Annotated in this window: 54 protein-coding genes and 3 pseudogenes (1 of these 57 only partly in view); 39 read left to right on the top strand and 18 right to left on the bottom strand. The window is 60.2% G+C overall.

The window, feature by feature from the left end; genetic code table 11:
* The 10 genes from EVC45_RS31945 to EVC45_RS31900 all read left to right on the top strand — a co-directional run.
* Positions 1 to 478, top strand: the final stretch of a protein-coding gene (locus EVC45_RS31945) for a hydantoinase/oxoprolinase family protein (protein WP_129962161.1). 1604 nt of this gene lie to the left of the window's left edge; 478 of the gene's 2082 nt are visible here — the last part of the coding sequence; its start codon lies off the left edge, out of view; the stop codon is at positions 476 to 478.
* 16 nt (positions 479 to 494) lie between these two features.
* Positions 495 to 2213 (top strand): hydantoinase B/oxoprolinase family protein, encoded by a 1719-nt coding sequence (locus tag EVC45_RS31940; protein WP_129962160.1) that lies wholly within the window; start codon positions 495 to 497, stop codon positions 2211 to 2213.
* Positions 2214 to 2231: 18 nt separating this feature from the next.
* Complete coding sequence (locus EVC45_RS31935; RefSeq protein WP_129962159.1) at positions 2232 to 2702, top strand: RidA family protein; 471 nt, start codon at positions 2232 to 2234, stop codon at positions 2700 to 2702.
* Positions 2703 to 2765: 63 nt separating this feature from the next.
* The gene (locus EVC45_RS31930) at positions 2766 to 3599 is read left to right on the top strand and encodes an ABC transporter substrate-binding protein (protein ID WP_129962158.1); all 834 of its coding nucleotides are present in this window, start codon (positions 2766 to 2768) and stop codon (positions 3597 to 3599) included.
* Positions 3600 to 3807: 208 nt separating this feature from the next.
* Positions 3808 to 4572: an amino acid ABC transporter ATP-binding protein gene (locus tag EVC45_RS31925; RefSeq protein WP_168991575.1), complete on the top strand. Its 765-nt coding sequence runs from the start codon at positions 3808 to 3810 to the stop codon at positions 4570 to 4572.
* A 12-nt stretch (positions 4573 to 4584) separates the two neighbouring features.
* Complete coding sequence (locus tag EVC45_RS31920) at positions 4585 to 5256, top strand: amino acid ABC transporter permease (RefSeq protein ID WP_129962156.1); 672 nt, start codon at positions 4585 to 4587, stop codon at positions 5254 to 5256.
* A gap of 10 nt (positions 5257 to 5266) precedes the next feature.
* Positions 5267 to 5932: an amino acid ABC transporter permease gene (locus EVC45_RS31915; RefSeq protein ID WP_129962155.1), complete on the top strand. Its 666-nt coding sequence runs from the start codon at positions 5267 to 5269 to the stop codon at positions 5930 to 5932.
* 59 nt (positions 5933 to 5991) lie between these two features.
* The gene (locus EVC45_RS31910) at positions 5992 to 7284 is read left to right on the top strand and encodes an FAD-binding oxidoreductase (RefSeq protein WP_129962154.1); all 1293 of its coding nucleotides are present in this window, start codon (positions 5992 to 5994) and stop codon (positions 7282 to 7284) included.
* A 62-nt stretch (positions 7285 to 7346) separates the two neighbouring features.
* A complete protein-coding gene (locus EVC45_RS31905; RefSeq protein ID WP_129962153.1) occupies positions 7347 to 8378 on the top strand; it encodes a proline racemase family protein in 1032 nt (343 codons plus the stop codon).
* 90 nt (positions 8379 to 8468) lie between these two features.
* The gene (locus EVC45_RS31900) at positions 8469 to 9347 is read left to right on the top strand and encodes a shikimate dehydrogenase (RefSeq protein WP_129962152.1); all 879 of its coding nucleotides are present in this window, start codon (positions 8469 to 8471) and stop codon (positions 9345 to 9347) included.
* Between the two features lie 300 nt (positions 9348 to 9647).
* Here the strand turns inward: EVC45_RS31900 and EVC45_RS31895 are convergent.
* The 5 genes and pseudogenes from EVC45_RS31895 to EVC45_RS31875 form a co-directional block, all read right to left on the bottom strand.
* Positions 9648 to 9839: pseudogene (locus EVC45_RS31895) on the bottom strand (IS110 family transposase); the annotation flags it as partial.
* A 97-nt stretch (positions 9840 to 9936) separates the two neighbouring features.
* On the bottom strand, positions 9937 to 10953 hold the full coding sequence (locus EVC45_RS31890) for a 4-hydroxyproline epimerase (protein WP_129962151.1): 1017 nt from the start codon (positions 10951 to 10953) through the stop codon (positions 9937 to 9939).
* A 96-nt stretch (positions 10954 to 11049) separates the two neighbouring features.
* Complete coding sequence (locus EVC45_RS31885) at positions 11050 to 12171, bottom strand: tyramine oxidase subunit B (protein ID WP_129962150.1); 1122 nt, start codon at positions 12169 to 12171, stop codon at positions 11050 to 11052.
* A gap of 56 nt (positions 12172 to 12227) precedes the next feature.
* Positions 12228 to 13502, bottom strand: a complete 1275-nt coding sequence (locus EVC45_RS31880; protein WP_129962149.1) for an enolase C-terminal domain-like protein — start codon at positions 13500 to 13502, stop codon at positions 12228 to 12230.
* On the bottom strand, positions 13502 to 14911 hold the full coding sequence (locus tag EVC45_RS31875) for a glycerate kinase (RefSeq protein WP_129962174.1): 1410 nt from the start codon (positions 14909 to 14911) through the stop codon (positions 13502 to 13504). Before EVC45_RS31875 ends, EVC45_RS31880 begins: the two co-directional genes overlap by 1 nt.
* Positions 14912 to 15077: 166 nt before the next feature.
* On the opposite strand from EVC45_RS31875, the gene EVC45_RS31870 reads away from it, so the two are divergent.
* From EVC45_RS31870 to EVC45_RS45420, 6 genes are all read left to right on the top strand, one after another.
* Complete coding sequence (locus EVC45_RS31870; RefSeq protein WP_129962148.1) at positions 15078 to 16481, top strand: PLP-dependent aminotransferase family protein; 1404 nt, start codon at positions 15078 to 15080, stop codon at positions 16479 to 16481.
* A 165-nt stretch (positions 16482 to 16646) separates the two neighbouring features.
* A complete protein-coding gene (locus EVC45_RS31865; protein WP_129962147.1) occupies positions 16647 to 17492 on the top strand; it encodes a sugar phosphate isomerase/epimerase in 846 nt (281 codons plus the stop codon).
* 30 nt (positions 17493 to 17522) lie between these two features.
* Positions 17523 to 17720 carry a hypothetical protein gene (locus tag EVC45_RS31860; RefSeq protein ID WP_129962146.1) on the top strand — a complete coding sequence of 66 codons (198 nt, stop codon included), beginning with the start codon at positions 17523 to 17525 and terminating at the stop codon, positions 17718 to 17720.
* 57 nt (positions 17721 to 17777) lie between these two features.
* Positions 17778 to 19115, top strand: coding sequence for an MFS transporter (locus EVC45_RS31855; RefSeq protein ID WP_129962145.1), 1338 nt, complete (start codon positions 17778 to 17780; stop codon positions 19113 to 19115).
* 192 nt (positions 19116 to 19307) lie between these two features.
* On the top strand, positions 19308 to 20459 hold the full coding sequence (locus tag EVC45_RS31850; protein ID WP_129962144.1) for a porin: 1152 nt from the start codon (positions 19308 to 19310) through the stop codon (positions 20457 to 20459).
* Positions 20460 to 20669: 210 nt separating this feature from the next.
* The gene (locus tag EVC45_RS45420) at positions 20670 to 21008 is read left to right on the top strand and encodes a hypothetical protein (protein WP_136624684.1); all 339 of its coding nucleotides are present in this window, start codon (positions 20670 to 20672) and stop codon (positions 21006 to 21008) included.
* 76 nt (positions 21009 to 21084) lie between these two features.
* On the opposite strand, the gene EVC45_RS31845 is transcribed toward EVC45_RS45420, so the two are convergent.
* From EVC45_RS31845 to EVC45_RS31830, 4 genes are all read right to left on the bottom strand, one after another.
* Positions 21085 to 21414 carry an SDR family oxidoreductase gene (locus EVC45_RS31845; protein ID WP_248295331.1) on the bottom strand — a complete coding sequence of 110 codons (330 nt, stop codon included), beginning with the start codon at positions 21412 to 21414 and terminating at the stop codon, positions 21085 to 21087.
* Positions 21415 to 21562: 148 nt separating this feature from the next.
* Entirely contained in the window at positions 21563 to 22363 is an 801-nt protein-coding gene (locus EVC45_RS31840) for an ATP-binding cassette domain-containing protein (RefSeq protein ID WP_129962143.1), read from the bottom strand.
* Complete coding sequence (locus EVC45_RS31835) at positions 22360 to 23340, bottom strand: ABC transporter permease (RefSeq protein WP_129962142.1); 981 nt, start codon at positions 23338 to 23340, stop codon at positions 22360 to 22362. The genes EVC45_RS31840 and EVC45_RS31835 overlap by 4 nt, the downstream gene beginning before the upstream one ends.
* 9 nt (positions 23341 to 23349) lie before the next feature.
* The gene (locus EVC45_RS31830) at positions 23350 to 24243 is read right to left on the bottom strand and encodes a sugar ABC transporter substrate-binding protein (RefSeq protein WP_248295330.1); all 894 of its coding nucleotides are present in this window, start codon (positions 24241 to 24243) and stop codon (positions 23350 to 23352) included.
* 300 nt (positions 24244 to 24543) lie between these two features.
* Here EVC45_RS31830 and EVC45_RS31825 point away from each other — a divergent pair, with 300 nt between their 5' ends.
* Complete coding sequence (locus EVC45_RS31825; RefSeq protein ID WP_129962140.1) at positions 24544 to 25581, top strand: LacI family DNA-binding transcriptional regulator; 1038 nt, start codon at positions 24544 to 24546, stop codon at positions 25579 to 25581.
* Here EVC45_RS31825 and EVC45_RS31820 read toward each other — a convergent pair.
* The 4 genes from EVC45_RS31820 to EVC45_RS31805 are packed head-to-tail and all read right to left on the bottom strand — an operon-like array spanning position 25578 to position 29139.
* Complete coding sequence (locus tag EVC45_RS31820) at positions 25578 to 26450, bottom strand: sugar phosphate isomerase/epimerase (protein ID WP_129962139.1); 873 nt, start codon at positions 26448 to 26450, stop codon at positions 25578 to 25580. The genes EVC45_RS31825 and EVC45_RS31820 overlap by 4 nt on opposite strands.
* Positions 26447 to 27694: an NAD(P)/FAD-dependent oxidoreductase gene (locus tag EVC45_RS31815; protein WP_129962138.1), complete on the bottom strand. Its 1248-nt coding sequence runs from the start codon at positions 27692 to 27694 to the stop codon at positions 26447 to 26449. The genes EVC45_RS31820 and EVC45_RS31815 overlap by 4 nt, the downstream gene beginning before the upstream one ends.
* Positions 27691 to 28011: a non-heme iron oxygenase ferredoxin subunit gene (locus EVC45_RS31810; protein ID WP_168991574.1), complete on the bottom strand. Its 321-nt coding sequence runs from the start codon at positions 28009 to 28011 to the stop codon at positions 27691 to 27693. Before EVC45_RS31810 ends, EVC45_RS31815 begins: the two co-directional genes overlap by 4 nt.
* Positions 28012 to 28065: 54 nt before the next feature.
* A complete protein-coding gene (locus EVC45_RS31805; RefSeq protein WP_129962136.1) occupies positions 28066 to 29139 on the bottom strand; it encodes a fatty acid desaturase in 1074 nt (357 codons plus the stop codon).
* An 88-nt stretch (positions 29140 to 29227) separates the two neighbouring features.
* Between EVC45_RS31805 and EVC45_RS47725 the strand changes: the two are divergent.
* Positions 29228 to 29803: pseudogene (locus EVC45_RS47725) on the top strand (2-oxo acid dehydrogenase subunit E2); the annotation flags it as partial.
* Between the two features lie 51 nt (positions 29804 to 29854).
* On the opposite strand, the gene EVC45_RS31795 reads toward EVC45_RS47725, so the two are convergent.
* On the bottom strand, positions 29855 to 30658 hold the full coding sequence (locus EVC45_RS31795) for an IclR family transcriptional regulator C-terminal domain-containing protein (protein WP_129962135.1): 804 nt from the start codon (positions 30656 to 30658) through the stop codon (positions 29855 to 29857).
* 293 nt (positions 30659 to 30951) lie between these two features.
* Here EVC45_RS31795 and hisD point away from each other — a divergent pair, with 293 nt between their 5' ends.
* The 16 genes from hisD to EVC45_RS31715 all read left to right on the top strand — a co-directional run bounded on the left by hisD (position 30952) and on the right by EVC45_RS31715 (position 47965).
* On the top strand, positions 30952 to 32280 hold the full coding sequence (gene hisD, locus EVC45_RS31790; RefSeq protein ID WP_129962134.1) for a histidinol dehydrogenase: 1329 nt from the start codon (positions 30952 to 30954) through the stop codon (positions 32278 to 32280).
* A gap of 10 nt (positions 32281 to 32290) precedes the next feature.
* Positions 32291 to 33058, top strand: a complete 768-nt coding sequence (locus EVC45_RS31785) for an SDR family NAD(P)-dependent oxidoreductase (protein ID WP_129962133.1) — start codon at positions 32291 to 32293, stop codon at positions 33056 to 33058.
* Between the two features lie 36 nt (positions 33059 to 33094).
* The gene (gene iolD / locus EVC45_RS31780; RefSeq protein WP_129962132.1) at positions 33095 to 34942 is read left to right on the top strand and encodes a 3D-(3,5/4)-trihydroxycyclohexane-1,2-dione acylhydrolase (decyclizing); all 1848 of its coding nucleotides are present in this window, start codon (positions 33095 to 33097) and stop codon (positions 34940 to 34942) included.
* Between the two features lie 8 nt (positions 34943 to 34950).
* Complete coding sequence (locus EVC45_RS31775) at positions 34951 to 35778, top strand: NAD(P)-dependent oxidoreductase (protein WP_168991573.1); 828 nt, start codon at positions 34951 to 34953, stop codon at positions 35776 to 35778.
* 25 nt (positions 35779 to 35803) lie between these two features.
* Complete coding sequence (locus EVC45_RS31770; RefSeq protein WP_129962130.1) at positions 35804 to 36784, top strand: hydroxyacid dehydrogenase; 981 nt, start codon at positions 35804 to 35806, stop codon at positions 36782 to 36784.
* Entirely contained in the window at positions 36771 to 37541 is a 771-nt protein-coding gene (locus EVC45_RS31765) for an HpcH/HpaI aldolase/citrate lyase family protein (RefSeq protein WP_129962129.1), read from the top strand. Before EVC45_RS31770 ends, EVC45_RS31765 begins: the two co-directional genes overlap by 14 nt.
* Positions 37542 to 37659: 118 nt before the next feature.
* Positions 37660 to 38607 carry a sugar ABC transporter substrate-binding protein gene (locus EVC45_RS31760; protein ID WP_129962128.1) on the top strand — a complete coding sequence of 316 codons (948 nt, stop codon included), beginning with the start codon at positions 37660 to 37662 and terminating at the stop codon, positions 38605 to 38607.
* A 12-nt stretch (positions 38608 to 38619) separates the two neighbouring features.
* Complete coding sequence (locus tag EVC45_RS31755) at positions 38620 to 39738, top strand: ABC transporter permease (protein ID WP_129962127.1); 1119 nt, start codon at positions 38620 to 38622, stop codon at positions 39736 to 39738.
* Positions 39739 to 40551, top strand: a complete 813-nt coding sequence (locus EVC45_RS31750) for an ATP-binding cassette domain-containing protein (RefSeq protein ID WP_129962126.1) — start codon at positions 39739 to 39741, stop codon at positions 40549 to 40551.
* Positions 40552 to 40629: 78 nt separating this feature from the next.
* Positions 40630 to 41763, top strand: a complete 1134-nt coding sequence (locus EVC45_RS31745; protein WP_129962125.1) for a Gfo/Idh/MocA family protein — start codon at positions 40630 to 40632, stop codon at positions 41761 to 41763.
* Positions 41763 to 42683, top strand: coding sequence for a TIM barrel protein (locus tag EVC45_RS31740; protein WP_129962124.1), 921 nt, complete (start codon positions 41763 to 41765; stop codon positions 42681 to 42683). Before EVC45_RS31745 ends, EVC45_RS31740 begins: the two co-directional genes overlap by 1 nt.
* Complete coding sequence (locus tag EVC45_RS31735; RefSeq protein WP_168991572.1) at positions 42680 to 43546, top strand: SMP-30/gluconolactonase/LRE family protein; 867 nt, start codon at positions 42680 to 42682, stop codon at positions 43544 to 43546. Before EVC45_RS31740 ends, EVC45_RS31735 begins: the two co-directional genes overlap by 4 nt.
* A gap of 13 nt (positions 43547 to 43559) precedes the next feature.
* On the top strand, positions 43560 to 44588 hold the full coding sequence (gene iolG / locus EVC45_RS31730) for an inositol 2-dehydrogenase (protein WP_211193507.1): 1029 nt from the start codon (positions 43560 to 43562) through the stop codon (positions 44586 to 44588).
* A 649-nt stretch (positions 44589 to 45237) separates the two neighbouring features.
* On the top strand, positions 45238 to 46305 hold the full coding sequence (locus EVC45_RS31725; protein ID WP_129962122.1) for a porin: 1068 nt from the start codon (positions 45238 to 45240) through the stop codon (positions 46303 to 46305).
* Positions 46306 to 46375: 70 nt separating this feature from the next.
* Positions 46376 to 46636 carry a hypothetical protein gene (locus EVC45_RS31720; RefSeq protein ID WP_129962121.1) on the top strand — a complete coding sequence of 87 codons (261 nt, stop codon included), beginning with the start codon at positions 46376 to 46378 and terminating at the stop codon, positions 46634 to 46636.
* An 18-nt stretch (positions 46637 to 46654) separates the two neighbouring features.
* Entirely contained in the window at positions 46655 to 47965 is a 1311-nt protein-coding gene (locus EVC45_RS31715; RefSeq protein WP_129962120.1) for an NAD(P)/FAD-dependent oxidoreductase, read from the top strand.
* Here EVC45_RS31715 and EVC45_RS47045 read toward each other — a convergent pair.
* From EVC45_RS47045 to EVC45_RS31700, 3 genes are all read right to left on the bottom strand, one after another.
* Entirely contained in the window at positions 47959 to 48078 is a 120-nt protein-coding gene (locus EVC45_RS47045) for a transposase (RefSeq protein ID WP_248295329.1), read from the bottom strand. The genes EVC45_RS31715 and EVC45_RS47045 overlap by 7 nt on opposite strands.
* Positions 48079 to 48531: 453 nt before the next feature.
* Positions 48532 to 49326 carry a 5'/3'-nucleotidase SurE gene (gene surE, locus EVC45_RS31705; RefSeq protein ID WP_129962119.1) on the bottom strand — a complete coding sequence of 265 codons (795 nt, stop codon included), beginning with the start codon at positions 49324 to 49326 and terminating at the stop codon, positions 48532 to 48534.
* A 234-nt stretch (positions 49327 to 49560) separates the two neighbouring features.
* A complete protein-coding gene (locus EVC45_RS31700; RefSeq protein ID WP_129962118.1) occupies positions 49561 to 50415 on the bottom strand; it encodes an IclR family transcriptional regulator in 855 nt (284 codons plus the stop codon).
* A 317-nt stretch (positions 50416 to 50732) separates the two neighbouring features.
* Between EVC45_RS31700 and EVC45_RS31695 the strand changes: the two genes are divergently transcribed.
* The 5 genes and pseudogenes from EVC45_RS31695 to EVC45_RS31675 all read left to right on the top strand — a co-directional run.
* A complete protein-coding gene (locus EVC45_RS31695) occupies positions 50733 to 52535 on the top strand; it encodes an FAD-dependent oxidoreductase (protein WP_129962117.1) in 1803 nt (600 codons plus the stop codon).
* Between the two features lie 289 nt (positions 52536 to 52824).
* Complete coding sequence (locus EVC45_RS31690; protein WP_129962116.1) at positions 52825 to 54207, top strand: MFS transporter; 1383 nt, start codon at positions 52825 to 52827, stop codon at positions 54205 to 54207.
* 47 nt (positions 54208 to 54254) lie between these two features.
* Complete coding sequence (locus EVC45_RS31685; RefSeq protein WP_129962172.1) at positions 54255 to 54998, top strand: SDR family NAD(P)-dependent oxidoreductase; 744 nt, start codon at positions 54255 to 54257, stop codon at positions 54996 to 54998.
* 61 nt (positions 54999 to 55059) lie between these two features.
* Positions 55060 to 55911: a sugar phosphate isomerase/epimerase gene (locus tag EVC45_RS31680; protein ID WP_129962115.1), complete on the top strand. Its 852-nt coding sequence runs from the start codon at positions 55060 to 55062 to the stop codon at positions 55909 to 55911.
* 88 nt (positions 55912 to 55999) lie between these two features.
* Positions 56000 to 56521 (top strand): annotated as a pseudogene (locus EVC45_RS31675) (aldehyde dehydrogenase family protein); the annotation flags it as partial.
* Between the two features lie 106 nt (positions 56522 to 56627).
* On the opposite strand, the gene EVC45_RS31670 reads toward EVC45_RS31675, so the two are convergent.
* A partial coding sequence (locus EVC45_RS31670; RefSeq protein ID WP_168991571.1) for a transposase occupies positions 56628 to 56814 on the bottom strand: 187 nt, incomplete at its 5' end.

The raw sequence follows: 56814 nt of genomic DNA, 5'->3' as shown, positions 1-56814 counted from the left end.
GGACGAAGGCTATTCGTCCGACCGCATCGAATACGTGTTCGATCTCGACATGCGTTTCAAGGGGCAGGACTACGAGATTCCGGTCCGCATTCCCGCAGAACTGAGCGAAGGCTCGCGTGAAGCGTTGCGCCGGGGATTCCGCGACGCCTACGCCGCGATCTACGGCTACGCATCCAACGATGCGATCGAATGCGCCAACGTCCGCCTGCTCGCACGCGGCATTGCGACCAGCACGCTCGACTTCAATGACATCCGCAGCGCGAAATCGGCAGGGAGCGTCGAGGAAAAGAGCACGCGTCGTGTCTACTTCGATCGCAAGACGGGGTGGGTCGATACGCCCATCGTGCCGCGCTCGAAACTCGATAAGCCGCTCACGGGGCCTGTGATTCTCGAAAGCTCCGATACCACGATCGTGATCCCGCCGGGCTGGCGCGTGAGCACCGACAAGGTAGGCAGCGTGATTGCCTCACTCGACTGAATTCACTGGAGTAGTCATGACCCAACGTAACGTTGACCCGATCACTTTCGCGGTTGTCAAAAACGCGCTCGACACCATTGTCGACGACATGGCCTTCGCGGTGATGCGCACCGCCCGTTCACCGATCATTCGCGACGTGCTCGACTATTCGGTCACGATGTGCGATGCCAAAGGCCGCATTCTCGCGCAGGCGAAAACGGTGGCACTGCATCTGGGCGCGGTGCCCGATGCGGTGGACGTGATCATCGACAAGTATGCCGCCTCCGTCGAACCCGGCGACGTCATCATCCTGAACGATCCGTATGAAGGCGGCATGCACCTGCCGGACATCTTCATGTTCAAGCCGATCTTTCACGAAAAGAGGCTGCAGGGCTTCTCGGTGGTCATCGCGCACCACTGCGATGTCGGTGGACGCGTGCCGGGCTCCAACGCGGCCGATTCAACCGAGATCTTCCAGGAAGGCATCCGCATTCCGCCGACGAAGCTGTACATGCGCGGCGAGCCGAACGAGACGCTCATCAACATCATCAAGAAGAACGTGCGTCTGCCGGACCTGGTGCTCGGCGACCTCGACGCACAGCTTGCCACCTGCAACATCGGTGAGCGCGAACTGCTTCGCATGATCGACCGCTACGGCGAAGAGAACCTGCAAAGCTATTTCGATGAGCTGCTGGACTACGGTGAAAGACTGACGCGTCAAGCGATCGAAGCATGGCCCGATGGCGTGTACCAGTTCACGGATTACATCGACAACGATGGTTTCTCCGAGGACGCGATCCCCATCAAATGCGCGATCACCGTGGCGGGATCGAAGGTCAGCGTCGACTTCACCGGCTCGTCGCCGCAAGTGCGCGGCGCGATCAACTCGACGCTCTCGTTCGTGAAGTCGGCGACGTACCTCAGCGTGCGCTGTGCGCTCGAAGCCGACGTGCCGAATAACGCGGGCGTTTATCGCTGCATCGAGATCACCGCGCCGGAAGGCTCGATCCTCAACCCGCGCATGCCGGCTCCGGTCGCCGCGCGCGCACTGACGGGTTATCGCGTGGTCGATTGCGTGCTCGGCGCGCTGGCGCAGATCGCACCGAAGAAGGTGATGGCGGCGGGCGAAGGCGGCAACACGGTCATTGCATTGAGCGGCTATGCGAAAGGCTCGAGCGAGCCGTTCATCCTGGTCGACATGATCAACGGTGCGTGGGGTGGCCGCTACAACAAGGACGGCGTCGAAGGCGTGACCAACCCGTCGCAGAACATGTCGAACATGCCGATCGAGACGCTCGAAGCGCGCTATCCGATCGTGATGGAAGCGTACGGCTTCGCCGCGGATTCGGGCGGCGCCGGCGAGTATCGCGGCGGCCTCGGGCTGGTGCGCGAATACCGCATCGAAGCGGAAGAAGTGGTCGCGCAGATCCGTTCGGATCGCGCGAATCATGCGCCCTATGGTTTGTTCGGCGGTGGCTCGGGCGCCTGTTCGGCGAACTATCTGCGCTCGGCTGAAGGCTTGTCGCCGCTGCCCAGCAAGTTCACCCGGACGCTGCACCGCGGCGCGATCATCCGGCACGAGCAGGCAGGCGGCGGTGGTTATGGCGATCCGCTGGCTCGCTCACTCGAGCGCATCGATGCGGACCTCGCGAACGGCAAGATCACCCGCCAATACGCGCAAGAGCGGCACAAAGTCGTGTTCGACGGCGATCAGATCGACCGGGCCCGTTCGGATGCGGCACGCAAAGCGAAGTAATCGAAAGGAGACGACCCGATGAATCAGAGTTTGAAAGACCGCCTGCACGAACTGGGTATCGCGTTGCCGCAATCCGCGCCCAAGCCCGGTGCGAATTTCCTGCCGGTCAAGAAGGTGGGCAACCTCCTGTACGTGTCAGGCCAGGTACCCGTGCTCGACGGCGTGGATCAGTACGTCGGCAAGCTCGGCAAAAGCGTGTCGATCGAGGATGGTCAGGCCGCCGCGCGACTCTGCGCCGTCAACATGCTGGCGCAGGTGGACCGCGCGGTGGAAGGGGACTTCAACCGAATCGCAGGATGCGTCCGGCTTGGCGGCTTCGTCAACGCGACGGAAGACTTCACCGACCATCCGAAGGTAATCAACGGCGCATCGGATCTGATGGTGGCGGTACTCGGCGACGCGGGCCGGCATACGCGTGCCGCCGTGGGATGTATTTCACTGCCGAGAGGCGTAGCGGTCGAGCTCGAAGGCATCTTTGAACTCAAGTAAGGCATGAGCGTGTAGCAGCAAACATAACTGTCGATTGAATCCCCTAATTTGTAGAGGTTGATCATGTTGAAGATGTCTCGAGTCCTTGGCCGCGCTCTGGTCGGCGCAACGGTGTTTGGTGCGCTTGCCGCGAGTTCGGGTGCCTACGCACAGGACAGTTCCACCTGGCAAAGCGTACGGCAGGCGGGCGTGCTTCGCTGCGGTGTCGCCACCTCGCCTCCGTACACGATGAAGGACCCGAAAACGGGCACTTATAGCGGTGTGTTTCCGGAGCTGTGCCGTCAATTCGCCGAGCAGGTGCTGAAGGTAAAGGTCGAGTATGTGGACACCACCTGGGACAACATCGTCGCAGGACTGCAATCCGAGAAATGGGATATGTCGCTGTCGCTCAATGACACGCCGGAGCGACGCAAGGCAATTTCTTTCTCCGAGCCTGTGCTCGACTACAGCGTGACCTTCGCCTACAACAGGAACAATCCGAAGGTGGCCAAGGCGATCCACACGATCGCCGACATCGACAAGCCGGGCACGACGGTCACGGTGATGTCCGGCACGGCGCAGGATAAAGCAATCTCGGCGGTGCTCAAGCAGGCGACCATCATGCGCTTGCCGGGCTTCGACGAGACCCGTCTCGCATTGATGTCCAAGCGTGCCGACCTGCTCGCCGACGACAACATGACCAACCAGCTGCTGGTCAGCGCTCATCCGGACTGGGCGGAAGCCTTCAAGCCGAACCCTCTGCTCGCGCAACAAGGTATCGCGTTCGGCATTCGCAAAGATACGCCTGCCGCAGACGTCGCGGTACTGAATCAGTTCATCGAGAAGCAGAAGCAATCGGGTGCCGTGAATCATCTCGTTGATGTGTCGGTGAAAGAAACGGTAGCCGCGACGAAATAAGCGGCCTGGATTGATGGAGCCGCGAAGATCGCGGCCCCATCAGGTTCAGACGACGGGTGAGACGTCATTGCTCTGTCGAGCGTTTGAACGAAGTTGCGAGCGCCAGCGTCGCGCTCCGCCGGAGGAGATCCTCATGTCGTTATCTCAGATACAAGTACAACCGGTGGCAAGCTCGACCGGGCCCGGAACCGTCTCGTCTTTGCCATCGATGTCTGGCGATTTTGTGCAGTTGAAAAACGTGTACAAATCATACGGCGAGAATCTGGTCGTGATGGACCGCATGAGCCTGAACATGCGCGCCGACGATCGCCTGGTCGTGATCGGCCCCAGCGGGAGCGGCAAGAGTTCGCTGCTTCGCGTGCTGATGGGTCTGGAAGGCGTGCAGGGCGGCGAGATCCTGTTTCAGGGCAAGCCTTATATTCGCGGCGCAGACGAGGGCAGATCAAAACGGATCGACCCGAAGCTGCAAAAGCAGATCGGCATGGTGTTTCAGCACTACACGCTGTTTCCACATCTTTCGGTGCTCGGCAATCTGATCCTGGCGCCGGTCAAGGTGCTGGGGCTCAGCAAGGCGGAGGCGACGGAACGCGCACGGAAGTATCTGGCGCGGCTTGGACTCGAGAGCAAGCTGCATGCGTACCCGAGCCAGCTTTCCGGTGGCCAGAAGCAACGCGTGGCGATTGCGCGAGCGCTGATGCTGGAGCCCAAGCTGATGCTCTTCGACGAAGTGACCTCCGCGCTCGATCCCGAGATGGTTATCGAAGTGCAAAACGTGATGCTGCAACTGGCCGAGCAGAAGATGGCGATGATCATCGTCACGCACGACATGCATTTCGCGCGAGACATCGCGACGCGCGTGGTGTTCTGTGCGAGCGGCAAGGTGGTCGAGGAAGGGGCGCCCGCCGAGATGTTCAAATGCCCGAAGGAAGCTCGCACGCGCGAGTTTCTGGAGAAGGTCCTTCATCTGGATTGAGCGAGGCGGGTCATGGGCTATCAGTTTGATTTCAGTTTTCTGAAGGGAAGCGCGGACGCGCTGATGCAGGGCCTGAAGGTCACGTTGGAACTGGCGTTGGCTGCCAACGTGATGGGTCTCGTGCTTGGCTTCTTTCTGTGCCTGCTGGTGATGAGCCGCTGGCAATTCGTGCGTTGGCCGGCGCAGCTCTTTATCGAATTCTTCCGCTGCACGCCGGCGTTGCTGCAGATCGTCTGGTTCTTTTATTGCATCCCGATGATGGTCGATTTCTTCATCGACCCTATCGCGATGGGTGTGCTCGCACTCGGGCTGAACCTGACGGCCTTCAACGCGGAGGCTTATCGCGCAGGGGTGCAGGCCGTCCCACGGGAGCATCTCGATGCCTGTGTCGCGTTGGGATTGAAGCCGTGGCAGCGCACCTTCTTCGTGGTTCTGCCCCAGGCGTTGCGCAGCGCGTTGCCCGTGCTGATGACCAACGGCATCGGCACGCTCCAGCAGAGCGCACTGGTCGCGATCGTCGCGGTAGCGGACCTGATGTACGTCGCGAAGAGTCTAGCGACCGAAGCTTACCGGCCGCTGGAAACCTACTCGGTCGTCGCGCTCATCTATTTCGCGCTGTCGCTTCCGATCTCGCGTCTGGTTCATGTGATCGAGCGTCGGCAAGACGCCGCCGTACAGCGTTAAGGGGATGGCAATGAATATCGATGTCGGGATCGTCGGCTCATACTGGCTCGTGCTTCTGAAGGGCCTTGCCCTCACCGTGGCATTCACGGGGGGCTGCGCAATCCTGGGAAGCCTGCTCGGCTTCGTCGTCAGCCTGTTGCGGCTGTCGCCGTCGCGCTGGGTGAAAGCGCCGACGTGGCTGTACGTGGAGCTGTTTCGCGGCACGCCGCTGCTCATTCAGCTCTTCTGGATCTTTTTCTGTTTTCCCGTGGTGTTTCGTCTGCCGATTCCGCCGTACCTGTCGGTCATCATCTCGTTGACGCTGTACATGACGGCGATCACCAGTGAGACATTTCGCGGCGCGCTCAAATCGATCTCGGGCGAGCAGCATGACGCATGTATTGCTCTCAGTCTTTCACCTCAGGTCAAAATCATCCACGTGATCTTTCCGCAGGCCTTGCTGCGCGCCATTCCGCCGCTGCTGTCGAACGTGATCAGTCTCTTCAAGGAGAGCGCGCTGATCTCGTCTGTCGGCGTCGCCGACCTGATGTACGTGGGGCAGAGCATCTCGAACGCTACGGCACGTCCGCTCGAATTCCTCACCACGGTTGGAATTATTTACTTTCTGGTTGCCTTTCCGCTGACTCGTCTGGTTGGTTTGATCGAGACGAGATTCCTTCGCCGCTTTGCATATTGAGCGCCCAGGGTATTCAATAAAAAAATCCGATCTAATTTGCAGCACGGACACTATCGAAAATGAACTCCGTACCCCGAGAGCATTTCTCCCACCCTTCGGCGGCTCCCGCAACGACCGAGCAGGCGGTTGTGATTGGTGGCGGAATCGTAGGAATCTGCTGCGCGCTTTACCTTCAGCGCGACGGCATTCAGGTCACCTTGATCGATCCGGCGGCCCCGGGCGACAGCACGGCCAAATGGAGTTGCGGTCAGATTTCGGTCGGCGAGATCATTCCGCTCTCGAAACCGGGCCTTTTGATGAAAGTGCCGGGTTGGCTGATGGATCAGACGGGTCCCCTGGCGCTTCGGCCGAGCGCACTACCGGGAATCATTCCGTGGCTGCTTCGCTTCATGTCCTGCGCCCGGCATTCGAAGATCGACAGCATCGCCCGCTCGATGGCCTCGCTGACGAAGGAGGTGTTCGCGGATTACGCGCCTTTGCTCGATGCGTGTGACGACCACGCGCTGCTCGTGCAGCGGCCCATCATGCAGGTGTTCGACGGGCCCGAAGGCGTGGAACGCGAACGCGGTCATATGGATCTTCGCCAGTCACTCGGATTCTCTTCGCAGGTGCTCAATGCATCTGAGATTGGCGATCTCGAACCGGCGCTCGCCGGCCGCTTCGCGCACGGCATCCTTCTGCCGCAGTGGCGCTTCGTGAGCGACACGGAGGCTTTTATCGCGGCACTCACAGAGAGCTTCGAAAACCACGGGGGACGACGGATCCGCGCGACGGCAGTATCGATTGATGAAGCCGCTGGACGCGCCACAGGGGTCACGCTTGCAGATGGCGAACGCGTCAGCGCGATGCATGTGGTCCTCGCCGCGGGGGCAGGCGCTAGACGCTTCTTTTCCCAACTCGGCATCAACGTTCCGCTCGAAGGTGTGGCGGGCTATCAGGCGCTTCTGCCCGATCCCGGTGTCGAATTCCGGCATTCGGTGATCTATTCAGATGGTGGATTTTGCTTCACACCGATGCGTCGCGGTCTGCAGATCGGCGGCACGATCGAGTTTTCCGGGCGAAACGCGAAGCCGAATTTCAGGCGCGCTGAAATCATCCTCGAGAAGGCGCGGCGAGTACTGCCGCAACTCAAGACCGACAAGCACGAGTTCGGTGTCGGCTATCGGCCGTTTCTGCCGGATACGAAGCCGATCATCGACCGGTCGCGACGTTTGCCGAATGTGCTGATGGCGATCGGTCATGGGCAACTGGGCTTGACGCTCGGAGCGACGACAGGCCGTTTGATTGCTGATCTGGCCACGGGTCGAACGCCGAAGCAGGATCTGGCGGCGTTCAGTGCGTATCGCTTCTGACGACGGATTTTGATGGCCGGCGGAACGTCGGATACGAAATACATTTCTTGAGTGAGTCTATCATGCGCTGGAAAAAGACACTTCAACTCGTAGGCGTGCATTGCGAAGGCGAAATTGGAAAAGTCATCACGGGTGGCGTGGTGAACATTCCGGGCAAGACGATGCTCGACAAGATGAATTACATCAACGAGGTCGACGACAGCCTGCGAAAGCTCGTTGTGCTCGAACCGCGCGGTTGCCTGCAGATGTCGGTGAACCTGCTGTTGCCTCCGACGCACCCCGAGGCGCACGCGGGCTTCATCGTGCTTCAGTCCGACAAGGCGCATCCGATGTCGGGAAGCAATTCGATTTGCGTGGTGACGGCTCTGCTAGAGATGGGAATCGTGCCGATGCAGGAGCCGGAAACCACCGTCGTGCTGGACACGCCGGCGGGCCTGGTCACTGCGCGAGCGACTTGCCGTGATGGTCGCTGCGTCGGGGTCTCGCTGAACATGGTTCCGGCTTTTGTTGAACATCTTGACCTGCCGATTGAAACAGCGGAATTTGGCAAGATCAAGGTGGATATCGCGTTCGGCGGCGTGTATTACGCGCTCGTCGATGTGGAGCAGGTCAAACTCGCCATCGCCCCGGAAAATGCGCGTCAACTGGCGGATCTGGGCGTGGAGTTGCGAAACATCATCAATGAGCAGGTGAGGATTCAGCATCCGCTCTATCCGGAGATCAACCAGATTGCTTACGTGATGTTCCGCAACCGCGTGAGTGACGTGGAGTATCAAACCTGCACGACACTGCCGCCAGGGAGAATCGACCGGTCTCCGTGTGGCACGGGCAGTTCCGCGAATCTCGCAACGCTTGCCGCTCGCGGGAGAGTGGACGTCGGAGGAAAGCTCAAGTCGCGCTCGACGATCGGAAGCGAGTTCGGCGTCGAGTTGCTCGGAAAGACCGAGGTGGGCGGTAAGGCTGCGGTGCTGCCTCGCATCAGCGGGCGCGCGTGGATTTACAGCGTCGAGCAGATCGGCGTTGACCCCGACGATCCGCTGGCGGCCGGCTTCATGCTGAGCGATACCTGGGGCGAAGGCTTTCCGAAGAAGTGACGTGTCACGCGTCCCGCCCGCGGGCGGGACGCCTTGTCGACGCCTCCCCTGCAACATCACAGTTAGTGATATGAATGACGAAGGACTTTCATGATTACCGGAAAAACTGGCGTTTTCTTCATGGTGGCGGACCCGATTGAGCAGGTGCGTACCCCGGAGATTTTCAACAAGGTATTGCCGCTTTGCGACGAAGATGCGGTCATGGTCCCGCTACAGGTCTCCCCGGAGAATCTCGAAGCGACGGTGCGCTCGCTCTTCAGTTCGCCAACGACGCGAGGCATGGTTCTGTCGATTCCGCACAAGACGGCGGCCGCGTCGATCGTCGAACATCTCTCGAAGGGTGCGCAGGTCGCGAACGCCGTCAATGCCATTCGACGCAATGCGGCCGGCGAGTTGGAGGGAGAGTTGTTCGATGGGCTCGGCTTCGTCAAGTCCATGGAGCGCTATGCGATGGAATACCGCGGCAAGTCGGTGTTCCTGGTTGGCGCCGGCGGTGCGGCAAGCGCTATCGCGGCTGCGCTGTCGGAAGGCGCGGTGTCCTCGATCGGTCTGTACGACCCCGATACCGCCAAGGCTCGCCAGTTGGCTCAGTCGATCCAGAAGCAGTACGGCGTGCCCGTTTCCGTGCAGCAGAGCAATGATCCCGCCGCGTTTGAAGTCGTGATCAATGCGTCGCCGCTGGGTCTCAAGACGAACGATCCGCTGCCTGTTCCGACCGATCGCCTCGCACCGAAAGCGCAGGTCTGCGACATCCTGATGAAGAATCAACCCACGCCGTTACTCAGAGCCGCGATGGATAAGGGAATGGCCGTTCTCCCCGGATTCGACATGTTGATTCTGCAAACGCCGTTGTTTCTGGATTTCTTCGGCGCGCACAAAGCGGCCGAACTGCTTCGCGCCGATGATTCCATCGCGCGAGATATGCTGTTTCCGGCGGAGCTTCGGGATCTGGTCAAACGCGCAGCGTAACTCGATTTACGAGGAAAAGCCGGTTCTGCGTTCGCAGAACCGGCTTTTTCATGCGCCCTTTATATGAACGCGTCCCGTTTGCAACAGTTTTCGTGTGTATTGCAGCCAGGATTGCTGCTGCGGGCCTCTATGAAATACGCTGACTCGCACTTCATTCCGTGGCGCGAGCTTGACGCTCGAGGGCGCATTCAGATTTAGCAAGTCTCGACCCTACCTGGTTTGCCATCACACTCGATTGCTGCGCTACCTTTCGATGTTCACCCCCGTGTTAAACGTCGATCTTCTGCTTCGCCTGATCCATCAGGCCGGCTTCATGCTCACGTAGACCTTCTGGTACGGTCGGTCATGGGCCAGCACGGCCCAGATCGTCCGCGCCATCTTGTTCGCCAATGCGACGACCACCACATTCTTTAGCCGCCGCCTCATCATCTGCTCGACCCACTCGCCGGGCTCCTTTGCGTGCTCTATTACGCTACGCGCGCCGTGGATCATCGATGCCGTTGACCCGTGAGGATCCACCTCCCTTTGCGCTTACATTCACGAGTGGGACGCGTTCATTTCATTCCCTCATCAATCAAAGGGGCACGGCTCATCGCGTGAATTCGTCGAGGCTGAATCCGTGCGCGTAAGGCTGCGAGTCATCCACGTAGTGTTCGCCTCGGCCGGTGATCCAGGCCTGTCCTTCGACACTTGGCAGTACCGCGTCGAGGCCGCTGTCGAGCCTGGTGACCGCTTCGACCCGGCCGACGAAAGCGCTCATGATCAGGCTCTGATGAGTGAAGGTCTGCCCCTCGCGCAATAGCCCCCTGGCGAAGCGTTGCGCCACGCGCGCGGACGTGCCCGTTCCGCAAGGCGATCGGTCGATCAGCGTCGCGCCGGCAATGACGACCGCACGGCCATCCGCGTCATCTGCTTGTGGCGCGCCTGTCCACATGCAATGCTTCACGCCGCGAATCGCAGGCTTGTCAGGATGCACGACGTCGATCGTTTGGTTGACCGCTTCCTGCATCTGCCGACCGTACTCCAGCAGTTGCTCGGGCGAGAAATGCTCGCAGCCAGGAAAGTTGGGCTGCACTTCTACGATCGGATAGAAGTTTCCGCCATAGGCAATGTCCACGACGAGTTTCCCGAGCACGGGGTGATTCACCTCGACATCGCGATGGAGCAGGAAGCTCGGCACGTTGGTGAAGCGAACAGCTTTCACGCGGTTGCCGTCCATCTCATAGCGTGCGGACAGTTGACCGGCTGGCACGTCGACGACGACCTTCCCCGCTTGACGAGGCGTGACCAGACCTGTTTCGATGGCGAACGAAATCGAACCGATCGACGCGTGGCCGCACATCGGCAGGAAGCCCGACGTTTCGATGAAGAGCAGGCTCATGTCCGCATCGGCTGACATCGGTGGATACAGGATCGTGCCGGACATATGTGCGTGTCCACGCGGCTCCATCATGAGGGCGCGACGGATCCAGTCATATTCGGCGATGTAGGCTTCCCGAACGTCGGCCATCGAAGCGCGTTGCACGATGGGCGCACCGTTTGTCACCATCCGAACGGGCATGCCTTCGGTATGGCCTTCAATGCATTCGAAACGATATGTGGTCATGGAGTTTTCCAGAGTGGGCGGCCGACTTGCGCAGTTAGATAATTGCAAAAAAGTAAAACTGCCCCGAACGATATTCGGGGCCTGGTAGAAGGCACCTCAGGCCTGGCTGGGTTTTTCCCAGAGATTCAACGACTGGCCAATACCCTTCTGCACAGCATTCCTGTACAGATCATAGCCCCAGCTGATATCGAATACGGCCATGCCGCACGCAATAAAGATGACCCGTTCCTTGCTGCTCTCGCGGCCGGGCTTCACGCCATTGACAACGTCGCCCAGACCCGTCGAATCGGCAAGGGAGGGCAGCTTGCCCGCGTCGATGAGACGATAGAACGGACCGCCGATGACGCCGTTGTAGTACGCCTCCTTGTTGCCGGACGCGATTGCATCCTCTACGTAGGCCTCCTGCAACGCGGTGTGATCGAAGACGATCCTGCAGTTCGTGAGGAAAGACTCGTCCGTGTTGAACGGGCCGGAGACGAGGATGGCGGCGCCTTCCTTGATCCACTCGTCCTTGAAGTAGAGCGGCTTCAGACGAGAGGCCGCGACGGTGATGACGTCGGCATCGCGAAAGCCTTGTTCGGCGTCATCTACCCCTATGGCGCTGACGTGATACGTCGCTTCGACCCAACTCGCGAACTCGTTTGCTTTGTCGAGGAACACGTCGAAGCAGACCACTTTTTCGATTCCTTCGAGCTGGGTCATGATCGCGGTGAAACATGCCTTGTTGATCGGGCCGCAACCGATCACGGAAGCCGTTTTCGCGTCCTTGTTCGCCAGATATTTCGCCGCCACGCCCGGCACAGCACCCGTTCGCGCAGCGCTCAAGAGGTTCGCCGACATCAGCGCGAGCGGCGCGCCGGTGTCCTTGTCGTTGATCATCATCGTGAGGATCGAACGCGGCAGGCCCTTCTGCGCATTGGCATGATTGGAGCCGTACCACTTGTTGCCGCATACATCGAAGCGGCCACCGAGATAACCCGGCATCGCGGCGAAGCGGCGATCCGGTCCGGCTACGGGCATGTTGGGGAACTTCGTCTCTTTCGGGAAAACGATGTTCATGCCGTGGTTGTTGTGATTGGCGCCGCCCATCAGATAGTCGCCTTTGCCAAGCAGGCTGAAGGTCTCTTCGCACACGGAAACACAGCGTGCAGCGTCGAGAACACCGGCGGCGATCATGTCGGGTTCGGAGAGGTACAGAAAATCAATCTTGGGGTACATGGACATACCTTTCTGGCAAAAGAGGTTGTTCGTCTGAGACGTGTGGGCGAGGCGGATCAGAAACGCAGAAGCGGCGTGATGTCATACAGACGGCATGCGGGACTTCGCCCGTTGGCGCGCATGAGGAAGTTGAGCTTTTCGATGCGTTCGCCTGAACGCGGCGCACCGTTTTTCTGGAAAGGCACCTCGAGCCCGACGGAGAAATCCATCACGACGTCGTCCACAACGCCACCCGAGCGGCCCGAGGGCACGGCGATCATTCCGTGTGCTTGCGCGAATCGATACGCATCCATCGCCTCGGTGATCGTGCCGACCTGATTGGGCTTGAGCACGAAGCCATCAACCGCATGCGTGTCATGTGCCTTGCGCAGGAGTTCGAGGTTCGTCACCGTGAGATCGTCGCCTAGCACCATGGTGCGCTTGAGTTCGCGCACGGCCTTGGTATAGCCGGTCCAGTCGTTCTCGTCGAGCAGGTCTTCGATGAAGACGAGATTGAAGCGTTCCGTCAGATACTTCGCGTAGGCGATCAGTTCGTCAGAGGAGACGTGTTCGCCCTTGAGGAGATAGCGACCGCTTTGCTTGTCGTACATCTCGCTCGATGCGCAGTCCAGTGCGAACGCAATGCGGTTGGTGTATCCGCATTGGTCGATCGCTTTTTGCATGAGCATCAGGATCATCTCGGGATCTTCGGACGGCGCGGCGTACCCATAGGAGCTTGCCACTTGTGGCTTGTGCCCGAGATAGGTCGTCAGCACGTCCGCGAGTTTCTGAAACACCGCCACTGCCATTTCGATCGCGAAGTCGATGCTGTCGGTACCGTAGGGCACGATCAGGAATTCGTTGAACGCCTGCGTAAAGCCTTCGTACCGGCCACCATTGACAACGTTGAAGCACGGCACCGGAACGGTTTTGATGTCGCGCCCGGCGATGTGCTCGTAAAGTGGAACGGCCAGTGCGTCGGCCGCGGCACGAAAGGCCGCGATGGAAACGGAATAGATCGTATTGCCGCCCAGACGGTGCTTGTCCGGCGTTCCATCGAGCGCGATCATCCTGTCGTCGATGGCGCGTTGATCGAACACGTTCATGCCGATCAATTCCGGACCGATTATTTTCACCGCGTTTGCCACGGCTTGGTGCACGCTCAGGCCGTTGTACGTCGACGGATCGCCGTCTCGAAGGACGAACGACTCGTGCATGCCGACGGATGTGCCGGTCGGCGCCGCGCCGCGTCCGATCGCGCCACTTTCGGTCCGAATCTCTACCTCAACGGCGGGACGGCATTTGCAGTCGATGATCTGTTGGGCGCGAACGGAGGTGATCTTGTCTTCCATTACTTGTTTTCCTTCGGTGCAGGAACATACAGGATGTTCAGATCACAGAGATTGGTTCCTGTGTTGCCTGTAAAGATGGCGGAGTCAATGGAGGAGAGCGCCTCGTAACAGCTATGTTCGCGCAATGCCTGATAAAGACTGATTTCCTTCGCGGCAGCCGCTTTGAAACTGGTCGAATCCGTGATTCCGCCAGCGACCTTCGCGGTGCCGTCCGTCCCTTCGCTGTCGATGGAGAGGAGACACGCGCCTTGGGTCTTTTCCGCAGTGATGGCGAAACTGACGGCCATCTCCTGGCCCGGGCCGCCATGACCTTTGATCACGCTGTTGTCATCGATCAGCGTGGTCACTTCACCCGAACTCAGCAGTACGCAGGGTGGTTTGATGGGCCTGCCATAGACCTGCACCTCTCTCGCTATCGAGGCCCAGAAGGTGCCCGCATCACGGCTTTCACCCTCGAGGAACGAGGTCACGATCATCGCTGGGAGGCCCATTTCCTCGCAGACTTCCTTCGCGTAGATACACGAATCCGGAAGGGTGTTGAGCAGGAAGTAGGTGTTGTCGGGAAATGCCTTGGGCGTCTCCGCTTCTGGTCCGGCGTGCATCAGGTAGTCGACGACGCTCTTCGGCAGACGGTCCGCTACGTTGCGATTGACGATCGTCGCGCGAGCATCGTCGAGCGTTGTCATGTCGGGACCGATCGGCGTGCTCTTGTAGGCCGCGTAGGGCACCGCGATGTCGCCCGTTGCGGGAGAGCCCACCGCGTCGCTGATGCCGAACCCGATCAACTCGGCGCCGACTGCCTGGATGCGCTTCGCCAGCATGCCGCCGTTCAGCGCCGAGATGTGCCGGCGTACCGCATTGATTTCGTAGATGCCGGCGCCTGACTTGAGCAGCACATCGGTCGTGTCGATTTCATCCTGCAGCGTGATCCCATCGATCGGACACGACATGAGCGCAGAACTGCCGCCGCTGATGACTGCAATAAACAGATCGTCCGGCCCTGCCTGATCGACGAGCTCGATGATCTTTCGCGACGCGCGATGGCCCTCTTCGTTGGGCAGCGGGTGGCCACCCACGAACACTTCCGTTCTGTTGAAACGGTCCGATTCCTCGTGGATCTTCACGATGGCGATGCCGTACGTCAGGCGATCGCCGAGCACGTGATCGACCGCCATCGCCATGTGATTGCAGGCCTTGCCGGCGCCGATCAGATACACATTACGCTTCTTCGACAGATCCCACGAGCGCGTGCCAATGTGCAGCACGTCGCCGTCGAGACGCATGATGCTTTGAATGCGTCGATAGCTGTCCAGACGCTCGAGTGTGCGATCGGCAATCTCGAGAACGATTCGGCGCGAATCAATGTCGCCGTGCGAAAGAAGCTGTGCGGAGTTACGTATTTTCTTCATACGGGTATCTCTTGGGAATTGCGATCTCGCCAAATTCGTGTGGCGATAACGTAAGTGCAATTTAGATAAATACCCTGCACAGATACATGTACACTTGGATGGACACGCGGATCGCTGTATATGCGCCGCGACCTGTACACATCGTGTTATTCGGTCGAGTTTTTGAATGAAGCCCTTTCTTTCGTTGGATGCCGCTGCCGAGGCCTCGCTCACCATGCAAATCGTCGCGGGTATCGTGCAGGAGGTCGAAGAGAAGCGTTGGCGACCCGGCGCACGCGTGCCGAGCATTCGCGCGTTCGCGGGCGCACATGGCGTGTCGACCTTTACGGTGGTGGAAGCCTATGATCGCCTCGTCGCGCAAGGCGTTCTGGTTGCACGACGGGGCTCGGGCTTTTATGTATCGGACCGACGTCTGGGCGCTCCACAGAAGACGGCAGAAAAGCTCGACGAGAAAGTCACTAATGGATGGCTGGTGCGAAATTTTCTCGGCACCAACGAAGGGGCGATTCACGCAGGCGCAGGATGGCTGCCGGAAACGTGGTTCGACAACGAAGCGATCGCGCGCTCGCTAAGGCAGCTTGCGGCGCATCCTGAGCATCTTCTGGGTTACGGACATGCGCGGGGTTTCGATCGGCTGCGCGAACAGATCGTGAGGCAGTTGGCCGAGTACGGAATCGAAACCGACGTCGATGGCGTGATGACCACGCTGGGCGCGAATCAGGCGCTCGATCTGGTGATCCGGCAGTGCACCCAGCCGGGCGATGTCGTGATGGTGGAAGAGCCTTGCTACAGCGATCTTCTGGTCGCCCTGCGTATGCGGGATGTCGAAACCATCGGCATACCGATGACTCCCGCCGGGCCGGACGTCACCGCGATGGAAGCGGCACTCGCCACCCATCGGCCGAAGCTCTACTTCACCAATAGCCGTCTGCATAACCCGACGGGGGCAAGCTACAACTCCGCGACCGCGTACAAGGTGCTGAAAGCGGCCGAGCGCTACGATTGCCTGATCGTCGAGGACGATGTGTCCGCTGATCTCGTGCAAGGCGGACAGTTCACGCTCGCGTCGTTGGATCAGTTGAAGAATGTCATTTACGTCGGCAGTTTCTCGAAGACCATAGGCGCGGGCTTGCGAGTCGGCTTTGTCGTTGCCGACCCTGCTGTTATCGAGGGCCTGCTTTATCAGAAGCTGGTGTCAGGCATGTCGACTCCGACTGTCACCGAGCGGCTGGTGAGCGGGGTCCTGTCTGAAGGACACTACCGGAAGCAGACCGAACAGTTGCGAGATCGCCTTGCTGCCGCGCAGGAAAGGACTTGCCGGAGGCTCGAGGCGAGCGGCTTCGAGGTTTTTTGCGAGCCTCGGGCTGGAATGTTCGTTTGGGCGAAGGAGGCTGGCATCGACGGTGATTCGTCGCAATTGGCCGAGTTGGCCCTGAAAGAACGGATTCTGCTGGCGCCCGGACATCTCTTCTTTGCAGGCCGCGTCAAGACCGGATGGCTCCGGTTCAACGTTGCGCATTGCAATTTCGATCGTCTATTCAACTTTCTCGCCGAATCCATTGGCCGCTGAGGCCTTCCATATTCAGTCTCTCCAACTGTGCAGCCGCGACCACCTATACAGGTATCGCGACGTGTACATGTCGCCCGCTATTTCGGCGGGCGAGCATGCCGTGAACGCACGACGATGACGCACGCGCTCTATGCGCGGCTGGCCGATCACATGGAGAGAAACCGCATGAGTCACGACCTTTCACGGTTCGCTATCAATCAGATAACCACGCCCAGGTGGACAATGCCTGAAGCACTCGACGGCTACAAGCGTCAGGGCGTCAGCGGCATTGCGGTCTGGAGACAGTTCCTCGAGGATTATGGCGTGGCGCGCACGCGCAAGCATCTCGACGAACTGGAAATGTGGGTGCCGTCGCTGTGCACCAGCGAGTGGCTCAACGTAAGCGTCGACAAGAGCATGGCTGAGGCGATCGACACGAATCGACGCCTGCTCGACGCAGCCGCGGAGATCGGCGCGGGCTGCCTGATGATGGTCGTTGGCGGCATGCCACCGGATAGCAAGGACATTCAGGGCCAACGTGCGCGTGTGCGCGATGCGCTGTTCGCGCTGCTGCCGCATGCGCGAGAAGTCGGCGTAAAGCTGGGTCTGGAGCCGCTGCATCCGATGTATGCGGGAGACCGCAGTGTCCTCAATTCGATCAAGGTCGCCAACGATCTATGCGATGAACTCGGGGAGGGGGCGGGGCTCGTTCCCGATGTTTACCACTGTTGGTGGGACCCAGTCTTCGAAGCGGAGCTTCGGCGCGCGGGTCCGGAGCGCATCGTCAGCTTCCATTACTGCGACTGGCTCGTGCCGACGCGAAATCTGCGTGACCGCGGGATGGTTGGCGACGGCGTCATCGATATTCCACGCATCAAAGGATGGCTGGACGATATCGGCTATGCCGGGCCGTTCGAGCTGGAGATTTTCTCTGAGCTGGATTGGTGGGAACGTCCTCCCGAAGAGACTGTCCGCGTGGCTATCGAGCGATGCGGGCCTCATGTCGGCACGGTTTCATCCGATCAGGCGTAAGCGCACTCCGCTTTAATTTCAGGGAAGACCATGAATCGCTTATCCATCGGGAAAGGCGTGTGCGGTGACGCGCGCGCGGAAAACGCCGGCGAGCCTGAAGGCGCGCATAAGGAAGATGTCGAGAACAAGGTGCGAAAAGGCTTGGGCGTGGCGCTGCTGCCTCATCACCCTGCCATGCAGTATGACTGGATGGATCATCACGCGATATTCGAAACGAGCGAATGGTAGTCGTGACACCGCAAACATCAGCCTCGAAATCCATTTTAATTTTCATCGGCGGATTCCATGTCGACCGGCCCCACGGTTCCCGCTGATCGCCTTTCGGCGATTGGAGCGCCCAGTATTGACGCGCTGTATGGCAGAGTAACCGCGCGTCTGCTGACACTGTTCTTTTTGTGTTTTCTCGCTGCGTACCTCGATCGCGTCAACATCGGATTGGCGAAGCTGCAGATGCTCGACGCGCTCGATTTCAGCGACCGCGTATATGGTCTCGGCGCCGGACTCTTCTTCGTCGGATACGTCGCCTTCGAGATACCGAGCAATCTGGTACTCGAGAAAGTTGGCGCCAAGGTCTGGATCGCGCGCGTGATGATCACATGGGGCGTGCTATCCGGTGCGACGCTGTTGGTCAAGACTCCGCTTCAATTCTATATTGCGCGATTCTTGCTCGGCGCTGCCGAAGCCGGGTTCGTGCCGGGCGTGCTGCTTTATCTGTCGCAATGGTTTCCCTATGAACGGCGCGCGCGGATCGTCGCGTTGTTCATGATCGGGATTCCAATCGCGAGCCTTGTTGGCAACCCGATATCCGGCTGGCTGATGAACGTGATGGACGGTGTGCGCGGCTTCGGCGGATGGCAGTGGCTGTTTCTGACCGAAGCGCTGCCGGCGGTCATGCTAGGCGTCTTCGTGTTGCTGTGGCTGCCCAATAGCATCGATAAGACAACATGGCTCTCGATCGAGGAGAAGCGAATCCTGCTCGATAACCTCGACAGTCATCCGCATGTCGAGAAGATCTCGTCGCTCAAACATGTGTTCATCGACCGGAGGCTGTGGATTTTGGGTCTCATCGACGCCTGCATCATGATCGGCGTTTATGCGACGAGTTTCTGGCTGCCGTCGATCCTGCGCGACACAGGCTTGCGCGATCCGTTCGCGATCGGCCTCTGGATGGTCCCGCCGAATGCGGCCGCCGTGCTGAGCATGCTGTGGTGCGGCCGCAGCTCTGATCGTGCTCGCGAACGCCGCTGGCACATGGCAGTGCCCTGTCTGGTCGCGGGCTGTGGGCTGTTCGTGATCGCGTTCACACCTCACACCACGCTCACGACCGTCGTGCTTTTCTCGCTGATCAACGCGGGCGCGGCGGCGACGATTCCGGTCATATGGACGCTTCCACCCACCTTTCTCAAAGGAACCGGCGCTGCCGCAGGTATCGCGATGATCACATCGCTTGCCAATCTGGGCGGCTTTATCGGCACGTATCTGTTGGGCTGGTTGAACGATGAATTTCATTCCCAGCGAGTCGGAATGGTTGGGTTCGGCATGTGCATGTTGCTGGGGTGCGCACTGGCACTCGCCTACCCAAAAACGGACGACGGCCGGAGGCAGGCACGACGTGCCGGATGATGGCCAATCTGATAGGTCGCGCCGAACGCTGGCCGCTGAGCACTAGTGCAGTGAGCCATACGTCGCGTGGAAGGTTGGAAGCGCGGCAAGCGGAGGAAAGTCCCATCGACGGGACTTTCCTGAAGGATTGAATGCATTGCCATCAGGCCGATGCGAAACAGCAGTAAAAAAACTACTACCTTGGAGATCTAAATGCATAGATGCAGGCTGGCGCTGGCTTCGAGCCTCGCTTTGTTATCCTTTCCCGTCTTTGCTCAAAGCTCGGTCACACTGTATGGTGTTATTGACGAAGGCCTCGACTTCACGAACAACGCCCAGGGAAGCCAGGTCTACAGAATGCAAAGCGGCGATGTGCAGGGAAGCCGCTGGGGCCTGAAAGGAACGGAAGATCTGGGAGGCGGACTCAAAGCTGTGTTCCAGATTGAAAGCGGCTTCGATGTCAATAACGGCAAGCTCGGGCAGGGCGGCCTTGCTTTTGGAAGGCAGGCTTATGTCGGGCTCTCGACTGGACAGTTCGGTACGGTTACATTAGGGCGGCAGTACGACTCGGTTGTCGACTACCTGGCGCAAACCACCGTCAACGGAAATTGGGGCGGGTACCTTTTCGCCCATCCGTACGATAACGACAACACCGACAATACCTTCCGCGTCAACAACACCGTCAAGTACACCAGCCCGTCGTTCGCCGGTTTCCAGTTTGGTGGAACGTACAGCTTCAGCAACGACACGAACTTCGCGAACAATCGACAGTACAGCGCGGGCGCGCAATACACCGTTGGCGGTCTGCTGCTCGCTGCAGCTTACCTGCAGGCCAACAATCCGTCCGCAACGTCATATGGTGCCATCAACAACGGCGGCGATGAAAACTTCGTTGCCAAACGTCTGCAGATTTTCGGGGCCGGCGTGAATTATGTGTTTGGCTCGACAACCGTCGGTTTCGCCTACACCAACACCTATCTTACGCAGCCACTCAGTTCCGCATATGTTGGCCCGATCACGCCTGCTGGCGGTGCGACGTTGTCATCGCTTCGCTTCAACAACTTTGAGGTCAACGCAAAGTACCAGTTCACACCGGCCTTCTATGTGGGCGGAATGTACACCTACACGCACGTGAGCTTCGATGCGACGAGCGGAAAAACTCACCCGGTTTTCCATCAGGCGGGACTCATGGCGGACTACAACCTGTCAAAGCGGACGGACGTATACGTTCAAGGAGTTTATCAGCACGCAGGAGGTGACAAGACCGGCTCAGTGCTGGACTTCGCCTATGTGCCGGGCGCTGCCGACGTGTCCTCAACGTCCAATCAGATCGTCGCCAGGGTCGGAATCCGGCATAAGTTCTAGAGCGGTGCAGGTCCGGGACGTGTGAGTGCGTCTCGGACGAAGAGCCTATGACGAAGCTCGGTAACGTGAGCCTGGATCAACGGTGGGATCGTCGTTGGTTCAATACAGCAAACGGCCGTTACGACCGGACCTGGAATCAATCCAGTTTCGACACCGTCGGCTGGTAGTCGGATCCGGAGCGAGTAAGTTCAATTCGTGGAGCGACATGACATGGAACGTAACAAGGGTATGAGAGATAGCGAGGCATTTTGCCGGGAGGCGGAAAAGCAGGTTGACACCTGCCCTTCGGGAGCATCGCAATTGTTGAGCCCGGTCATGTCGGCATCACCGCTCGGATTCGCTATAAGTGCTCATTATGAGCCTCGATCCATGCCAGCCGGAAACCGGAAGGGCCGCAATCAGTGCGGTTTGCCTGGGCGGAGGGCATTGCAAAGGTCGCTGACTGATCTTGCGCATCATCTCTGCCTCGAGTTGACGGTAATCCTCAGGCTTACCCCCGAGCGGGTGCTCAAGTCGGTATTGCTTGCCGCGATCCCCGGCTACAACTGAAAGGACCAGGGGCGCAACTGGGTTCGCAATTCGGCGGTAGGCGAGGGATGACCGAGATTCGTGAATACCTGAAGCTTCAGATATTAAAGATGACCGGCGGGCCCTCTTCTGTACGCTTGCGTCGCATCACCGCGACCGCTTCCTGCATCAGGAAGAACGGCACGCGCACATTTGTCGCGAAGAGCCGGTCGAAGCGCTCGTGGTTCGTGTCGAGTAAGGTGCCGCGATCGGTCATGGCCGCGGCGTTGACGAGTACATCGACGCGTCCGAAATGCGCATCGGTCGCGGCGATGACTGAGCGGCAATCGCCGACGCGAGTGAGATCGGCGGCCACGAAGCGCACGTCGCTGGCGCCACTGAGCGCTCGCGCCCTGGCCTCGCCTTTTTCCTTCGAGTGCCGGCACATAACCACCCCGCGCGCGACGCTCGACGAACGGTGCGGCGATCGCCGCACCGAGCCCCTGCGTGCCCCCCGTGACAACGGCTACTTTCCTTTCGAACGGTTTCATCAATGCTTACTCCGCAACGACGGGGTTGAATCAGGTTAAGCCCCGTTAAAGCAGGTCGGTGACTTCATCGATGGATGTCTGCGCCACGGAGCGGTCGAGCACTACTTCGCCGCGCGCCATCGCGACGATCCGGTCGCAGGAATGAAACACATGCTGCAGGTTGTGGCTGATGAAGACGCCCGTGATGCCCTGCTCGGAAAGTCCTCGCACGAAGCCGATCACCTTGTCGGTTTCCTTGACAGACAGATGGTTGGTCGGCTCGTCGAGGATCAGCAGCTTCGACTTGAAGTGCATTGCGCGCGCAATCGCCACGCCCTGCCGCTGTCCGCCTGATAGCTCGCCGAGCAGCGCTTCGGCGGATCGCAGATGCAGGTCGACATCGGCAATCGCCTTGACCGCTTCGCTGCGCATGCGCGCGTGATTCATCGGCCCGATGCCGAACAGCGAAAAGAGCAGCGGCTCCCGGCCGATAAACAGATTGCGCGCAATCGACAAGTTGGGCACGAGCGAGTTGTGCTGATGTATTGTTTCGATGCCGAGTTGCATCGCCGCTTTCGGTGAGCGGATGCGCACCGCTTGTCCCTGAAACAGGATCTCGCCTTCGTCGGGCCGGTGCACACCGGAGAGGATCTTGATCAGTGTCGATTTGCCCGCGCCGTTGTCGCCGAGCAGGCCGACTACTTCACCGCGCCGGAATTCCAGGCTCACACCCTTCAGTGCGTGGACTCCCGAATACCACTTATGGAGGTTGCGCACGGCCATCAACGGCGCCGACGCACTCTCGGCATCCACGGGCGCTTTCGTATAGGACTGCAGTTCACCGGTATGCGAGGAGATCGTGTTCATAGTTGTACCTTTAGATGTCGCGCCGTGCGGCGCATCCACGCGTTGGCAATCACCGCAAAGATGGTCAGGCTACCGACCGCGAACTCGAACCAGTTTGCATCGACCTGGGTCAGCACGAGCCCGTTGTCGATTACACGAATCAGCAGCGCCCCGACCACCGCGCCGAGCACGTTGCCAATGCCGCCGGAGAGCGCGGTGCCGCCGATCACTGCAGCGGCCACCGCCTGCAGTTCAAGTCCGTCGCCAATCGACGGTAGCGCGGCGCCGAGGCGCAGCACCTGGATCATCCCGGTGAATCCAGCGAGCACGGCGCACAGCACGAACGAAAACAGCTTCACGCGCCGCGCCGGCACACCGCTCGCGACCGAGGCTTCGAGAAAGCCGCCGGTTGCCTTCATCCAGCTACCGAGATTGGTGGCGGACAACAGATATGCTGCCGCCGCGCCGATGCCGGTGAACCAGAGGAACGAGGCGCGAAAAAGGCCGTCCGGTCCGATGAAACTCACGAACAGGCTGGCGGGCATCTGCTCGAGCGGCAGGTTGGGCGGAAAGCCACCGGACAGCACGACCGTCAGCGACCTGACAATGAACAGCATGCCGAGCGTCGTGATGAAGCTTGGAATGTTGAACACCAGCGTGATGAGCCCGTTAGCGAAGCCGATCGCCGCGGCCACCATGAGCCCGATGACGAATGCTGGCCAGAACGGCAAACCGGCGTTGACCAGTAGCGTGACCGACATCGGCGTGAGCGCGAACACCGAACCCACCGAGAGGTCGAATTCGCCGCAGATCATCAGCAACGTCACGCCGATCGCAACGAGCCCGACCTCGGGCAGCACGCCGAGAATGCCGCGCAGGTTATCGGCGCTGAGGAACACCATCTGCGAGCGCATCTGGAACAGGCCGACCAGCACGGCCAGCAGCACGATGCCCGCCAGTTCCGGCTTCTGAAGATAGATCTTGAGCAGTTTCTTCACGAAGATCTCCTAACGCAGGCCGCGTTGCGACAGACTCATCACGAGATCCGCCTGCGCAGGCATCACGAGCGAATCGCCGGTGTTGATGTCAGCGGGCGCAAGGCCGAACGACTTCGCCAGATACACCTGCATCACCGGCATGAAGCCCTGCGTGTACGGTTGCTGATCGACCTCCGCCTGGATATAACCAGTCTTCATCATCTGCAGTACCTGCGGCACGATATCGAAGCCGGCGAGCAGAACCTTGCCGGGCGGAACGCCGCGGTCCATCAGCGTGCGCGCGACCGCCGCATGGAAAAAGCCCATGTCGAAATACGCGGTCGTGTCCGGGTGCGCGGTGAGGTAGGCGCCTACGCGCTCACCGGTTACGGACAGATCGGTGCCCGAGTCGATTCGGTTGACGACGATCGTGCGGTTGGGGTTGGCGCGCTTCCAGTCGTCGAGACCTTCCATCACGCCTTTCGCGCGCTGTTCGGCCCAGTTTTGCCCCGGCGCGCTGACGCCAACTAGTACGCGGATCGGGCCGTCTTTCGGAAACTGGCTCGTCAATTGATGGGCTAGGCTGCGTCCGGCGGGCACGAAGTTCTGGCCGATGAAGGCCTGACGTCTCGCCGCGCCCGCCGCGCCCGAACTCTGGTCGACGTTATAGGCGATCACCATCACGTCCTTTGCGCGGGCTTCGTTGATCAACGGCGTGAGCGCCTTGTCGTCGACGATGGTTGTGAGGATCGCATCGGGTTTGCGCGCGAGCGCCGCCTGGAAGTTTGCGCTCTGCTGTTCGATAGAGCCGTCGGTCTGCGTGAAGACCATCTGACAATGCGCCTGAATGCGGGCGCAGGCATCGTCGAAGCCTTTCTTCACAGCCTGCCAGAACGCGTTGGTCGCCGCTCCGTGCGTCAGCATGACGATGGTCGGCGGCTCGGTTCTTTGCGACGCACTTGCGGAAAAAGCCGCGCATGCAAGACATGCCGCGGTCGCGAGCCTGACTGCGCGCGCGCAGATTTGGGTTGGGCTCTGTGTCATCTCCTGTCTCCTTTTATGTCCCGGGCGCGGCAGCCTCCGCGATGCAGATGCCTTGCCGTCATTCGGGCGGGTACTGTCGTCGTGTTCCAGTTGATGTCCTGTGGACGCGCCCCACGGTCTGGCTTGATAGTCCGGGGGCGTGATGCGATCATCTTGTCATCGTCGATCTCCCAACCTGTCATGTCCAATACCACCCGTCGCAAGACGAGCATGGCCGATATCGCGAAGTCCGCCGGTGTCAGCGAGGCGACCGTCGACCGTGTGCTCAATGGTCGAGGTGGGGTCTCGCGTGCGAAAGAGACGAGCGTGCTCGAGTGGGCGCGCAAGTTGAAGATCGATCGCGCGCTCGAATCTGTTTCGGTGCGCTGGCTGCGCATCGCGATCCTCATGCAACAACCTGTTGCGCTCTATTACGTGTCGCTCAAACAGGGTTTCGACGTCGCGCAGAAAGCGTTCGAGGCGCAGCGCGTGATCTGTGCCGTCACTTACTTCGACAGTCTCGAACCGGCGAGCGTGGTTGAGACCATCGAGCGCGCCACACGCAAGGCGGATGCGCTCATCATCGTCGCGTATGAGCATCCCGACATCACGGCAGCGCTGCGCCACATGAGCCGTTCTATGCCGGTCGTGACGCTGGCAAGCGATCTGCCTGGAACGGGGCGCCTCGCCTATGTCGGGATCGACAACCGGTGCGCGGGGCGGGTGGCCGGTGAACTGATGGGACGCTTTCTTGGCGATGCGGGAGGGAAGGTCCTCGTGATGACGGGCATGCATGATTTCCTTGGCCATGAAGAACGCGAAAGCGGCTTTCGCTCGGTGCTGCGGCGCCGCTTTCCGAACTGCGACATCGTGGAGACGGTAGAGAGTCGCGAGCAGTCGGTGATCACCGAGGACCTCACTCGCGACGCTTTCCGGCGTTATCCCGATCTGCGCGGGATCTACAACATTTCCGTCGGCGAAGAGGGCGTCGCCGCCGCGCTGCTCGCGCTCGACAAGGCGCGCTCGACGGTGTTCATCTGCCACGAACTCACCGAGTCATCACGGCGCCTCCTGATCGAAGGCTCACTCGACGCTGTGCTCGACCAGAATCCGGCCGGCGAAGCGATGCGCTCCATTGAAATCGTCCTCCGGCACTACCATCGCGATCCCGGCATTGCGTTGCCGCAACAGATTCCGGTTACCGTGCTGCTACGCGAGAATCTGCCCCCGGGCGACTAGTTGCGTGCAATTGTTTCTTCATCGCGACCTGGGTCATCGCATAGTTCATTCCACAGCGCGCGGACCCGGTCGCGCATCAACAACGATTCGGCCCAGCGATCGGTCGTATCGTTGCCGTCGCGACCGATGATCGCGTAGGGCTTCGGTCCCAGTTCGCACGTGAAGGTGAGCGTGTCGTCGGGGCCGGCGCGGCGTTGCCACGACGCGAAGCCGTAACGCCACCAGTCGAAGAACAGGTCCACCCACATCTGGTGCGGTTCGAACGAAATCTCGATCTGCACCTGCTCGCGGCTCGCAACGCGGCCATGAAACGCCCACGAGTGGTCGAGAATCCGATGCATCGCAGCGTGGTTCTCAGCGGATACCGGCCACGCGAATTCGCGTCCCACGAGGTAGTGCGAGATGTCGCCGAGCAGCTTCATGTCGGGGCGCGCGTCGAGCAGGTCGAGCGTGAAATACAGATCGGTCGTCATGCGATCGCGGTGCGTCTCGATGTACACCGGAAAGTCGACCTGTTCGGCAAGCCGCGTCCAGCCGTCGATCAGCTTCAGACACTCGTCGATGCGGCGCGGTCTCACGTTCGGTTGCAGGTCGATGTGATGCACGCCGAATTCGGTTGCCAGTTCGAGCACCGGCTTCAGTTCGTCGACCGTGCGCGGAAAGGCCTGCGCTTCGGCATGCATGCCGTGTGCCGCGAGCAGGGCGGTCAGGCGGCGCACCTGGTCGCGCGATGTGTATCCCACGCTTACGCCATCGAAGTCCGCGCCCGCGATCATCGCGATGTTCTCTTCGAGCGCGCGCTCGTAGCCATCGGTATGACGCCGCTCCATCGCCCACAAGGACTGATAGATTTCGAGGCGCTGTGTCATGACACCTCCGCAGTCAGCATCTGCTTGAGCTTGACGCTGCGATCGGCGAGCAGCGCCGGTTCGATGCAGGCGCGCCTCGCGATCAGCGCCTGCGCCAAGCGCACGTCGCGAGCGATCTCGCTCACGTGGCCGACGCCGCTCGCGCCGACCAGCACGCCATCGCGATCGAGCGCAAAGAAGATCTTCGACGCAGTGCCTGCCTCGCGTACCGTAGTCGCCACACCGAACGCCGGCATACCGGCGATCTGGATCGTCATGTCGTACTGATCGGACCAGAACCACGGCACTTCCGAATAGGTCTCGCCGCGATCGAGCATGTTGCGCGCGACAATGCGTGCGTGGTCTTCAGCGTTCTTCCAGCATTCGAGGCGGATGCGGCGGCGAAACAGGCGGTGCGGGAACGAGCAGACATCACCGGCGGCGAAAATGTGCGGGTCGTTGGTGCGTAGGGTATCGTCGACGGCAATGCCATCGGCGACGTCGATGCCGGCGGCTTCCGCGAGTTCCGTGCGCGGCTTGACGCCGATCCCCGCAATCACGCAATCGCACGCGATGCGGGTGCCGTCGGAGAGTTTGACGCCCGTCACACGACGCTCGCCGATGATCCGGTCGACCTGCATGGCAAAGCGGATCTCCACCCCCATCTGCCGATGACGCTCGACGAGATACGCGGCGACGATCTCGGGCACGGCACGCATCAAGGCCCGTGCTGCCGCTTCGATCACCACGACTTTGCAGCCCCGCGCGATAGCGGTCGCGGCGATCTCGAGTCCGATAAATCCGGCTCCTATGATGGTGATCCGCTGGCCCGGCGACAGTTCACCGACTATGCCTTGCGCGTCGGTCACGGTGCGCAGGCAATGCACACCGGGAAGGGTGGACCCGGGCATGGCAAGGCGCCTAGGCGCGGCGCCTGTCGCGATCAGCAAACGGTGATAGTCCACGCTATGCCCGCTTTGCAGCGCGACCTGGCGGTTGGCCCGGTCGATGTGTCGCACGGCTGCGTCGGTGCGCAGGTCGATACGTTGCTCACGATAGAAGGCTTCGTCGTAGAGTGCGCATTCGAACGTGGTTTTCTGCCCGAGCAGCACAGCCTTGGACAGCGGTGGCCGGTCATAGGGCGCCACACCTTCGTTGCCGAGCAGCGTGATCGTGCCATCCCAGCCGTTGTCGCGCAGCGCCTGCGCCGCGCGTGCACCGCTCTGGCCGGCGCCGATGATCACCATGGCGGGGCGGGTCTTCATGACGCGTCCTGCGGTGGCACGCCGAGCAGAACCTCGCCGTTTTCGACCTTGACCGGATACGTCTTGAGATGGACACAGACCGGCGGACTCTTGGGCTTGCCGCTCGGAATATCGAAGCGTCCCTGATGGAGCGGACATTCGATTTCGCGGCTCACCACGAAGCCATCGGCGAGATGCGCCTGTTCGTGCGTGCACCAGCCATCGGAGGCGAAGTAGCCTTCGGCGATGCGATACACGGCGTAGCTCGCGCCCGCATAATCGAAGCGGATCACGTCTTCTTCATCGATGTCGCCGGTTGCGCAGGCGACGACCCACATCAGGTTGTTCGTTTGGACAGTCACGGCAAAGTCTCCGCTGGTGTGATGAAGTCTTCAGACGTTCGAAGATTGCGCGGTGAACGCGCCATGGGGCGTGGCTTTCGCCGGCAGCGTGCGTTCGATCACATGGTGCGGATCGATACGCTGTCTCCACAGGGCAGGCAGCATCTCGCGATACGCGGCGTAGAGGCTCGGATAGGGAGGCGGCAACTGATCCTTGATCGCTTCGTGAAGACGCGGCAGCGCGTGGAACGGCACCATCGGGAGCAGGTGGTGTTCGAGGTGGTAGTTCATGTTGAGATAGAGAAAGCGGAACACCGGGTTGATGTGCACGGTGCGCGTGTTTAGCCTGTGATCCTTCACATTGACTGCGAGTCCCGCATGCTGGGTGAGGCCGAGCAACTGATGCAGCCAGCCTCCGTAAAAGCGCGGTGTCCAGACGAACATCAGCGGCAGGAAACTGCGCATCGCAATCGCGAGCGCGATGGTGAAGACAACCACCGCCAGATAGATGCGGCACGACCAGATCATCTTCGGTTTCTCGCTGGCGGGGAGAAATGCGTCGGTGGCTGCATCCACGCGGCCGAATGCGTGCCACACGATCTTGCGCATTTCCAGCGTGCAACCCACAAGGCCGAAGAAATCGACGACAATCGGCCAGACCTTCGTCGGCCGCGTGACCTGAATCTCCGGATCGCGCTCCTGAAAGTACGTGTGCGTGTGATGCCGCGCGTGGCTCCAGCGCCACCAGTAACCCTCGCGGATCGTCATGAATGACGACAGGTGATAGAAGACGTCATTCGCCCAGCGCGTCTTGAACGGTGTGCCGTGTGCAAGCTCGTGCCAGCGCGCATCGCTCGACGAGTAGATCGTGCCGTAGACGAAGAAGGCCGGAATGGCCCACCACGTGCCCCACGTCATTGCCGCCACCGCGCCCGAGGCGAGCAGCAGCGCGAGCCACAGGCCGAAGTTGCGCATCCCTTCGGCGTCGCTGCGCTTCATCAACTCCTTGAGCACGGCGCGCGGAATCGCAGGCTGATACCACTGCTGGCCGATACCTTCTTCGAAAGGCTGGGTGCGGCTGCTCTGCGCGGGGGCGTCACCATCGACGCGGGGAATCGAGGCCATGCAGTGTCTCCAGCTTGTGATGTGAGTTTGCGGACTTCCCGTCAGCGAGGCGTGGCGGGCAGGTATTTGGTTGGGTCAACGATAGACGATGCAACCCGCGCCTTCACGTCGAAAAATGATGGATTTCCATCAAGGCGAGCAGCAGCCGCGCCAGGCAAGGCGCTGCGAATGGAAAGGAAATTCCACGCGGGGTATTTGTGAGATGCTTTTCGCGTGGGATTCGGCCGTGTCGGTGGGCGTGTGCGGCAGGCGACAAGCCGCAAAGCAGATCGTGTCGCGTATCAGCCAGCAGCATCGCAACTGGGTCATGATTCCGTACGTCACGAACAACGACGAAGCGGACGTCACCGAGCTCGAGGCGCTGCGCGTGAAGCTGAACAAGGAAAACGAAAAGGCCGGCATCAAGTTCACGATGCTCGCGTTCGTGATCAAGGCCTGCGTGGCGGCCCTGAAGAAGTTCCTGACGTTCAATGCGAGCCTCGACGGCGACAACCTGGTGTTCAAGCAGTACTGCCACATCGGATTTGCCGCGCACACGCCGAACGGCCTCGTCGTTCCGGTGATTCACGACGCGGACAAGAAGGGTCTCGTCGACATCGCGAAGGAAATGGCAGATCTGTCGAGGGCCGCGCGCGAAGGCAAGCTGAAGCCGGACGAGATACGTCAGTAAAAGTGCGACGGAGGGGGCGACTAACTTACATGAAAAGCCGAACTGCTAGATGATGACCCATCCACGATCCTGAAAGTCGCGAATCGTAGCCTGGACACGGGAAGCCGCTTCCCGCAGTTCGGGCAGAACGTTGGCCGAGAGATCTTCAGGTGTACGTCTCGATCGATGAGAGGCGAAGCTCATCGCAGCAATCACTCTGCCCGACCGTTCCCGCAGTGGGACAGCGAGTGACAGCGTACCGGGTTCCATTTCATCAATCGCGAGCGCGTAGTCCACCGTCCTGATCTGATTCAGGGCGATCTTCAACGTTGCACTGTCGGTGATCGACGCCGGACCTTGCGCCTTCAACGTCACGCCGTCCAGACGTCGATCCAGTTCCGCTTCCGGCAGGTTTGCGAGGAGTACCTTGCCACTTGCCGAGCAATGGGCCGGAAGCCGGTCGCCGATGCCCAGTCTGGAAGTGAAAATGCGGCGTGTCGCATCGCGGCACACAAAAAGAATGTCGAGCCCCTCCAGCACGGAGATCGAGCACGCGTCATCGAGGCGGTCGGCGAATTGAAGTACCTCGGTCGCGACCGTACTCCAGAGGCTACCTTTGGCCAGCATGCCTCGACCCAGGGATAGCACCTTGGGCGACGAACTGTATTCCCCGCGGTCTTCGGCTACATAGCCGAGGTGCACAAGCGTGAGCAGGATCCGGCGTGCTGCCGCGCGGCTCACACCCATCTCGGTCGCGACTTCGCTGCATCCCAACGGAGCGGTCGCATCCGCCAAAACCTCCATGCACGCCAGGCCTCTCGCGAGCGTCTGGGCGAAGTCCTGCTTCTGTAATTCCTTGGTCGAGTCCATAACCGTCAAGCCCCTAAATTGGATTCTATTGTCCCAGATGTGCGATAAACGCGCAAGCGTGCGAAATAATAGGTGTTTTCCCCGAAGTGCTGGCTCAATCGAGCGTCATTCATGCGTACTCTCCTCAGCAGAGAGCCCGACAAGGCGTGCTTTCCAGCTGGATTTCACATCTTAAACACGAACGATGTGCGATAAACGCACAGATGCGCGATATGTTGACACGGGGTACGACGGCTCCTACACTGAACTCATCAACTGCATGCAGGCGATGAACTTTCCAGGAGACAGATGAAATGGCACGTTGGCTCAAGCAGGGCATTGACGAAGCAGCACGGCGGGAGATCGATAACAAGGTCAGGCAAACGGTCGAAGATGCGATTCGGGACGTCGAAGTCCGCGGAGACGCGGCGGTGCGCGAGATGTCGATCAGGTTTGATGGTCTGGATCGCGAGAGCTACCGGCTGACTGACCAGGAGATTCAGGCCTGCCTGAATGAGCTGTCCGAAGGCGAACTCGAGGACATCAGGTTTGCTCAGGCACAGGTGCGCAACTTCGCAGAAATCCAGCGCGCGTCGATGCTCGACGTCGAACAGGAGACGCTTCCTGGCGTATTCCTTGGACACAAGAACATCCCGATGAATTCAGTCGGCTGCTACGTGCCAGGTGGCAAATATCCGCTTCTCGCGTCAGCGCACATGTCGGTGCTTACTGCGAAAGTGGCTGGCGTGAAGCGTGTCGTGACCTGTGCGCCTCCCTTCAAGGGCAAGCCCGCGGCGGCAATCGTTGCCGCGCAACACCTGGCGGGTGCCGACGAAATCTATGTGCTTGGAGGCATCCAGGCGATCGCCGCGATGGCGGTGGGCACGAAGACGATTCATGCGGTTGACATGCTGGTCGGTCCGGGCAACGCCTACGTTGCCGAGGCCAAGCGTCAACTCTTTGGGCGAGTAGGCATCGACCTCTTCGCCGGACCGACAGAAACGCTGGTCATTGCCGATGAGACCGTCGACGGCGAAATCTGTGCAGTCGACCTGCTGGGTCAGGCCGAACACGGCCGGAATTCCCCGGCAATCCTTCTCACGGTTTCGGAAAAGCTCGCGCACGACACCCAGCGGGAGATCGAACGCCTGCTCGACCTGATGCCGACGGGGGAGACCGCCCGTGCTGCGTGGGATGACTACGGTCAGATCATCGTCGCCGACGACTATGAAGATGCGCTTCGTGTTGCCGATGACATTGCATCGGAGCATGTGCAGGTCATGACCGACCGGGACGACTGGTTCCTCAAGAACATGACCAACTACGGCGCTCTGTTCCTCGGGCCGCGCACCAACGTCGCGTATGGCGACAAGGTGATCGGAACCAATCACACATTGCCCACGTTGAAGTCGGCACGCTATACCGGTGGGCTGTGGGTCGGCAAGTTCCTCAAGACCTGCACCTACCAGTATGTGAAGACAAACGAAGCGACGACCCTGGTTGGCGAGTATTGCTCGCGTCTGTGCGCGCTGGAGGGGTTCGCCGGACACGGGGAGCAGGCCAATATCCGCCTGCGCCGGTTCGGTGGACTCGATGTGAAGCCCTATACGGCCGCCGCCCGCACCACGGCGAAAGTCGGCTAGGCGAGCAATCATGCATATCCCAGTCACGCCTTCCATGCGCCTCGACGGGCGTCGCGCATTGGTCACCGGCGCGGGCCGCGGCCTCGGCCTCGCCGCTGCGTCGGCTCTCGCCGCAGCGGGCGCAGAAGTGGTTCTGGCTGCCCGCTCGTCACAGGAGGTGCACGAAGCTGCGGCTGCGATCGGTGAGGCCGGGGGCAAGGCAAGCGGGGTCGCGCTTGACGTCGTTGATCTCGAGGCGACCTCAGCCTGGCTCGAACACGCCCCGGCGTTTGACATCCTTGTCAATAACGCCGGTACGAACCGCCCGGCCGCTTTCCTGAATACCGAAGCGGCTGATTACGACTTCGTTTTCAACGTGAATGTGCGCGCGGCCTTTTTCATCGCCCAGGGGGTGGCTCGCAAGCTGGTCCGTGATGGCCGGCCGGGCTCGATCATCAACCTGTCGTCACAGATGGGTCATGTCGGCGCGGCGCGAAGAACTGTCTATTGCGCGACCAAGCACGCGGTGGAAGGTATGACAAAGGCAATGGCAGCGGAACTCGGCGCGCACGCAATACGTGTGAATACGCTTTGCCCGACGTTTATCGAAACACCGATGACGAAGCCATTTTTCGCCGACGGCGCGTTTCGGGACGCCGTTCTCGGCAAGCTGAAGCTTGGCCGCTTAGGCGTACCGGAAGACATCATGGGCGCGATTGTGTTTCTCGCCTCTGACGCTTCTGCCCTGATGACGGGTTCTGCCCTGATGCTCGATAGCGGCTGGACAAGTACCAGCTAACACGCGCTCGTACAAGAATATCTGGAGACTTTAAGCATGGAAACGGTTCGCCTTACCCTCGCTCAGGCCATTGTCAAGTTTCTGATCGCACAGAAGATCGATACGGATGGCGAAGTGCTGCCGCTGTTCACGGGTGTGCACGCAATCTTTGGACATGGCAACGTGACCTGCCTTGGATCGGCGCTGGAAGAAGTACAGGACACGCTGCCGACTTACCGTGGACAGAATGAACAATCCATGGCGCTGGCGGCTGTCGCTTACGCTCGCGCCCGGCGTCGCAAGCAGATTCACGTCTGCTCGGCCTCGGTTGGTCCGGGATCATCAAACATGGTGACAGCCGCGGCCGTGGCATTGTCCGACCGTCTGCCCGTGCTGCTTCTGTGCGGGGACAACTTCGCTTCGCGCTTTCCTGATCCCGTGCTGCAGCAGGTCGAGCATTTTCACGACCTGACGATAACCACCAACGATGCCTTCAAGGCAGTGTCGGCATTCTTTGACCGGATCACCCGGCCCGAGCAGATTCTGAGCTCGCTGCCTCAGGCGGTCTCACTGTTGCTTGACGCTGGCGATTGCGGGCCCGCCACGCTGTCGCTGGCACAGGACGTGCAGGGCGAGGCATTCGACTATCCGGTGGAGTTCTTCAAGGAGCGCGTGCATCGCATCGAGCGCTACCAGGCGCCGGACATTCAGCTGGACGAGGCAGCCGCGATCATCCGGTCCGCCAAGCGCCCGCTTATCGTCGCCGGCGGCGGTGTGCACTATTCGGGCGCCTGCGACGAACTCGCCCAATTCTCAGACGCGTTCGGCATTCCCGTCGTCGAGACGGTGATGGGTCGTTCAGCGCTTCTCCACGAGCATCGTCTCAACCTGGCTTCGGTCGGCGTGATGGGCGGCCACGCCGGTAACCGGATTGCTGAAGAGGCGGACGTGGTCATCAACATCGGGACGCGCCTGGCGGACATGACCACGGGGTCGTGGAGCGTGTTTCGCAATCGCGACGTGCGTTTCGTGTCGCTTAACACTAACCGCTTTGATGCCAACAAGCATATGGCGCATCCGGTCGTGGGCGACGCGAAGCTCTCGCTGAAGCAATTGTCGCGGCGGCTTGAGGGTTGGGTTGCCCCTGCGGCCTGGGGGGGACGTGCGGTTGAGGAAAAGGCTTCGTGGGACGCCATCGTTGAGCGCGACACGACGTTTCGTCCGCAGGCGATTCCGAACTACGCACAGGTGATCGGTGCGGTTCAGCGCAATGCGAAGCCTACCGACGTCATTATCTCGGCAGCGGGCGGTCTGCCTGGCGAGCTGTATTGCACCTGGAAGTCGATCGGGGTGGGCACGTTTGAGTCCGAGTACGGCTTTTCCTGCATGGGATACGAGATTGCCGGAGCGTACGGGCAAAAAATCGCCAATCCCGACCGCGAGATGTTTGCGTTTGTCGGCGATGGGTCCTACCTCATCATGAACTCGGACATCTACTCGTCCATCCTGACCGGCAACAAGTTCATCTGCATTGTCTGCGACAACGGCGGCTTTGCCGTCATCAATCGGCTGCAGACGTCCAAGGGTGGGGCCGAATTCAACAATCTTTTCGCATCGTCGAAGCGTTCTGGCGACGTGCCGCGGATTGACTTCGCGATGCACGCCCGATCGATGGGCGCGCTTTCTGAAAACGTGACGACCATCGAGGAATTTGAGGCCGCACTTGCTCGTGCGCGAGAAGCTGATCGGACCTATGTCATCGCCATCCGCACGCATCCGTACGAATGGACGGAAGGGGGTTCCTGGTGGGACGTCGGTATGCCCGAGGTGACCAACCGAGCGTCGATCGAAGAAGCACGTACCGCTCAGGAATCGCAGCGCCGGTATCAGCGCAAGGGCATCTAGGAGACGCCATGACTTCGGCAAAGCGCGTTCTGGTTACCGGATCCACAGGCAACCTCGGAGCGAAAGCGGTGGCAGCGTTGAAGACGCTTGAAAACGTTGAGGTCATCGGTATCGGACGTAACTCGACGGGTGACCCGAACGTGATTACCGCAGACCTGGAGCGCTATGACCGATCGTGGGCGCGCCAGTTCGAAGGGGTAGACGCAGTGCTACATCTGGCGGCCGACCCAAAACCGGTTGGTTCATGGGACTCGATTACCCGCCTGAATATCGAACTGGCGCTGAATGTTTTCAGGGCCGCCGAGGAGGCGCGTCTGAGGCGGTTCGTCTTCGCCAGTTCGAACTGGGTGCTGGGTGGGTATCGCTTCAGGGACGAACGGCTGACCAGCGGGCTTAGCCCGCTGCCGGTCAATCCGTATGGTGCGTCCAAGCTCTTCGTCGAACGCTATGGACTGGCTGCTGCAGCGCGCACCGGCATGTCGGTCATCTCGCTACGGATTGGCTACTGCCAGCCCGGCGACAACCTGCCCGGGCCGCATATGGCATTCGGCCGTTGGGGCCAGGAAATGTGGCTGGGTAACGACGACTGGGCGCAGGCGGTGATCCGGTCGGTATCGAGCCCATTCGAGGGTTCGGCAGTGCTCAATATCGTGTCCCGCAATCACGGCAGCCGATGGGACCTGGAGGAGGCGAAAGAAACAATTGGTTACGACCCTGTCCAGTCTCACAGACCAACGTTGACTGCGACCAACCTGATGAAAGACCGGGGTGCCGGGTTACGCGAACGGCTCATTCCTATGGGAGCCACGGTGCCACTCTTCGGCTCCCGCTGGTGAGACATGAGACAGACATGAGACTGACATGAAAAAGATTCTTTGCATCCAACCGCTTCATCCCGAAGCGCTGCGCCTGCTCGATGCGCGACAGGACATCACCTATGAGGTCGTGACGGACTTCTCGCGCGAGAACCTGCTCAGGCATGTGAGCGACGTCAACGCGATCACGGTGCGTGATGCGCTGTTGCCGGCCGAGGTACTGGAGGCTGCGCCAGACCTTCAGGTCGTGTCACGTCACGGTGTCGGTTACGACAACATCCCGGTGGACTACTGCACAAGACGTGGCATACCGGTGACCGTCGTCGGGGACGTCAATTCGAATTCTGTCGCTGAACACACGCTTTTTCTGATGCTCGCGGTTGCGCGCTCGGGAATCCGGCTTGATGCGGCGGTGCGCGCCGGCGAGTTCGCCGCGCGCTCGAAGATCTCCTGCTTCGAACTGCGAGGGCGCAGGCTGCTCGTCGTCGGTTATGGCCGGATCGGGCAGGAAGTCGCCGCGAGGGCGCGCGCCTTCGGTATGGACGTCGTCGTTTTTGACCCGTTTGCCACGCGGGAGAATTTCCCAGGCGTTGGGTTCGCGAACACGCTCGATGAGGGACTGGCGAGCGCCGATATGGTGACACTGCACGTTCCGCTTGGGCCCGAAACGCGAAACCTGATTGGCGCACGTGAGCTTGCCCTGATGCCGGCGGGGGCGGTGCTGATCAACAGCGCACGCGGGGGCATCGTCGACGAGGATGCGCTCGCCCAGTCGATCAGGAACGGTCATCTGCGCGGAGCCGGTATCGACACTTTCGCGGTCGAGCCGCTTCCTGCGGATTCGCCTCTCGCTGGCGAGCAGAACGTCGTGCTCAGCCCGCATTCGGCCGCACTCAGTACGGAAGCATTGATCGGAATGGGCGTGATGGCTGTCAGGAATGCGCTTGCCGGCCTCGACGGAAATCTCAACCCCGCTCTTGTGGTGAATCGTTCGGTTCTCAATGAGGTGTCCAATGCGTCCGAATAAGGTAAGGGAGTGCTGGCAGCGCGGAGGCGCGGCCGTATCGGCCTGGCTGTCGATCGGCAACAGCTACAGCGCGGAAATGATCGGGTGGAGCGGGGTCGATTGCGTCACGGTGGATCTGCAGCACGGCATGACTGACGTTCAGACGATGATTGGCATGCTGCAGGCCATTTCGGCCACGCCCGCGACGCCGTTTGTCCGGGTTCCGGACTGCAATCCGGCGCTTCTGATGAAGGCGCTCGACGCGGGCGCCTACGGCGTCATCTGCCCGATGATCGACAGTGCCGCGCAGGCACGCGACTTCGTTGCCGCAACACGCTACCCCCCGTACGGAGACCGCAGTTTTGGCCCCTCCCGTGGGCTGCTCTACGGAGGTCCAGATTATTTCGAGCACGCGGACGGGACTATCGTCCGGCTGGCCATGATCGAAACTGTCGCCGGTCTCGATGCCGTGGAGGAGATCGTTTCAGTCGATGGTCTGGATGGCATATTCATTGGGCCCAATGACCTCGGACTGACATTGGGAAAGGGGACCGCGTCGGACCCAACCGATCCGACCGTCCTGGCGGCGATTGCACGATGCAGGGAGGTCGCCCAGAGACAGAAAAAGCACGTCGGCATTTTCTGTCCTTCGGGGGCGGTCGCTGCGCGCTGGTCCGCTCAGGGATTCGATTTTGTCGTGCCGAACAGCGATGCCAACCATCTCAAGGCAGCGACGGCCGCCGAGGTGCGGGCGGCTCGTGAAGGCCGCCGCGTGTAAGGAGCCTTTTGCGAAGACAACTTGTCCGAACAAGCTGTTCAAACCAGAGGTATCGCGCGTTGGGGCGCCCGTAAGGGGCCGCGGAAAAGGTAAAACTACTGATATCAGGAGACAGAAAATGTTGAATGTATGGAAGAAACTCAAGACCCTCGTGTTCGCTGGAACCCTGGCTGTTGCGGCAGTGCACGCAAGCGGCGCGGAGCCGGAGAAGATCATTCTGATCACGCACGGCCTGGCGAGCGACCCGTACTGGAATATCGTCAAGCATGGCGCTAATGATGCAGCGAAACAGCTCGGAGTCACGGTCGACTATCGCTCACCGCCTACCTTCGACATGGTACAGATGTCGAATCTCATCAATGCGGCGGTCAATCAACGACCTGCAGGCATCATTGTCACCATCCCCGACGCCAACGCGTTGAGCGGCGCCATCAAGAACGCCGTTGCGTCGGGCATACCCGTGATTTCCGTCGACTCGGGTGCGGATGTTGCAGCCAAGCTCGGCACGCTCCTTCACATCGGACAGCCTGAATACCCTGCCGGTAAGGCGGTAGGGGAACGCCTGAAGGAACTGGGTTTGAAGAAGGCCATCTGTATCAATCACGAGGTCGGCAACACGGCGCTCGACGACCGTTGCCGCGGCGTGAAGGATGGTTTCGGTGGAAACGTAACGGTATTGCCGACGACGGCCGATTTCCAGCAGGTGAAGTCAAAGGTCGCAGCAGCGCTCGCACAGGATCCATCTATCGACGCAGTCGTCGCACTGAGCGCGGGTCAATCCGGTGAACCAGCTGTGGCCGCAGTGCAGGAGTCAAATCGTACGAATGTCAAGGTGGTGTCGTTCGATCTCTCGCCAGGCTTCCTGAAAGATGTAGGCGAAGGTAAAGCGCTCTTTGCTGTTGAACACCAGCCTTATCTGTTTGGCTACCTCGGCACGGTGTTTCTGGTGAATGACATCCGCTCCGGGCTCTTGCCGACCAACAAGGTCATTGAGACAGGACCCAAGTTCATTACGAAAGCCGATGCGGAACGCGTCATGAGTCTGTCCGCTAAGGCCATCCGGTAACAGGAGGAAACCATGCAACACATTCGTGCTTCGAGAGCGCCCACCATGTCAGATGAGCGGCTCAAGAACGTCTCACAGCTCCGACGCCTGATGCGGCGCCCCGAGCTCGGCGCGATGGCGGGCCTCATCCTCGTGGGTCTGTTCTTCTTTGCGACGGCGAGCGGTTCAATGTTTTCTGTCGCCGGGATCATGAACTTCATGACGCCCGCCTCGCAACTTGGCATCCTGGCCATTGGCGCGGCGCTGCTCATGATCGGCGGGGAGTTTGATCTTTCAATCGGATCGATGATTGCGTTTGCCGGGCTCGTTTTCGGCACCTGTCTGGTGGTGTTCCACCTGCCTCTCGTCATCGCAATTGGTCTCACGTTCGTGGTCGCGGCCCTGTTCGGCGCGATCAACGCGCAGATCGTTCTTCGCACGGGGCTGCCATCCTTCATCGTGACGCTGTCGTTTCTCTTCATGCTGCGTGGGCTCACGCTTGTGGGCCTGAAAAAGGCGACAGGAGGGCTGACGCAACTTCGTGACATCACGGACGCAGCGGACGCATCGTGGCTCGTTCACGTGTTCTCCGGTAATGCCTTGACGGGTCTGTTCAGCTGGTTCGCGCAGCACAACATCATCGCCACTTTCCCAAATGGCGAGCCCAGCGTAAAGGGCGTGCCGGTCTCGGTGTTGTGGTTTGTTGGCCTGACGATTGTCGCGACGGTCATCCTGGTCCGGACCACCTTTGGCAACTGGATTTTCGCGGTCGGCGGCGACACGGCCGCGGCCCGCAATTCGGGTGTGCCGGTCACGCGCGTCAAGCTCATCCTGTTCATGACGACTGCCTGCTGCGCGGCGCTGGTCGCGGTGCTGACAGTGCTGGACGCTGGCTCCACGGACGCGAGTCGCGGGTTCCAGAAGGAGTTTGAAGCCATCATCGCGGCGGTCATCGGCGGGTGCCTGCTGACGGGTGGGTACGGTTCAGTCATCGGCGCCTTCTTCGGCTCGCTCATCTTCGGCATGGTGGTCATCGGTTTGAGTTACACGGGTATCGACCAGGACTGGTACCAGGTATTCCTGGGTGCCATGCTGCTCGTGGCCGTGCTTTTCAATAATGTCGTGCGCAAGCGCGCGACGGGGGAGCGTTAAATGGAAGCCACTCCACTTATCGAAGCTCGCAATCTCGTCAAGCACTTCGGTTCGGTCATCTCGTTGAACGGCGTGTCACTGGCCGTGTACCCGGGCGAGGTTCTGTGCCTTCTGGGTGACAACGGCGCAGGCAAGTCGACGTTGATCAAGACGCTTTCTGGTGTACACAAGCCCACCTCCGGCGAGCTGCTGGTGGGCGGCAAGCCGGTCGAGCTGGATAGTCCACGGGATGCACTGGATCAGGGTATCGCGACGGTGTATCAGGACCTTGCCATGATCCCGCTCATGTCGATCGCGAGAAATTTCTTCATGGGGCGTGAGCCGAAGAAGGGCGTTGGGCCTATCAAGTTCTTCGACGCGCAGCATGCGCTCAAGGTCACGCGTGAGGAGATGCTCAAGATCGGTATCGACGTGCGTGATCCGGAGCAGGCCGTCGGTACCCTTTCGGGCGGCGAACGGCAGTGTGTGGCCATTGCGCGTGCGGTCTATTTCGGCGCAAAGGTTCTGATCCTGGACGAACCGACCTCAGCCCTGGGCGTGCGACAGACCGCGATGGTGCTGCGCTATATCAATCAGGTTCGGGAAAAGGGGCTGGGCGTGATCTTCATCACCCACAACGTCCGTCACGCGCACACCGTCGGCGACCGGTTCGTCATTCTCAAGCGCGGCACGACGCTCGAGACGCGCACGCGAGGCGACGTGACCCTCGAAGAGCTCTATAACCTGATGGGCGGGGGAGACGAGCTGAACGAAATCGCCGACGACGTCAACAAAAACAGCATCCATCGCAGCCGTGATGCTGTGTCGCACTGAGTGGTGCAATTGAAACGGGCCCGGGACGTCGCTTGATCGGCCCGGGTTAAATACAATCAAGTCCAAGGAAGGTTTGAAATGTCAGTGATTCGGGTCGGAATGATAGGGGCAGGCTGGATGGGGCGGGCGCACGCGGCGGCGTTCGAGAGCGCCGCACGCATTTTCGGTACGGAGCCCGCAACGCTGAAGATCGTTGCAGTGGCGGACGTCAGCGAAACCGCAGCGAGCGACTTTGCGCAACGGTTTGGCGTCGAGCGCTCGACGACGGATTGGCGAACCGTGGTGAGCGACCCCAACGTCGATGTGATTGACATCACCACGCCCAATGATGTGCATCCGGAAATCGCGCTGGCCGCGATTGCGGCGGGCAAGCACGTGTATTGCGAAAAGCCGATGGCAAATTCGGCCGCTGAAGCCAAAGCAATGCGGGACGCCGCAGAGGCAGCTGGCGTCGTGACCATGGTCGGCTTCAACTACCTTTGCAGCCCCATTCAGGCGTACGCGCGTCAGCTTGTGCAATCCGGCGCGCTGGGGGAAATCTTCCATTTCCGCGGCATGTTCGACAACGACTACATGGTCGGACCGGACTTTCCCTTTACGTGGCGCACGGACGCCGCCATTGCCGGTCGGGGCGGTGCTCTGGGCGACATGGCCAGTCACGTGCTAAGCCTGGCGCACTATCTGGTGGGCGAGGTCACGGAAGTATGCGGTACTCAACAAATTTTGCATGCACAGCGCAAGACCGCCGCAGGCGTGGAACGCAAAGTCGAAAACGACGATCTGGCGCAGTTCGTATGTCGCTTCGAGAACGGAGCGTCGGGCTACATCGAATCCAGCCGTATTGGCACCGGACGCAAGCTCTATCTTGCCTACGAAATTCAAGGCACGAAGGGGTCGCTACTGTTCGACCAGGAGCGGATGAACGAACTCTACTTCTACCGCCAGACGGATGATCCGGCTGAACGTGGCTACAAGCGCATTCTGGCGGCGCCTGAGCATCCCGACTATGCGGCCTTCTTCGGCCTGCAGGGCAATCCGCTTGGCTACAACGACCTCAAGACTATCGAAGCGCGTCGCCTGATCGAATCCGTTGCGCTCGGAAAACGCTGGATCGCCGACTTCTCGTTCGGTTACCGCGTCGACCGTGTGGTCGAAGCCGTACTCACTTCAGTTGAACAAAATCGCTGGGCCAGTACCGAGGAGATCGCATAATGTCGTCAAACTACCGTCTTGCCAATGCGCCTTGCTCATGGGGCGTCGACTTCGCTGACCGACCGGAAAACCCGGCCTGGACCAAAGTCCTCGACGAGGCCGCAGCCTCGGGATTCGCGGCCATTGACCTGGGGCCGGTCGGCTACCTCCCGACCGATCCGGCGCGTCTCAAACAAGAGCTCCGCGAGCGCAATCTGGGCCTGTCTGCTGGCGGCTTGTTCGATCCGCTCACTGACGCCAAAGCCCTGCCCAAGGTGCTCGACAAGACGCGCAGAACCTGTGAAATTCTTAAGGCACTCGACTCACCGCGCCTGGTGATTATCGACTGTGTCTCGACTGAGCGCGGCAAGACGGCCGGGCAGTCAGCCGCTGCACCGCGCCTTTCCGATGCAGAGTGGGACGCGATGATGCAGCGAATCATCCAGATCGCGCTGATTGCACGAGATGAGTATGGGGTGAAGTCGTATCTGCACCCGCATGCGGGCTGCTACATCGAGTTCGAGGATGAAGTCGATCGCGCAATGAAAGACCTCCCGGAAGACCTCGTGGGGCTCTGCGTGGACACCGGTCACTCTGCGTATGCGGGCATTGACCCGGTAAAACTGATTGAGCGGTACAGTTCGCGAATCGGTCACATGCATTTCAAGAATATCGATCGCGAAGTGCACGCGCAATGCGTCGCCGAGGGCGTGGACTTTTTCAGCGCGATCGCGCGCGGTGTCTTCTGTCCGCTCGGCAAAGGTGTTGTCGACTTCGTCGCGGTGCGCGATGCATTGGCGCGGATCGGCTACAAAGGCCTGGCCGTGGTCGAGCAGGACGTCGATCCGTCTGGTACCGCCTCGCCGTTCGACAACGCGCGCGAGAGCTACGACTATCTGGAGTCGGTCGGCATTGCGCCTGCACGCAGGTCAATCGCATGAAAGCAACCTGTCTGGTCGACGCGCGCAATACCCTGGGGGAAGGGTGCGTCTGGGATCCGCGCGACGACAGCCTCTGCTGGACGGACATTGAGGAGAGCCGGATCTATCGGCTCTCCTCCAGGCAGGAGGTCACCTCGTATGCGTTGCCGGAGCGGGCCGGCTTCATCCTGCCGCGCAAGGAAGCCGGATTCATCGTGGGCCTTGCGAGCCGGATTGCACGGGTCGACGCCGCATTCTCCCGGTTTGAGACCGTGACAGAAGTCGAGCCGGCGCTTGCCCAGACCCGCGTCAATGATGCGGCGATCGACCCGTTCGGAGGCATCGTGTTTGGTACCTTCGACGAGCGCGACCGCCAGCCCGTGGCGAGCCTGTACCGTCTGTCTCCAGAAGGCGACCTACGACAACTCCTCCGCGACATCACGATCAGCAACGGGATAGCGTTTTCGCCGGATGGGGAGATCATGTATTTCGCAGACACGCCTGTTGGCGTCATCCGGCGGTTCAAGGTTGGCGCAGCGTTCGCAAGCCTTGAAGAGCTCGCGCCGCTGGCCGACGCGAACGTGGCGCCCGGCTCGCCAGATGGCGCCATTGTAGATTGTGAGGGCGGCTACTGGAGCGCACGGGTGTGGGGCGGGTGTGTCGTGCGCATCTCTGCCGATGGAGAAGTGACGGATCGCGTTGAGCTGCCGACGAAAGGGCCCACGTGTGTGGCATTGGGCGGCCCGGACGGAAAACGGCTCTTTATCACGACGCTGCGCGTGAGGCACACGCAAGAGGAATTAGATCTCAGCCCGACTGCGGGCGGGTTGTTCGTCGCCGACGTCGCTGTCCCGGCGCAGGCGCCAAGACTTGCTTCGGTCTAGAGGGGACTTCATCGTGTCAGAAAAAATCAGGATTTGCGTCTTTGGCGCGGGTCGCATGGGCGAGCGACATATTGCCAATGTCGCGGCGAACGACCGCGCGGAACTCGCGTACGTGGTCGATCCGGACCTGGTTCGGGCAACGACGCTTGCCGAAAAATATAATTGCCGGGCAGCCGACAAACCGGCCCTGGCCTTGTCGGACCCGGATGTCGACGCCGTCATTATCGCGTCTGCGACGAACACCCATGTTGACCTCATCATCGCATCGGCCAAAGCGGGGAAAGCTATCCTCTGTGAAAAGCCTATCGATCTTGACATGTCAAAGGTCGACCGATGCGCGCAGGCGATCGAAGGCTGCGACGTACCCATCATGATCGGCTTTCAGCGCAGATTCGATGCGACGCACCGCGCCGTGAGCGACGCTGTAAAACGGGGTGACGTTGGCAATGTGGAAGTCATCACGATCGTCAGCCGCGATCCGAGCCCGCCGCCGGCCGCATACATTGCGGTTTCCGGCGGTCAGTTTCATGACCAGATGATTCACGACTTCGATCTGGCGTTATGGCTCTCAGCCGCCTCGGGTCGCGTCGAGGTGTTTGCGATGGCCAGCAATCTCGTCGATCCCGCGATCGGCGAACTGGGCGATTCCGACACGGCCCAGGTGACGTTGCGATTTGAGAATGGCGCATTCTGTCGGATCGATTGCAGCCGGCGCGCTACATATGGTTACGACCAGCGGGTGGAAGTGTTCGGGTCAAAAGGGATGGTGTGTTCGACCAATCCTGGCCGAACCGCAATCGAGCGATATTCAGCGCAGACAACCTCTGCCCGCGACGTGCTCAATCCGGGATTCATGGAGCGGTATTGGCCGACGTATGCGGTGGAGCTCGACGCTTTCCTGGACCTCGTTAGCGGCACCGCGCGTGTTGCGCCCGACTTCGATGCCGGTCGACGCGCACTGTTGCTCGCCGACGCAGCCCGGGAATCCAGCAAGTCCGGGCAGATCGTCGTAGTGGACGTTGGTCCCGCAGAACGTTCCTGAACGTGTCGATGGGGTGCTTTTGTACCCCAGCCGGAGCGGACCATTGACTGAGGTTTATTCAATAGACCCTCACCGGGGACGCCGTTCGTGCTGTTCGCTGCTGAAGGCACCGCGGCGGGTCCTTTGGCGGGCCGTGCGAGGAGGAGCAGGGTGTATGTCAGTGTGTTCCGTTGCGGTGTTCCTTGTCCGGTAATGTCGCTTCCCGGCCCGTGAAACCACGACTGGGCGGTTTCCAGCTTTCAGGTCAAGTTACGCGCCGAAGCGGCACACGAGGTCGACCCGGTTGTCGATGCGCCTGGTGTAAGCGCAACGTGGTATCGCTTTGCTGAGATCTGGCGGCAAATACCTGGATATGGAACGAAGCAACTGATCCGCTGTATAGGTCAGGCACACAGTTAGTCAGAGGAAGGTAGCGTCATCGTGAGTGCCAGGTCGCACTGATCAAAAGTACATGCAATTCCGCCGGCGGATGACTGACTGTCCGCAATCTGCCGCCGGCATCGCCCACATTCTGCATATCAGGAGCTGAGAGAAAAGGCACGCCTGTCTCCTGCCTGAGCTGTCCAGGCATTGCCAGGCCGTGCTGTCGCACCCACCCATCAGAGGTGGGATGTAGTTCATTGGAGATATTCATGTTAAGGATAACGAAATGTATAGAAACATGATTTGTGGTGTGCTTTTGTCTGTCGGATTCTGCAGCGCTCATGCACAGAACAGCGTAACGCTTTACGGGCGCGTCGCGTCCGGGCTGGATTTTGTCACCAATGTCGCGACGCCGGACGGCCAGTCAAAGACCAATTATCGTTTCGGCAGCAACCAGTACGGCATCAGCTGGTGGGGTCTGACTGGCAATGAAGACCTTGGCGGCGGTTTGAAAGCGGAATTCAAACTTGAAAGTGAGTTCACTGCCGGGACGGGTCAATTGCCGGGACAAAGCCTGTTTAACCGATACGCATACGTGGGCCTCGACAAGGACGGTTGGGGAAGCTTATGGGCCGGCCAGGTCATGAGTCTCACGGATGAGACGGGATTCTATCTTGACCCGCTCGGGCAGCAGGCAACCGGTATCGCAAACTTTGCCAAGGGACGGGCATGGGGTTCGCGCTCGAATACCTTGACCTATAACTCGCCGAAATGGGCTGGCTTCTCCTTCCGTCTCCAGAATGGCTTCGGAAATCAGGCAGGAAATTTCCGCGGGAATCGCCAGTTTAGCGGAAGTGCTACCTACTCTCTGGGCGGCTTCAATGCGTACGGGGTCTATGAGGAAATTCGTGATGCCAACGGTAAATTCTCGGATCCATACACTGCATCACGTGAATACATGATTGGCGGCACGTACCAGTTCGGAGCGCTGAAAGTCTACACGGGGTATCAGGCGCTTGTCTCGTCGGGAAGTGACACGGTTGTCAGTTCGGACAACCCGATGGGAGTTACGCGAAACGAGCAGGTGTGGTTGGGCGCTACCTATCAGGCTAGCGATGCGCTGGCGTTCGGGGCGGGGTGGTACCACGGCAACGCAAATCACGGCGGGGGCAACGGCAACCTTGGGGTCATAGGTACGACCTACAACCTGTCGAAACGCACACTTCTGTATGCGACGTTCGGCGCCATGTTCAACGGTGGAAATGCAAACTTCCCGGTCGAGACGACAGATTCCTTGCCATTGCCTGGCCACAACCAGCAGGGGGGCTACTTCGGCATGATGCACTACTTCTAGACACGACAGACGCCGATGGACGCGCCCCGTCGCCACGGGGCGCGGGGCGCTCCCGACCAGGGAGAGACGGGTGACGGCGTCGACCGCGATCCAACTTCCAGCGCACAGCGATCACGACTTTTTTTCCGGAAAGAACATGAAACATCGTATGAGTAATGCCGCATGGCAAGCTAAAGCTGACCGTCCGGGTCTTTCTGGCGGGGGAGAAGGCGGCGCTCAAAAAGACCCTTCTTCGTACGGACAGCTTCTCCAAGGGCCCATTGCAAAAATTGCCAGCAACGTACCTGAGCGCTCTGACGCCGTCGCTGCTGCCATACTGGGCTATAACTAGGCACGCCTGGGGGTTGCAATGCATCGCATTGTTATTGTAGGTGGGGGCGCTGCCGGGTTGGAACTCGCCACGAGGCTTGGAAACCGGTTAGGAAAATCAGGGCGAGCACACGTCATTCTCGTCGACCGTAGCCCAACGCATGTCTGGAAGCCACTTCTGCACGAAGTCGCGGTAGGGAGCCTTGACGTCAATGCCAATCAGATCGCATATGCGGCACACGCCCACTGGAATCATTTCACCTTCGTTCAGGGAGAGTTGACGGCGCTTGACCGAGGAGCAAGACAGGCGATAGTCGGCCCCTTGTTCGAAACCGAGGCTGGCGGAGGCGATGAAGTGCTTCCCAGGCGGAGTCTTGAATACGACACCCTGATTCTCGCCCTGGGGAGCCGTACACATTTCTTCGGCGTTCCAGGCGCAGAGGAATACGCGATTGCGCTCGACACGCTGGAGCAGGCAGAACGGGTACGTAAGCGCCTGCTGCAGGTGTGCGTCAAGAAGACTGCGCAAGGGTCAGAAGGGGAGACAGGCCCGGTTCGCGTGACGATCATCGGTGCAGGAGCAACGGGTGTGGAACTCGCGGCAGAACTGCGGAGGATGGAGCACACCTGGGAGCAATTCGGCGTTGTATCGCGAAACCCGAAAACGAGGATGCGCATCAACCTGATCGAAGCCGGCAGCCGCGTCCTGCCCGCGCTCCCGCAAATGGTTTCAGATTCAGCGCAGGTGGTCCTGGAGCGAATGGGTATAACAGTCCTGGCGTCGAAGTCAGTGACGCGGGTTCGACCACACGAGGTTGAGCTCGCCGATGGACGGGCGATTCCGACCGATATTACGATCTGGGCAGCCGGCATCAGGGCGCCGGGTATTTTGGCATCCCTCGACGGGATTGCGGTCAATCGCATCAATCAGGTTAGAGTATCGCGGTCTCTCCAGAGCGAAACAGATGAGAACATCTTTGCGCTCGGAGATTGTGCAAGCTGCATATGGACAGGGGAGGTCATGGTCCCACCCAGAGCGCAAGCAGCACATCAACAGGCTATGTTCCTGTTCAAGGCCCTGTGCGCCCGGATCGACGGACGACCGCTGGGGATGTTCGAGTACAGAGATCACGGGTCGCTGATTTCGCTGGGATCGTCAACCGCGGTGGGAAGTCTTGCGGGAGTTACTCGTAGCGGGAAGATCTTTGTCCATGGTTTGATAGCAGAGTTTATGTACGCGTCTCTATATCGAAAACATATGGTGGCGGTCTCGGGTTTGCGTCGGGCTCTGTTAGCGACTATCGCCAATGGCATTGGCCGGATACTTTCTCCCCGGGTGAAGCTTCATTGACTGCAGGGCCTTCCGTGCTGATCCATCACATGCGTGTACATGCCTAACGCATGGGTGCGGCATCGCGGATCGACCCGCGCATAAAACAGGTGCGGCGAGGTATCCAGACCCATGGAGTCGCTCGATGCCTGCCGTCCATTACCCAGAGTTCCGTACCCGGATGCGTGCGCTGGAATTCAACCACGCGGTCATTTGCACGCGGCAGCCGACCGGGCATTTCGAGGAAGCGCATTGCAGCTGCAATGTGCGCCGGGTCCAATTGCGGGATCATGGCGCGACGCTCCTCGCGTCCAGTACCGTGCCGTGGGCGATCAACGCGGCGTACAGAGTGATCGGATCGCAAGCACGCGCGGAATGCTCACAAACTGGGCGCCGACAATTATCTAGTCCGGACTTCATGCTTGACGCTCTACACACAAACAACGCGAGGAGTCATAGAGGGTCGCCCGGGATTCCGGCGAGGGCGGTTCTGCCTGCGTGGGCGAGTGAGCTGACCATCGAAGGGTGCCATCGATCACGAATGGGTTCAGCTAATGTGAATAAGCGCGCATGCGCTGCGAATGTCGCTACACGGTGGCGCCGGCTTCCAGGCCGGCTTGCAGCGTCAAAACGGTCTGTTGAGCGGTACGGTCGAAGTGTATCGGGGTTACGGAAATGCCTCGTGCACTGATGATAGCGGCCTCGGTATCAGGCGCATCCGGGCGGCGACCGTGTTGAAACCGCATCCAGTGATAGTCAATCCCGCGTGGATCGATGTGCGCAAAGACGTCGATGCTCTCGAAGTAACCCGTTCCTTGCTGCGTAACGGCAAGTGGACCAGCCTCCGATGCATCGCAGTCCGGAAAATTCACATTCAGACAGGTGGGAGTGTTGTGGGTAATCGATAGCAGTCTTCGAAGAACAGCGGGAGCAAGTGCGCGTGCGGTATCCCAGCGTACGCTTTTGCGGTCTGGTACCGCCTGGCTCAGTGCGATTGAGGGCAGGCCGAGCAGAAGGCCGGTCATGGCTGCCCCGACCGTACCGGAAAACATCGTCTCGACGCCAAGATTGGCCCCGCGATTGATACCGGACAGGACCAGCGTCGGGGTTGCCTCCTTCATCAGATGGCGCACCGCCATGACAACGCAGTCGCCTGGCGTGCCATGGACGCTGAAGTGGCGCTCGCCACGTTGAGCGATGCGCAGAGGTGAATGCAGGCTGATCGAATGTGATGTCCCGCTCTGGTCGCGTTCGGGCGCCACCACCCAGACTTCGTGTGCAAGTTCGGCCGCGACCGCTTCAAGAACTGCGAGCCCCGGCGCATCAATGCCATCGTCGTTGGTTAAGAGTACGCGTTCGATGATAGGTTCGATGTCGGACATCGTGTGCTCCATTTTTTGAGAGGGGATAGCCCGATGACGCCGAAACACAGGATGCGTTTGGGGCCGACCCGTGAAAATCGGTCGGGTCACCGGTCAGACATGTAGATGAAGGGCGGAAGGTCGATGGTGCGATGCGTGGAGAACCATCTTCTGGCGTAATCCCGGGCGACGGACCGTCCTCATAGAGGTTTTCCGCGAGACAGATCCCACAAGCGCATACCGTCAGCAGGGTCGTTACGAAGCGACGCTTTCGCGTGCCGCCAGGGCGGCGATACCCGGACTCGTCAGGGCCGGCGAGCCTGGAATCAGTTGAGCGATTTCTCGCGCCGCTTCGATCAGCAGTGGAGCGAACTCGTGCAGCCGTTTTTCGGGAAGTCGGGAAAATGGCCCCGCGACACTGATGACACCAATCGGCTTTTTGGTGAGCGGATGCCTCAATGCAGTCGCAATCGCCGCCATCCAGTCGGTAAACGTCTGGACGGCAATCGCGTAACCCTGCTCACGCGCAGCGTGAATATGTGCGAGTACCTCGACGTCAGTCTGTGGCGCTTGCGGACCATATTCTTCGCGGCTTCCGAATCCCTGCCTTTCGATGATCTCGACTGCCTCGTTATCGTCCATGCACGACAACCAGGCGTAGCCTGTCGCCGAACACGACAGTTTTGCGATCATGCCCATGTCAGGGTCATACCGCAGACCGGATCGCGCACCTTGCGACTTGGCGACCCACGTCAACTGGTCATTGTCTGCGACTGCGAGTCGAACAAGTTCGCCCGTCGCCATCGCCAGACGGTCCAATACCTGCTGGGCGGCATCAGCATAGCCGCTTGATGCGAGATGACGGAACGCCAGGACCTGAAGTTTGGTAGTCAGGACATATACGCCCCGATCCTGCTCCTGGCGCACGTAGCCATGGTCCGAAAGAGCTGTCAGCAGTCGATGCGTCGCACTGCGCGGGATACGCAAATCCTCCGAGATGGAGGTGAGCGATGCTCCCGCCTCGCTACCCGAGAGCAATTCCAGAATCGCCAGACCCCGATCGAGCAATCCCGAGTAGCCGGGCTCGTGCGATGTAACTGCGCCTGCCATCCATAGCTCCTTACGTAGAGACGTGAGGATTCATTGTACTGGAATTTTGTTCCACCTTGTGTGGAATTATCTTTCCATCCGACGCTTGGCAATGCCGGGTGTGCGGGTACGGCCGGTCTCCACCGCCCACGGGCTCGGCTATCGCGACATCAATGGCCCTGACTGGCAAGCGGCGCACGCACGCCTGCGCAAGCTTCCGGGGCAGCGCCCGCTCCGTCTCCAACGATAGGACATCACACTTGGAATTAATTTCCTATGATAATGGAATTGAATTCCAGTAGACTGTGTTCTTCGATTGGCGGAATAGAGAGGCGGAGATGGCGGAGCGTGAGATGCGCTGTGACTTGCTGGTGATCGGCTCGGGGGCGGCGGGCCTTGCGGCGGCGGTGACGGCCGCCTGGCATGGCCTGAGCGTGATCGTCATCGAAAAAGAGGCCGTTCTGGGTGGAGCAAGCGCCTGGTCGGGGGGCTGGATGTGGGTGCCCGGTAACCCGCTCGCCCAACGGGCGGGCATCAATGAAGACCCACAGCGACCGCGCGTGTACCTGCGCAACGAACTGGGCGCGCGCTATGACACGGCCCGTATCGACGCGTTCCTTGACCAGTGCCCGAACATGGTTTCGTTCTTCGAGACGCACACCGAGCTCAAATTCGTCGATGGGAACGAGATTCCCGACATGCATGGCAATACCCCCGGTGCTGCCACGCGAGGGCATCAGGTTATTGCGGCGCCGTACGACGGGCGGAAAGTGGGAGCGCTGATCAAGCGATTGCGAAAGACGATGCCCGAGACGTCGATTCTCGGCATGCCGATCATGGCCGGTGCCGATCTGTCCGCATTTCTGAGTGTGACGCGCTCATGGCGATCCTTGTTCCACGTCGTTCGGCGCTTTTCACGGCATCTGCTGGATCTTGGGCTGCACGGTCGTGCAATGCAGTTGGTGAATGGCGTGGCGCTGATCGCGCGTCTGGCGAAGTCTGCCGAGAATCTGGGCGTCACGATGATGGAGTCCGCTCCCGCCAGGCGCCTGATTTATGACGAAGGTGCCGTTCGCGGTGCGGTTGTTTCGACCCGTAATGGGGAGATCCAGATTCATGCTGCCCGCGGGGTCGTGCTGGCCACGGGTGGTTTTCCGAACGACATTGAACGCCGCCAGGCTCACTTTCCCCGCAACCCGACTGGCAAGGAACATCTCGCACTCCCGCCCGGCGGTTGCAGTGGCGACGGCATCACGCTGGGTGAGTCCGTTGGGGGGCGACTGGTGACCGATCTTGCATCGCCAGCGGCGTGGGCGCCGGTGTCGCAGGTTGTCCATCGGGATGGGCGTGTCGGACATTTTCCACACATTATCGATCGGGCCAAGCCCGGCATTATTGGCGTACTACGCAGCGGCAAACGCTTCGTGAATGAAGCCGACGGCTACTACGACTACACGAAAGCAATGATTGACGCGGTCCCGGAAGGGCAGGAGGTCGCATCCTGGCTAATCTGCGACCACCATTTCCAGCGGCGGTATGGGCTTGGTTACGCCCGGCCGTTTCCGGTACCGCTTGCTCCGTTTGTCCGTAGTGGCTACCTGAAGCGCGGCGCGTCGATCCAGGCGTTGGCTCGCGAGTGTGGTATCGACCCAGAAGAGCTTGTGCAAACAGTACACACATTTAACGAGCATGCACGGCGCGGTGAGGATCCGGTATTCGGTCGTGGCTCGACGCCATTTAACCGCAAAGGGGGGGATCCACTGCACGGCGGTCCAAACCCGTGCGTTGCGCCGATCGAACATGGACCTTTCTACGCGGTCAAGGTATTGCCCGGTAGCTTCGGGACATTCGCGGGCCTGAAGACCAACGGCGCCGCACAGGTGCTGGGAGGCAACGATCAGCCGATTGCAGGTCTCTATGCAGTGGGTACCGACATGGCGAGTGTGATGGGGGGCTTCTATCCGTCTGGCGGGATCAACCTTGGACCGGCGATGACCTTTGGGTATATCGCAGGGCGGCATGGCGCGGGCATCAACGAGATGGGGACCCACGATGCGGACGCACCGTCTGTCTCGAGCCCCGCTTTGGAGAGCAGGCGAGCGGAAATGTGTGTCGCTCTCACGGGAGAGCGAATCGCATAGTCGCGGTGGGACTTGCCAGGCCGATGAAGTTCCACTTCTGGTGAGTACGCCACAGTTAATAAATCAGACGAAATATCAAAAGTACGATTAGTACAACGATACAAATGATTTAAAGGAACGGTGGCTCACGCGGTGCCGACTGGCATCTGACCGGCACCGAGAGAGCGATTTAAAGAAGCCAGACGGGGCGGCGTCGAGGTCCCAGATTTGTCGGGATCGGTCTCAACACGACGCGGCTCTGCTGCGAACACGACCAAAACAGTGCGCTAAATTCAATTTTGGAGACATCATGACAGCAGAGACGTTGCGGGACGAAATCACACCGGCCGTCCGAGGTGTGGGGCGGTCCAGCGATGCGGCACACGCGTCTGGTACTGGCCATGCCCGAAGGGCGGCAATCGCCGGATGGATCGGCAGTGCACTCGAATACTACGATTTCTTTATCTACGGCACAGTAGCGGCATTGGTCTTTCCGCGGCTCTTTTTTCCGCCGGGAGATATCGCGGCCGCGACGTTGGCGTCAATGGCAACATTTGGTGTTGCGTACGCGGCGCGACCGCTCGGATCATTTTTGATGGGGCACTTCGGGGACCGGCTCGGTCGAAAAGTCGTCATGGTGGGCACGCTGTTGCTCATGGGAATTTCGACATTCCTCGTGGGCTGTCTGCCGACCTATCAGAATGCCGGTCTACTGGCGCCAGCGTTGCTGGTCACCCTGCGTTTTCTGCAAGGTATTTCAGCTTCGGGGGAACTCGCGGGCGCGAGTTCGATGTGCTTCGAGCATGCACCGCAGCACCGGCGCGGCTATTACACCAGTTGGACACTGAGCGGCACGCAGGGCGGCCAGGTGCTCGCGCCTGCCGTGGTCTTGCCGCTGGCGGCCTTTCTGCCCACCGACCAGTTCATGGCCTGGGGCTGGCGCGTTCCTTTTTGGCTGAGCGCGATCGTCGTCGTTGTGGGCATCGTTGTACGAGCAAAGCTCCACGAGACGCCGGCCTTTGAAAACAAGGCCGCACACGAAAAGGTCAAGAACATGCCGCTCAAGGTTCTGTTTGCGAACTATCGCAAGGAACTGGCCCAGATCTTCTTTACGGTGCTGCTCGCCTCAGTCGGGACCACATTTGCCGTGTTCGCGCTGTCGTTCTCGCGCATCCAGAGTCAGCCAATCAGTACCTCAACGATGCTTTGGACTGCGGCGCTTGCAAATCTGCTGGCGGTCTTCACCATTCCGGTCTGGGGCGCATTGTCAGACCGGGTAGGGCGTCGGCCAGTGCTGGTTGCAGGCAACGTCCTGTGTGCGGTCGGCGTGGTGTTCTTCCTCTGGTCGATCACAACGGGTCATGAAGCATGGGTGCTTTGTATTGGGGTTTTCCTCGGGGGCCTGGCATACGGGATGAACAACGCCGTATATCCGGCGCTGTTTGGCGAACGCTTTTCGACGGACGTCCGCATGTCCGGGGTGGCAGTCGGCACGCAATTAGGCGTCGGCGTGGCGGGATTTGCTCCGCTGATCGAGTCGGCCCTGATGGGCCGGTGGGGCACCCAGCCGTGGGTTCTCCCCGCCGTCTTTGCTGCTACCGTCTGTCTGATTTCGTCGGTTGCGGCACTGACGATGCACGAAGCTCACACGGTGCCGTTGGAACAATTAGGACGTCGCGAAAAACAGGGTTGATGTCTTGGCATCACGGTTTTTGTGGAAGTTTTGGTGAGGAACGAATGATGAACAAACTTGATCTTGCAAACCGCGTGGCTATTGTGACGGGCGGCTCGGGTGGAATCGGGCTGGCTATTGCCGAACGCCTCGTCGCTTCCGGCGCGAAAGTCGTTCTCTGGGACCTCAAGTCGGACGCACTGCAGGCCGTGGCAGAAAGGGTAGGTGCAGTGTTGACGACCCAGGTTGACGTGACCAATGACGAAAGCGTGCGAGCGGCAGTGGAACTGGCCGCTTCAAAGCTCGGGGCGATTGACATCCTTGTCAATTCAGCGGGGATCAACGGCGCCATCGAAAAGGTCGAAGCGTATCCGGTCGATTCGTGGCGACAGGTGCTTGAAGTCAATCTGACTGGGACGTTCCTTTGCTGCAAGGCAGTGATCCCCTATTTGCGGCGGGCTCGCAACGGCCGGATCGTGAACCTGGCGTCGATCGGCGGCAAAGATGGCAACCCGAACCAGTCCGCCTATAGTGCATCGAAGGCGGGGGTGATGGCACTTACAAAATCGCTGGGCAAGGAACTGGCGGACACCGAGATCCGGGTCAATTGTGTTGCTCCGGCCGCGATCGAATCCGAAATGCTCTCGGCCATGACAGACGTTCAACGGAAACTCGTTGTCGACAAGATTCCGATGGGGCGACCTGGTCGGCCGGACGAGGTCGCTGCACTCGTCGCTTGGTTGTCGACAGAAGATTGCTCCTTTTCGACTGGCGCAACGTTCGATGTGTCGGGCGGGCGTGCGACGTACTGACGGGAGATCGCCGCGCGCGCACGCGATTCGGCGTTTCTGAAACAACGATTTGGGAGAAGAGATGACGGTACCTGAACTCCGGCCACTGTCGCTGGCCGCACTGACCGTTCTTGAGCTGACGCCGCCACAGATGGTTCGCTGTGCAAGCGAGTCGGGATATGACTATGTCGGTCTGCGACTGGTGCCTGCGACCGAAACTGAGGTGCATCACGACGTCATCGGCGATGCCGCGCTAAAACGCGAAGTCCTCGCAGTATTGCGAGACACGGGGGTGCGCGTGCTCGACGCGGAGATTCTGAGGCTCAAACCCGAGACTGACGTGCGTGCCTATGTGCCGATGCTCGAGACTGCAGCGGAACTTGGCGCGCGTTACGTGTTGGTGGCTGGTAACGATCCGGACGAGAACCGCCTGGTCGAAAATCTTGGTCGGCTTTGCGATTTTGCGGAGCCGCTGGGTCTTTCGCCGTCTGTCGAGCCGATGCCGTGGACAGACGTCAGGGATATAGAGGCGGGTGCTCGCGTCGTTCGTGCGAGTGGTCGGGCGAACACGGGGCTCATTATCGATCCGATTCATTTCGATCGAGCTGGAACATCGACGGACGCGTTGAGCGCGTTGCCACGTGAGTACTTTGGCTACCTGCAGTTTTGTGACGCCAGCCCGCAGCACCCGACTGACCTGGACACATTGCTTTTTCAGGCGCGTTGCGAGCGCATGATTCCCGGTGAGGGCGGCATTGACCTTCGGGGCATTCTGCGCGCGCTGCCGATGCATTTGCCAGTTAGTGTCGAAGTTCCCAACCAGCGTTGGGCGCAGAGCACCCCGGCACTTGCACGCGCGCGCCGCCTGCGCGAGGCGACGCTTGCAGTGATTGAGTCGGCTCACGCGGCACAGGGCGGTTGCGGCGGCGTGTAAAGGCGTACATCGCGTGGCGTGCACGCATTCCTTTGCTCCGGGTCAAGCCTTCGGCGGTACGCCAGAATGCACGTGTGCCATGACCAGTGTGGTGCGCTATCGCCGCAGCCAACTCGACAAGCTGCTCGAGTAGATCCGCGCGACGGGCTACGGCCTGACGCTCGGGATCCACACACGGATCGACGAGACAATCGCGCACGTGATCTCGAATGCGCACGTCGGCAACATTCACGTGAACCGCAACGTGATCGGCGCGGTGGTCGGCGTGCAGCCGTTCGGCGGCAAAGGGCTGTCGGGCACGGGCCCGAAGGCCGGCGGCGCGCTGTATCTGCAGCGCCAGCTCGCGATGCGTCCGTCGGGCCTGCCACGTTCGCTCGCGCAGACGCTGATTGCGGACAGCGCGGTCGTAGGCGAGCAGGGCGGCAATCCGGCGGCGGCGCTCACCGCGCTGCGCGACTGGCTGATCGAGCAGCGCGCGCCGACGTTTACCGCACGCTGCGACGGTTATCTCGCGCAAGTTCCGGCCGGCGCGACCGCGGTGCTGAGCGGGCCGACGGGCGAACGAAACACGTATACACTCGGCCCGCGCGGCACGGTGCTGTGTGTCGCATGGGAAGGGCTGGTCGCTGATCCTTTGTGGGATGACCGGCTTGTCGCCGTAGTGCCTTCGCGACATCCGCTTCTGGCGCACAAAGACATTCCGCTAAGAGATGGATTCAAAAAGGCTGCTCCGTCCGTCTGAAGATGTTCCAGCAGACGAGGGAGCAACCGAATTTGAGAAGTGCTTCGTGAATCTCGGCCCGACGTTCGAAGCGAATGCGAAGACGACGGAAGTTGTGAAGCCACGCATGCGTACGTTCGACAACCCAGCGGAATTTGCCCAGACCACTGCCGTGTTCTGTC

Origin of the sequence: Paraburkholderia sp. UYCP14C (assembly GCF_004197395.1) — a bacterium.
GTDB lineage: Bacteria > Pseudomonadota > Gammaproteobacteria > Burkholderiales > Burkholderiaceae > Paraburkholderia.
Note: the sequence above shows the minus strand (reverse complement) of the source record. Positions and strands in the feature narration are given on the sequence as shown.

What these genes read in the sequence shown, in the direction of transcription:
- EVC45_RS31840 (WP_129962143.1), bottom strand. Translation starts at nt 22,363, where the DNA reads ATGAACACGATCTCCTCGCATACCGGTGAACTGCAGTCCTATACGAAA.
- EVC45_RS31890 (WP_129962151.1), bottom strand. Translation starts at nt 10,953, where the DNA reads ATGACCACATATCGTTTCGAATGCATTGAAGGCCATACCGAAGGCATG.
- EVC45_RS31825 (WP_129962140.1), top strand. Translation starts at nt 24,544, where the DNA reads ATGTCCAATACCACCCGTCGCAAGACGAGCATGGCCGATATCGCGAAG.
- EVC45_RS31855 (WP_129962145.1), top strand. Translation starts at nt 17,778, where the DNA reads ATGTCGACCGGCCCCACGGTTCCCGCTGATCGCCTTTCGGCGATTGGA.
- EVC45_RS31900 (WP_129962152.1), top strand. Translation starts at nt 8,469, where the DNA reads ATGATTACCGGAAAAACTGGCGTTTTCTTCATGGTGGCGGACCCGATT.
- EVC45_RS31770 (WP_129962130.1), top strand. Translation starts at nt 35,804, where the DNA reads ATGAAAAAGATTCTTTGCATCCAACCGCTTCATCCCGAAGCGCTGCGC.
- EVC45_RS31940 (WP_129962160.1), top strand. Translation starts at nt 495, where the DNA reads ATGACCCAACGTAACGTTGACCCGATCACTTTCGCGGTTGTCAAAAAC.
- EVC45_RS31765 (WP_129962129.1), top strand. Translation starts at nt 36,771, where the DNA reads ATGCGTCCGAATAAGGTAAGGGAGTGCTGGCAGCGCGGAGGCGCGGCC.
- EVC45_RS47045 (WP_248295329.1), bottom strand. Translation starts at nt 48,078, where the DNA reads ATGGGTCTGGATACCTCGCCGCACCTGTTTTATGCGCGGGTCGATCCG.
- iolD (WP_129962132.1), top strand. Translation starts at nt 33,095, where the DNA reads ATGGAAACGGTTCGCCTTACCCTCGCTCAGGCCATTGTCAAGTTTCTG.
- EVC45_RS31935 (WP_129962159.1), top strand. Translation starts at nt 2,232, where the DNA reads ATGAATCAGAGTTTGAAAGACCGCCTGCACGAACTGGGTATCGCGTTG.
- EVC45_RS31920 (WP_129962156.1), top strand. Translation starts at nt 4,585, where the DNA reads ATGGGCTATCAGTTTGATTTCAGTTTTCTGAAGGGAAGCGCGGACGCG.
- EVC45_RS31820 (WP_129962139.1), bottom strand. Translation starts at nt 26,450, where the DNA reads ATGACACAGCGCCTCGAAATCTATCAGTCCTTGTGGGCGATGGAGCGG.
- EVC45_RS31830 (WP_248295330.1), bottom strand. Translation starts at nt 24,243, where the DNA reads ATGCTGACGCACGGAGCGGCGACCAACGCGTTCTGGCAGGCTGTGAAG.
- EVC45_RS31870 (WP_129962148.1), top strand. Translation starts at nt 15,078, where the DNA reads ATGAAGCCCTTTCTTTCGTTGGATGCCGCTGCCGAGGCCTCGCTCACC.
- hisD (WP_129962134.1), top strand. Translation starts at nt 30,952, where the DNA reads ATGGCACGTTGGCTCAAGCAGGGCATTGACGAAGCAGCACGGCGGGAG.
- EVC45_RS31775 (WP_168991573.1), top strand. Translation starts at nt 34,951, where the DNA reads ATGACTTCGGCAAAGCGCGTTCTGGTTACCGGATCCACAGGCAACCTC.
- EVC45_RS31880 (WP_129962149.1), bottom strand. Translation starts at nt 13,502, where the DNA reads ATGGAAGACAAGATCACCTCCGTTCGCGCCCAACAGATCATCGACTGC.
- EVC45_RS31740 (WP_129962124.1), top strand. Translation starts at nt 41,763, where the DNA reads ATGTCGTCAAACTACCGTCTTGCCAATGCGCCTTGCTCATGGGGCGTC.
- EVC45_RS45420 (WP_136624684.1), top strand. Translation starts at nt 20,670, where the DNA reads ATGGAACGTAACAAGGGTATGAGAGATAGCGAGGCATTTTGCCGGGAG.
- EVC45_RS31690 (WP_129962116.1), top strand. Translation starts at nt 52,825, where the DNA reads ATGACAGCAGAGACGTTGCGGGACGAAATCACACCGGCCGTCCGAGGT.
- EVC45_RS31755 (WP_129962127.1), top strand. Translation starts at nt 38,620, where the DNA reads ATGCAACACATTCGTGCTTCGAGAGCGCCCACCATGTCAGATGAGCGG.
- EVC45_RS31745 (WP_129962125.1), top strand. Translation starts at nt 40,630, where the DNA reads ATGTCAGTGATTCGGGTCGGAATGATAGGGGCAGGCTGGATGGGGCGG.
- EVC45_RS31845 (WP_248295331.1), bottom strand. Translation starts at nt 21,414, where the DNA reads ATGTGCCGGCACTCGAAGGAAAAAGGCGAGGCCAGGGCGCGAGCGCTC.
- EVC45_RS31850 (WP_129962144.1), top strand. Translation starts at nt 19,308, where the DNA reads ATGCATAGATGCAGGCTGGCGCTGGCTTCGAGCCTCGCTTTGTTATCC.
- EVC45_RS31925 (WP_168991575.1), top strand. Translation starts at nt 3,808, where the DNA reads ATGTCTGGCGATTTTGTGCAGTTGAAAAACGTGTACAAATCATACGGC.
- EVC45_RS31915 (WP_129962155.1), top strand. Translation starts at nt 5,267, where the DNA reads ATGAATATCGATGTCGGGATCGTCGGCTCATACTGGCTCGTGCTTCTG.
- EVC45_RS31885 (WP_129962150.1), bottom strand. Translation starts at nt 12,171, where the DNA reads ATGTACCCCAAGATTGATTTTCTGTACCTCTCCGAACCCGACATGATC.
- EVC45_RS31910 (WP_129962154.1), top strand. Translation starts at nt 5,992, where the DNA reads ATGAACTCCGTACCCCGAGAGCATTTCTCCCACCCTTCGGCGGCTCCC.
- EVC45_RS31725 (WP_129962122.1), top strand. Translation starts at nt 45,238, where the DNA reads ATGTATAGAAACATGATTTGTGGTGTGCTTTTGTCTGTCGGATTCTGC.
- EVC45_RS31905 (WP_129962153.1), top strand. Translation starts at nt 7,347, where the DNA reads ATGCGCTGGAAAAAGACACTTCAACTCGTAGGCGTGCATTGCGAAGGC.
- EVC45_RS31805 (WP_129962136.1), bottom strand. Translation starts at nt 29,139, where the DNA reads ATGGCCTCGATTCCCCGCGTCGATGGTGACGCCCCCGCGCAGAGCAGC.
- EVC45_RS31860 (WP_129962146.1), top strand. Translation starts at nt 17,523, where the DNA reads ATGAATCGCTTATCCATCGGGAAAGGCGTGTGCGGTGACGCGCGCGCG.
- EVC45_RS31930 (WP_129962158.1), top strand. Translation starts at nt 2,766, where the DNA reads ATGTTGAAGATGTCTCGAGTCCTTGGCCGCGCTCTGGTCGGCGCAACG.
- EVC45_RS31810 (WP_168991574.1), bottom strand. Translation starts at nt 28,011, where the DNA reads ATGTGGGTCGTCGCCTGCGCAACCGGCGACATCGATGAAGAAGACGTG.
- EVC45_RS31750 (WP_129962126.1), top strand. Translation starts at nt 39,739, where the DNA reads ATGGAAGCCACTCCACTTATCGAAGCTCGCAATCTCGTCAAGCACTTC.
- EVC45_RS31695 (WP_129962117.1), top strand. Translation starts at nt 50,733, where the DNA reads ATGGCGGAGCGTGAGATGCGCTGTGACTTGCTGGTGATCGGCTCGGGG.
- EVC45_RS31815 (WP_129962138.1), bottom strand. Translation starts at nt 27,694, where the DNA reads ATGAAGACCCGCCCCGCCATGGTGATCATCGGCGCCGGCCAGAGCGGT.
- EVC45_RS31785 (WP_129962133.1), top strand. Translation starts at nt 32,291, where the DNA reads ATGCATATCCCAGTCACGCCTTCCATGCGCCTCGACGGGCGTCGCGCA.
- EVC45_RS31685 (WP_129962172.1), top strand. Translation starts at nt 54,255, where the DNA reads ATGAACAAACTTGATCTTGCAAACCGCGTGGCTATTGTGACGGGCGGC.
- EVC45_RS31760 (WP_129962128.1), top strand. Translation starts at nt 37,660, where the DNA reads ATGTTGAATGTATGGAAGAAACTCAAGACCCTCGTGTTCGCTGGAACC.
- surE (WP_129962119.1), bottom strand. Translation starts at nt 49,326, where the DNA reads ATGTCCGACATCGAACCTATCATCGAACGCGTACTCTTAACCAACGAC.
- EVC45_RS31735 (WP_168991572.1), top strand. Translation starts at nt 42,680, where the DNA reads ATGAAAGCAACCTGTCTGGTCGACGCGCGCAATACCCTGGGGGAAGGG.
- EVC45_RS31875 (WP_129962174.1), bottom strand. Translation starts at nt 14,911, where the DNA reads ATGAAGAAAATACGTAACTCCGCACAGCTTCTTTCGCACGGCGACATT.
- EVC45_RS31715 (WP_129962120.1), top strand. Translation starts at nt 46,655, where the DNA reads ATGCATCGCATTGTTATTGTAGGTGGGGGCGCTGCCGGGTTGGAACTC.
- EVC45_RS31700 (WP_129962118.1), bottom strand. Translation starts at nt 50,415, where the DNA reads ATGGCAGGCGCAGTTACATCGCACGAGCCCGGCTACTCGGGATTGCTC.
- EVC45_RS31680 (WP_129962115.1), top strand. Translation starts at nt 55,060, where the DNA reads ATGACGGTACCTGAACTCCGGCCACTGTCGCTGGCCGCACTGACCGTT.
- EVC45_RS31865 (WP_129962147.1), top strand. Translation starts at nt 16,647, where the DNA reads ATGAGTCACGACCTTTCACGGTTCGCTATCAATCAGATAACCACGCCC.
- EVC45_RS31795 (WP_129962135.1), bottom strand. Translation starts at nt 30,658, where the DNA reads ATGGACTCGACCAAGGAATTACAGAAGCAGGACTTCGCCCAGACGCTC.